Raw genomic sequence first — 57,671 nt, forward strand, 5'->3', positions numbered from 1 at the left:
CTATCCTTGCTCTTCGCTGTGCTTATCTCAACGGTCAACTTTCAATTTGATATATGTGCCAAAGTGAGATGCACCCAATTCATATCACTATTATTATGCAACGCCTTTCAGCCAAGCGCGCAACTTTCTATACGGTTGCTCATTTCACCCGGTTATCTCGTGACAACCTTCCACATGAGGGGAGTTCAAAGCCGGAGGGTGATAGGAGACCAAGCTCAGTTTTTATGTACACGCTCGCAAATGGTGATGCACCGATTTTGACCTATTTTACCTGTTTTTCACGGCGACCTGACGGACGCTCGCACGGGCGCATAACCCAGCCCTCGTAAATCTTTTGGCTTTTATTCAGCAAGCCCTAATTAGTTGGCATTCTCCTGAGAATTTAGCATAATAAGCCCGACTGAGCCAGACAACTTGCTATTGAGATAATTTATGCCAATTACCGTTTACCGAAACGCAGCTATTGCCAACTTTTCTGCATCTTTACTACTTTCTTTTCGCTCCATAACGCGCTGCAAAATGGTCTCTACTTTTGCTGCAAATACAGCATTTCCTCTCTGCCTCGGTCGTGGGAGATCAATAGAACAGTTCATTGCAATTTGACCATTTTCTATTAAAATAACTCTGTCCGCTAGCACCACTGCTTCTTCTACGTCGTGAGTGATCAGTAGCGCGGTAAATCCTTTTTCTTGCCACAAATTTTCTAACAATTGCTGCATCTCAATACGGGTCAAAGCATCTAACGCGCCGAGGGGTTCATCAAGCAGCAGCAAGTCGGGTTCGCAGGCGAGGGCTCTTGCTAAAGAAACTCTTTGCTTTTGACCGCCGGAGAGTACAGCCGGCCAATCGCTGGCGCGATCGCCAAGCCCTACAGCGTGAAGGACTTGCATCGCTTTATAGCGAGTGCTTTCTTTGGCATTTAGTAGCCCTAATTGCACGTTAGCCAGCACTTTTTGCCAAGGTAGTAGCCGTGCATCCTGAAACATCATTCTCACTTTGGAGTTAAGTTGTTTAGACGGCTTTCCGTCTAGAAAGACCGTACCTTGACTGGGAATTTCTAGTCCGGCAATTAAGCGCAGCAAGGTACTTTTGCCACATCCACTGCGACCCACAATTGCTACAAATTCTCCGGGATTTATTTCGAGGTTGATATCCCGCAAAATTTCAATATTTCCAAATGACTTCTGGAGTTTCACTAATTCTAAGCGCATTCCTGAGAGTCCTGATTCCATTATAAAAAACCTCCATATATCTCACAATTTATTGCACAGGCTCATAACAATTAACAGTTAAAAGTTAAGTGTTAACTTTATTTCGCTTTCAAAAGTTGCTGTTAAGCAAGTGTTAATTAGCCTGCTGCTCACAGATTCGGGTGAAGAGCAGATTAGCATCTCTAACTTTAATCTACTGTAAATCAGTCAAGTTATCGTATTTTACGATTTAACAAGAGTATTGCATAGGTCTCTACAAAAAGCAAGAGAATTTTTCCCCAATATTCGGGAACTTTGATAAATAATTGTTAAGAACAAGCAAACCCTGTTCCTGTAAAGGTTCTGCTTGTTCTAGCGACCCTCAGGGGTAAGTCTCCTTCCCTTACTTCTGGGTGAACCCGCATCCGGTGGCGAACCGGTTTCTGTTATTGAGTCCGGTGAGAGTCTGCTGTATTGGGGGGAAATAACCGGACAGTTGATTGGGGCCGAGATTCGCGATCGCACAAAATTTGTATAAGAGTTATCAAACTTTACATCTCAACTTACTTGCTTTTTAAAATTGACCGTGCTAGCTTACTATCTATTAAATACGGTAAATCTACTGATTTACCGTATTTAGGAGCGATTCCGTAAATCGTTCATTTTTAAATGAGTCAAAAATAGGAGGATTATTAAATGCCTAATGTTGTTGCGATCGCAGGTAGCCCGTCTCATCCATCCCGTTCCTTTGCCGTCCTGGAATACGCCCGCCGCGCTGTCGAGAAAGAGGGACTAAGTACAGCATCTATCAACGTCCGCGATCTCCCGCCAGAGGTATTAATTTACGGACAATTCGCGAACCCCGACTTAAAAGCAGTCAATGATTTAGTAGTAGAAGCCAAGGGCATAATCATCGCCACACCAGTTTACAAAGCAGCCTACACAGGCGTACTCAAAGCTTACTTAGATTTGCTACCGCAGAAGAGTTTAGCTGGTAAAGTTATTCTCCCCATAGCCACCGGAGGTACGCTGGGTCACTTATTAGCAATTAACTACGCCCTCAAACCAGTGTTATCCGAGCTGGGCGCTAGTCATATCTTGGCTGGTGTCTATGTTTTAGACACGCAGATCCAAAGTTATGACGAAACAAGCGTACAACTTGAAGAAGAAACAGAACAAAGATTGCGATCGCAGTTGCAAGAGTTTGTTGGTGCGTTACACAGTGGCAAACCCGAATTAGTTGGAAGTCTCTGATCGGCAAGTTAGCAACAAACAATATTATTGTTTATGATCAAAAGACTAATTTCATTCCTTGCTCAATTATGGCGATCGCACCTTTCCCTAGCAGCGCTATTTCTATTGGGAATCAGCTTGAATTGGGCGATCGCCGCCTGTAACAATACTCCCGCCCCTACCAGCTCTGCAAGCCCCGCCGCTTCCACCGCAGCAACTCAAGCTCAGGTAGTCCGCATCGGCCATCAGAAATTAGACCCCTTCACCCTAGTCAAAGCTAGAGGAGGTTTAGAGAAACGCTTGCAGCCTCTAGGTGTATCCGTTGAGTGGAAAGAATTTCAGTCAGGCCCCCCGATGCTGGAAGCACTAAACGTCGGTAGCATCGACATTGCCCGCACCGGAGACGGTCCTCCAGTCTTTGCCCAGGCTGCTAACGCACCTCTGCTTTACATTGGTGGTAGCGCCCCAAAAGACCGCAGTTCTGGTATTTTAGTTCCTGCTAATTCTGCAATTCAAACCCTTGCAGATTTGCGGGGTAAGAAAATAGCTTTTACCAAAGGTTCTAGCGCCAATTACCTATTAGCAAAAGCACTGAAGTCGGCAGGAATAAAATGGACTGATATTGAGCCGATCAACCTGACACCAGCGGATGCCAGAGCTGCCTTCCAACAAGGTAAAGTAGATGCTTGGGTGATTTGGGACCCCTTTTATGCAGCAGCTCAAGCGGAAATAGATATTCGTGTTGTTAAAGATAGTAAAGGACTAGCAGCTAATCGCGATTTTTACTTAGCTAATCAGTCATTTGCTCAGCCGAATCTCAAAATCATTGAGGCAATTAGAGAAGAAACTCAAGCAGTAGCGACTTGGGCTGATGCGAATCCCCAAGAAGTAGTCAAGATTCTCGCTCCCATTCTGAAAATTGATGTTTCTATCTTAGATGTAGTAACTCGACGGCGGAGTTATGGATTTGAACCGATCCAAGCTGAGATGGTTGCCGAGCAACAGGAAATTGCGGATACTTTTTTTGAACTCGGCTTAATTCCCAAGCAGCTCAAAGTTGAAGAAGTAGTTTGGAAACCAGGTAATTAAAAATCCCCGCTTGTGGATAAATGTTGGATAAAGCAAAACACCTGATATCTTCTACCTTCCAAATAGCGGGGGTGAAGACGATGCTGGGGAACCGCGCTGGGATTACAGGAAAGGTCGGCCCCATTGGTTGCGTCACGCCCACGCTTCGCATTCACTAGACAGGGGCGCGCCGATTCATTTGGTGCAGCAGACGTTAGGGCATGAATCGGTAGCGACTACTTCCAGGTATCTAGACGCACACGCCCAAACGACAGCAACAGCTTGTATCTGCCAGGGTAAAAGGTAACTTTCCTTGCATCTTTTTCAACATTATGGGATATTGAATTGAAAAAACTAATTCAAATAGAAACTTATGGCAACTGAGCAAGAGCTTCAATCTCTTTTTAATGCCTTGGATGGCGATCAAGATGGCAAAATATCGAGTAATGAGCTTTTTTTAAGTCCTGGGTTAAATGCAGTCATTTTAGCAGAAACAGGTACTAGCCCCGCGGAACTGCTAGCGACGTATCGAGATGAAGAGGGTAATATTACCTTTGAAGACTTGAAACAAGCTGTTAAGAAAGCAGGGAATTTAGAATAAGCGCGATCGCTCAGCCAGCAGCGATTGAAATAAAATCATTTATCCAAGTGGATGAGTGTCTTCCCCTGGTAATAGTTGCAGTAGTTATAGGGCAAAAAGCGATCGCTGACTACCAAGGATAAGAACTTGCTTCTTATCCTTTCATCTGGCAGGGATTTAAGCCCCAGTTGACATTAGAGTTATAATGTCGGCAGTGGAGAACCTTTTTTCTTTGAGCTACCTCCGAAAATCCCCTTGACAACTGGCTTTGAGCCTTAACTTGTCACCAATGGGTGACAGTTTACAAAACTTGCTGGCGCAATTGGGGAAAAACCTTTGCAACTTTGTTCAGGACATAATCGCCGTAAGTGCCGCGAAACTCGTGAACGCTGGCTTTGTCCCAACGTTCGTTCAAGTTGTCATCGACCATCGCTCCCTTGATTTCAATCGGGTGGAGTTCAGCATTGAAATTGGGATCGAAGAAGAATGGAAAAGAGAGGCGATCGCGTCCTGACACATTCTTGACTCGATGAGGAGTAGAGCGATAAAGTCCACCTGTGAGGCGATCGAGCATATCGCCAATGTTACAAACAAATGAATTGGCGATCGGGGGAGCATCAATCCAGCCTGATTTTGTCTTCACTTGCAACCCACCTAAATCATCCTGCTCGAGAATCGCGAGCAAACCATAAAATGATTTTTTGGATACCTTTGTCTGTCAACTGTTAGGTAGAAAAAGACGATAGGATTCGCTGTCCATTAGAATTCTGAAACCCAGCCACATCAGCACGAAGGGAAAGAACTTACTCGCATAACGGCTGAGTACCAAAGCAATACCAGGTAGATGCGTCAGAGTATAGGACATACACAGCCAGCAGCCAACAATTAAATAGCAAATAGGTATGATTACGGACAGATTTTGGATTGAGCTAGTCGCAAACAAAGGGATATAGATCCCAAGATTGTTGCCACCATTAGCAATCGTAACCGAGGAGACGCGATAGGTCTGCGGATCGCGGATTACATCCCACAGAGATCGCTTTCTGGAATCAAATCCTCGAAATTTAGAGTTTATTTTCTGATTTGCTGACTTATCTTCGGCTGAATCGTCCTTATTAAGATCGATCAAATTTTTCAAGCCAATCAGTATTGGCAGAATCCCCAGTAGACCAGTCCAAGTTGACGGAATCACTAGCCCCATTAAGAAACCAACTAAACTTATCATCATCAATACCGTGAACCCTAGAATCTCACCAACCACAACGTGCTGAGGACGAAAAGTGCGATTAACTTCACTGAAGAACGCAGTCAAATAAATATTGTCGTCAAACGTTGTTGCCACAGCAGTAGCTAGCCCGATCTTAATTGTTGCAATTAACCAATCCATTACCATTCCTCACTCAACACCTATCTGATGACCAAAACTACAGATCGCTCAACCGAATAGCAAATCACCATAATCTCGATATGATAATATGAGTATCGCATATTGGATGTAACGAGGAAGCAAATCTGAGAGTTTATACCTGTCAAGCAGTGCTTTGACTTTATCCTCCATCTTCAATTCATCCAGCGTGTATCACCTGTGTTTATCAAAGAGTCATTATGATTAGCCGTTTGATTGACCGTCTGCCTAAAGGCACAGGTCGCTACATCTTACGATCGCTCAGATCGACCATTCGCAGATCCCTTACCTATCGGTTTGCAGGTCTATTTTCTATCGGCCTTGTCTCGGTTTTGGTCTTGACTCTGGCTTTTGAGCCTCCTGTTGTTGTCGCCGCCTCTGTCTCTGGCAATGTACTCTCGCCTCTCATAAATCAGGTAAATCAGGTAACACCGCCTAAAGACTCAACAATGCGGGTGCTGGAAACCCTGGGACTGTTTGTGGGAGGCATAATTTTCTGTGTAGTTTTGGATCGCTGGTTTTCTAACCGTTCTGCTCAATCTGGCAACACGCCCTTAGCTGAGCAAGCGCGGCGGCTCAAACAACTCAAAATAGGGTATCCAGAGGGGATGACAAATCTCGAAGTTCTCCGCGCTCGAGGCTTGCTAGAAACTCGTTTGCAACCATTCGGGCTGAGTATCACTTGGTCAAGCTTTTTATCAGCCTCTTCTCTAATAGAGGCCCTAAGCAACGGAACGATTGACTTCTGCGGTGGCGGTGGCACGGCTAGCATCTTCTCTCAAGCAGCGGATCATGTGTTTGTGCGGGTGGCTAAAGAAAAATATACCGCTCCCAAAGGTCAAGCGATTCTGGTACCGTCCGATTCCCCGATTCAGACGCTTTTTGACCTCAAAGGTAAGAAGATAGCTTTTGACAAAGGCTCAAGCGCACATTATGTGCTTGTGCGAGCGCTGGCGAAAGTAGGACTTGAGTTGAGTGACATTGAGCCAGTTTATCTAACACAGCCAGAAGCCCTGCCCCTATTTCGCCAGGGTGAGATCGATGCTTGGGTGGTTTGGGTTCCCTACACAACAACTCAGGCCCGAAGCGCTTATCCAGGACGATCGATCGCAGACCTAGATAGCATATTTGGTGACAAAGCTTCCGTGGAAGTTCCTACCTACTACTACGCGATTCCAGAGCTGGTACGTGACTATCCTGACTTGCTCAAGGTGATTTTAGAAGAAGTAAACGAAGCTGGAGCTTGGGCTAAGAGGCAAGAATTAGAAGCGGCTAAGCGATTGGCAGAGCATCATGAAATCGATCCATCGATCGTAGAAACTTTACAGCAACGCAGTGCCGAACGCGCCATCATCCCGATCGACGACCAATCGCTCACAGCCCTACAGCACCAGGCAAATACGTTTAGAGATCTAAATCTGATTCCTGAGCGGGTGAATGTGAAAGATGGAACCTATAGCTTGCAAACCAGGCAAAACTGGACTTATTAATTTGACAATCCAACCACTAAAATTGGTCAAAAAACTTCCTGGCGCAATTGGGGAAAAACCTTTGCAACTTTGTTGAGGACATAATCGCCGTAAGTGCCGCGAAACTCGTGAACGCTGGCTTTATCCCAACGTTCGTTCAAGTTGTCCTCGACGATCGTTCCCTTGATTTCAATCGGGTGGAGTTCAGCATTGAAATTGGGATCGAAGAAGAATGGAAACGAGAGGCGATCGCGTCCTGACACATTCTTGACTCGATGAGGAGTTGAGCGATAAAGTCCACAGGTGAGGCGATCGAGCATATCGCCAATGTTACAAACAAATGAATTGGCGATCGGGGGAGCATCAATCCAGCCTGATTTTGTCTTCACTTGCAACCCACCTAAATCATTCTGCTTGAGAATCGTGAGCAAACCGTAATCGGTATGCTCTCCCACACCCCAGGATTGCCCTTGCGGATTGCTTTGTGGTGGATAGTTGAAGATGCGAAATAAAATCAGGGGATCAGTCGTATAGCGATCGCGAAAGTAAGAGGCGTCTTCGTTCAAACTCAGGGCAATTCCAGTCATTACTGCGTGACCCAGTTGGGTCATAACTGTTAGATATTCCAGTATTGTTTCGCGAAACTGCGGAATATCTGGAAACAGGTTTGCTCCGTGCATGGGAACACCCGATCGAACAGCCGGATGGGTTTGATTCAATTCCGATCCGAAATAAATTCCTTCTTTCAAATCTGGTTTACCATTCGTCAGTTCACCTCCAACCGGAAAGTAGCCGCGCCATGCCCGACCTCCCAGCGCCATCCGAATTTGCATTTTGGTTTCTAAATCTAGAGCAAAAAACTGACGGCTCAGTTGCTCCAAACGGTTTTGCAAGCCTTGGTCGACACCATGCTCAACAATGTAAAAAAAACCTGTGTCGCGGCAAGCTTGTCGGATTTGGTTTGCAACTGTATCTACGGGATTATCCGATAGCAGCGAACTAATATCGATCACGGGAATATGAGAAACATCTACTGTTAATTCAGTTGCCATAGAGATGGATTATAAGTCGTTAAGATTCAACGCCTTTTATAATTTAAATTGTTCATCCACCGGAATTTGATAACCATTTGCCAGTCGATTGGTGGCATTTGCGGTTGCCACGATCGCCATCAGTTCCCCAAATATGGCATCATCCATTCCCTTGGCTCGCCCTGCGGCTGTATGAGATGAAATGCAGTATTGGCAACCATTTGTAACGCTGACAGCAATGTAGATTAACTCGCGGGTCAGGGGATCGAGTTCTCCCGGAACCGTCATCACCTCCTTCACATTCTGCCAGGTACGTTGCAGGGTAGGCGGATGGTTGGCGATCGCTTTCCAAAAGTTGTTGATGTACTCGGTTTTGCGTGTCGCGCGAATGTCGTCATAGACTGCGCGCACTTCATCAGTTGCCTCTTCGTATTCAATCAAATGGCTCATAGTTGCAATAATAGTGAGAGCGTGAAAAGCACTAATTTATAGTTGAGAAAACCGCAAAGCATTCTGCATTTTTGCGATCGTCCCTTACGATGACGCGAGCGCTGGAACTGTTGCTCGACCGACTTCAGTTGCGTTGGGGACTTCAATCAATTGCCCTGTTTTGACATCGTAGATCAAGCCATAAATCGGAATGGTTGGTGGCACAAGGGGATGGTTGCGAATTCGTTTGACATCCACAAACACGCTTTCTGCCAAATCTTTGAAGGTTAACCAATCGACAAATTCACCTTCTGTCGAACCCGAACCCTGCCCTACATCTCGCCAACCGTTTTCGTCTATTACAGCGGTTTCTAGGCTGTTTGTCAATAGTTCTCGGATGATGCTGTCGGTAAAGAGTTGCATCCCACAATCCGTATGGTGAATGACGAACCATTCACGAGTTCCCAATAGCTTGTAAGAGATTACGAGCGATCGAATTGCGTCATCGCTTGCCCGTCCTCCAGCATTACGAATGACATGGGCATCCCCTTCTGCCAGCCCAGCATATTTTGCTGGATCGAGGCGAGCGTCCATGCAGGTCAGAATGGCAAAGCGACGACCGGGAGGCAGGGGTAAATTGCCTTTGTCACCAAAGTTGGCAGCATATTCCCGGTTAGCAGACAGCACTTCTTGCAGAACTTGACTCATGCTTGAATTTTCCTCAATTGTTTGGTTGAAGGTTACTGACGCAAAAATGGAACGATACAAACGTGCTTCCACGGTGAAACGTCGATCTTTTCCCCAATGTTTTAACAATTGCCTCAAAAGGCTTACTCCTCCAATGGATTGAAGGAATCAATCATGGAATTTGAAACCAGAGCAATTCATGAAGGACAGCATTTCTAGAAGAACTAAGAAAGAAAAAGGGGAGACTCTCATGTTTCTTTCTTATTGCTGGTTTTTTCTAGCTAAGCTGGCTGATAATTGGGATGCCAAGCAAGCCATTTCTCTTCTAACTTCCTGGCGATCGCATCTGCAAACTTACCCAACAAAGCATACATAATAATGCTTAACACCACAACATCAGTTTGCAAGAACTCGCGAGCATTCATTGCCATGTAACCAATACCAGAATCCGCAGCAATTGTTTCTGCGACAATCAGCGTCAGCCACATAATCCCCAATGAATATCGCAGACCTACCAAAATTGAAGGCAAGGCCCCAGGCAAAATAATTTTCCACAAAAGAGACGTGGCACTCAAGCCATAAACTTTTCCCATTTCAATCAATCCGGCATCTACGCTGCGGATGCCGTGAAATGTATTGATATACATTGGAAAAAACACACCCAAAGCTACCAAAAACAATCGAGCTGGATCGCCAATTCCAAACCACAAAATCACTAGGGGAATTAAGGCGAGGTGGGGAACATTACGAACCATTTGTACAGAAGTATCTAGCAGCTTTTCGGCGATTGGAACAAGACCATTGACGAAACCAAGAGTCAAACCAATTCCTCCGCCGATGAGGAAACCAACGACGGCACGCCAAGCACTAATTCCGATATGGTGAAACAGTTCCCCGGTAATGGCCAATCTAACTCCTGCACTTAAAACACCTGTTGGTGCGGGTAAAACTCTTGTGGAAAGCCAACCCACCTGCACCAATAATTGCCAGCTAACAATCAGCAGCATTGGTACAATCCACGGGATTACCTGCTGAAAATAGGGGTTTTTGAGCCATTTTTTATTCATGACGCACTCGTAGGAATAACTTGTTGTTGTTGGAGAAACTTTTCGTTGGCAACAATTTCGCCAAAAGGACTAAACATTTGCGGTTGATTTACAGTCGGTTGGTTCTTCAACGGCAAGCGGGGGAATAGCAATTCAGCGACTCGATACGCTTCTTCTAAGTGGGGATAACCGGAGAAAATGAAAGTTTCAATTCCCAATTCGGAATATTCCAACATTCGTGCAACAACGGTATCGGGATCTCCCACTAAAGCAGTACCAGCACCGCCTCTTACTAACCCAATTCCCGCCCACAAATTGGGGCTAATTTCCAGAGTTTCGCGGCTGCCTGTATGCAGTTCAGTCATACGTCGCTGTCCTTCAGAGTCCATTCTGGCATAAGCTTTTTGAGCGGCTGCGATCGCATCTTCATCGACATATTTAATCAATCGATTTGCGTCCTCCCAAGCTTCACCCTCCGTCTCCCGTACAATGACATGAAGACGAATCCCAAACCGCACAGTTCTACCCTGTTCTGCTGCTAGCTTTTTCACAGCTTCAATTTTTTTTGCTACTTGTTGCGGCGGTTCTCCCCAAGTAAGATAAACATCAATATGCTTAGCCGCAATTTGTTGTGCTATTGGCGATGAACCGCCAAACCACAAGGGAGGATGGGGAGTTTGTACAGGTGGAAATAGAACTTTGCCGCCCTTAATTTGGAGATATTCTCCGCTAAAATCGACTTCGTTATCTCGCACGTTAGTGGAGTTACTACCTTCAAGCATCGCTCTCCAAACTGTCAAAAATTCATCCGTCAATTCATAACGTGCGTCGTGACTCAGATGCACTCCATCTCCAGCTAATTCCACCGGATCGCCGCCCGTAACAACATTAATCAGCAAGCGCCCATTAGATAATCTGTCAAGGGTTGCTGCCATCCGCGCTCCTACCCCTGGAGACATTAATCCCGGACGAATTGCTACTAAAAAACGCATTTTTTCTGTTACAGACATTAGGGATGAAGCCACTACCCATGCGTCTTCGCAAGAGCGCCCAGTCGGAAGCAGAGCACCCGTAAATCCTAAATGATCAACGGCTTGGGCGATTTGTTTTAAGTAGGAAAAACTGCCAGATCTCCCTCCAATTCCTGAAGCTAAATAGCGTCCATCTCCGTGAGTTGGGATAAACCAAAATAATTCCATTTGCCGTATTCTCCCTGATTACTTATTGTTTAGTTACCTGAGCCACTTCGCTAATTTTGACCTGTTTGGGAAGTAGCTTTAAATCCAAGAAAGTATCAGCAACTTTTTGCTGGTAAGTAATGACTTCATCAGTAATCGGCTGCACACCGTAAGGCCGTCTCCGTGAGATTTCCTCTAAAGTTGGAACATCAATACCAAGCTCAGGAGACAGCAGTTTTGCCACTTCAGTTGGTTGAGCTGCCGCCCATTCATCTACTTTTTGAAGTTCCTCTAAAATTGCCTTAATTCGGTCTGGATATTGCTCGTTAAAAGGTTTGGCAGCTAGATAGAATTCCCGATTAGCTACAAGCCCTTCTCCATCCTTAAGAACGCGAGATCCTGTAGCTCGTTTCGCTACGGTAAAAAACGGATCCCAAATTGCCCAAGCATCAGCACTACCTTGTTCAAAAGCTGCCCGCCCATCTGCTGGCGGCAGATAAATAGGCTGAATGTCGCTATATTTTAATCCGGCTGCTTTTAATGCTTCTACCACTAGGTATTGCACATTTGAACCCTTATTAAATACAACTTTTTTGCCTTTTAACTCAGCCACATCTTGAATGGGAGAATCTTTCGCTACTAAGATAGCTTCGCCTTTAGGATTAGGAGGTTCGTTAGCAACATATACCAATGGTGCGCCAGCGGCCTGTGCGAAAATAGGCGGCGCTTCTCCTGTATGGCCAAAGTCAATACTGCCTGCATTCAAAGCTTCTAGTAATTGAGGGCCAGCAGGAAATTGAAGCCACTGTACAGATGTGTTTTGGGAGGCCAGACGCTTCTCTAAACTCCCCCGTGATTTAAGGATACTTAGGGTTCCATATTTTTGATAGCCGATCCTAATTACATTGCTTTGTTGTGGTTGAGAACTAGCTACTGATGCGGTAGTAGAAGTTGGGGAAGTAGTTGTATTTGTTGGCTGAGTAGGAGTACAGGCAGAAACTATAAAACTTAAACTCAAACCAACTGCAAAAAGCAAAGCAAAGGTCTTGATTGAACTATGTTTGAGTTTGCTCCAAAAATGTCTCAACTTAGATGGAAATAGGATCTCTCTCAATCTGGTTAACACTGTCCCTTCCTAAATTTCAAGTGTTGAAAACTAAGAAATGCAATAGCCATGCAAAAGCTGAGCTAATCATTATTGATTAGCGTACTACGATAAACCGATCGATATACCGTAGTTAAATCCGACAAGCTCCTATTATTCCACAGATGGTTTCAAAAATGCAAGCACATTCTGTAGATTTTTGTTTGTATTACTTCTCTAGTTGCTTAGTTGATTAATATTCGTGGGCAATATATCGGTTGCACCCGCAGGAGAAAAAGTAGCATCCAGCCCTGCGGCTATCTGTATAAAAACCTGACGACCAAACTGTTGAGAACATCCATATCAATTAGGAAGGCATCATGGCCATGAGGAGATTCCAGCCATTGTAGTTCTGCATTGGGAATCAGGGCTGCCAGTTCTTCCTGCTCAACGGGTGGATATAGGATGTCCGAATTAATAGCGACAATCAGGGCGGGCTGCTGAATACTGCTCAAAACCGTGTGATAATCCCGATCGGGACGGGTTAGATCGTGGCTGTCCATAGCATGGGTCAACGTGATGTAGGTATTGGCATCAAACCGTTCCACCAATTTTTTGCCCTGGTAACGCATATAATCCACGATCGCAAATGACTCAGTAACGCGATCGGACTTAACCTGTCGTCCGAAGCGAGCTGAAAAATTAGCCCAGGAACGATACGTACTCATAGCAATCATGCGGGCCACAGCCAGCCCCCGATCCGGTTGTTGTTTCGCACTATAGTAACCATTCTGCCAGTTAGGGTCAGTATAAATAGCCTGCCGTTGGGTTTCGCTAAACCCAATGCACCAGGCCGAGTGGCGACCGGGGGTGGCAATCACCGCGATCGCCCGGACTCGATCGGGATAAAGCAATGCCCACTCCAGCACTTGCATACCACCCAGAGAACCACCAATCGCTAATTGTAGCGATCGCACGCCCAAGGCTTCCAGTAAAACCCCTTGCAACCGCACCATATCCCGAATCGTAATCTCAGGAAAGGTTGGGCCATAAGCTGCCCCTGTTTTAGGATTGATGGAGGTCGGCCCAGTTGTTCCATAACAACTACCCAGTATATTGCTGCAAATAATAAAACTGCGATCGGGATCTAACGCCCGTCCTGATCCTAAAAGGGGTTCCCACCAGATATCCAGATCTGCCCAACCAGTTAGAGCATGACAAACCAGCACAACATTATCTCCAGCCCCATTGAGCTGTCCCCAAGTCCGATAGGCCACCTGAACTCCAATCAAATCTTTACCAGACTCCAGCTCAAAGGGTTCTGGGAGCTGATAAAACTGGCTTTGGGGGGAAATGAACTGCTGATAATTCATCTACTAAACCCCGGCAAAGGCCTGCTCAAAATCGCCTTTAATATCGTCGATGTGTTCTATTCCTACCGATACCCGAACTAAATCAGGGCTCACACCAGCCGATATCTGTTCCGTGTCTGTGAGTTGCTGGTGGGTTGTAGATGCGGGATGAATGACCAGTGTTTTAGCATCTCCCATATTCGCCAAATGGCTTGCCAGTTTCACCTGGTTGATAAAAGAGCGACCGGCATCGAGCCCCCCCTTGATACCGAAGTTCAGTACACCGCCAAAGCCATGTTGTAAATACTTTTTAGCCCGCTCATGGTAGGGATGTTCTGGTAATCCCAGGTAGTTTACCCATTCCACCTTGGGATGTTGTTTGAGCCATTGGGCCAGTTCCAGGGCGTTATCTACATGACGTTGTACCCGTAGGGAAAGGGTTTCTAATCCTTGTAAAAACAAAAAGGCATTGAAGGGACTCAAAGTAGGGCCTAAATCCCGCAGTCCTTCGACTCTGGCACGAATAATGAAGGCAATATTGCCCCATGAGCCTTGAGGGCCAAAAACTTCTTGGAAATTGAGGCCATGATAGCCCGGAGCTGGTTCTGTAAACACAGGAAACTTGCCATTTCCCCAGTCGAACTTGCCGGAATCGACGATGACACCGCCGATTGAGGTGCCATGTCCGCCAATCCATTTAGTTGCAGACTGCACCACGATATCAGCACCGTGTTCGATGGGACGGATGAGATAGCCTGCTGCACCAAACGTATTATCTACAATCAGGGGAATGCCATTTTCGTGAGCAATATGAGCTAGGGCGGCAAAATCGGGCACGTTAAATTGGGGATTACCGATCGTTTCAACATAGAGTGCCTTGGTGCGATCGTCGATCGCCTGCCGGAAATCCTCTGCCTCATCGCCATCCACAAATTTGACCTGAATGCCCAGCCGAGGAAACGTCACTTTGAACTGGTTGTAGGTGCCGCCGTATAGATAGCTGGTGGAAACAATGTTATCTCCCGCTTGGGCAATATTGGCGATCGCCAAAAGCTGGGCTGCCTGACCGCTAGAGGTTGCCAGGGCCGCAACACCCCCCTCCAGAGCGGCAATTCGCTTTTCAAACACATCTGTTGTCGGATTCATGATCCGGGTGTAGATATTACCAAACTCTTGCAAGGCAAAGAGACGGGCCCCATGATCCGCATCATTAAAGACATAGGAGGTTGTTTGATAAATAGGCACGGCACGGGCATTGGTTCCAGGAGCAGGTTCTTGCCCAGCATGAACTTGGAGGGTTTCAAAACGATAGGGTTCTGTCATTTGCTACAAAATACTTAAACTTTATCGATTTACCGTATTTTCTGTGTTGCAAACAAGATTCTACAGATGCACATCAAGTTAAGTCAAGTTCAGAAATCATTTTTTTAAGTTAATAGTGTTGTCGGTGGCAATCCCCCTGTGGTTGCTTGAGCTCCCACAAAATGCGATCGGCTAAAGATTGACATTCTTTGGAATCTATGAGATTCTTAAAAAATACGGTAACTCGACTGACTCACCGTAGTATACGAAATCTACCTATGCTGTCAGTTGTGGCAGCTACAGGAAAGTTGTGTAAGTAATTCCGCTGTAATTGGATAGATTGTTCTATTTTTTCGACCATGACTGAAGTAACTGTTTCAACACAAACCTCTCTGCGCCCGGTTAGCAAGACTGGCTTAGAAAACTTGGCAATAACGGCGAAAGCCAACCCAAATACAATCAAGTCATTAAAAGTCAAAACAGTCTGTGAAGGGCAGTTTCGTAACTTGAACTATGTACGAGACTTACCAGAGCACGTCATTGATGAACCACCCGGTTTGCTGGGACAAGATACAGCCCCTAACCCCTCAGAAGCATTACTGGCAGCACTCGGGTCTTGCCTATCTGTGGGAATTCATGCCAATGCGATCGTGCGTGGAATTAGTCTGACCAAGCTAGAACTAGAACTAGAAGGCGACATTAACATCACCGGTGTTTGGGGAATCGGCGATTTATCAGAAAAGCGTCTTGGCTTTACAGATATTCGCGTCAAAGTCGATTTAGAAGGCGATGCCAGTCGCGAAGCCTTAGAAGCTTTAGTTGCTCACTCTAATAATTGGTCTCCTGTAGCCAACACACTCCGCAACCCTGTCAATTTAGCAGTATCCCTTGCTTAAACAGGCTTGCTTCGCAGTGGATATATCCTGCAAAAAACTGGGTTTCTGGTCTTATTCAACGCGAACTATGAAAAATTCTGGTTCAGAAACCCGGTTTCTAGAAAAGGTTTTTTGCCCTGCGCGCGCAAGTCCTAACTATTTCACCGCTCTTGTAAAGAAGGTTGACCTATGCAGGTTGCTTCAACATTAGTTTCCAACAAAAGTTTAGAAGAACCGATCGCCCTTAGCCCTTTGATTGCCGAATTAAAAGCCGCGATCGCTCAAGACCTTGTACCTAAAGTGCAAAGTATCGATCTAGAGGGTGTTTATCCCCGCGATTTTATGCAGCGTGTCGGTGCATTAGGAGGCTTTGGTCAAGCTGTTGCGCCAGAGTTTGGCGGAGCGGGTAACGGTTTAAAAGCAGCCATTCAAGTAATTGAAGCTATCTCTGAAGAATGCTTGTGTACGGGGTTTATGACTTGGTGTCAGATTGCCTGTGCTTGGTATATGCAGTGCAGCGATAATACCTATCTCAAGACAAATTTATTGCCCCAGATAGCAACAGGGCAAGTGCTTGGTGGCACAGGGTTATCAAACCCAATGAAACATTTTGCTGAGATTGAAAAAATTGCCCTCACCGCCGAGCGAAAACCAGGTGGTTATGTACTGAATGGTCTATTGCCTTGGGTTTCTAATATTGGTACAGGACACCCCTTTGGCATTGTTGCTCAACTTTCCGAGGGGAATGATTACTTAATGGCGATCGTCTCAGATCGGTTCGCTGGATTATCGCTTCGACAAAATTCCCACTTTATTGCTTTAGAAGGCAGTGGCACTTTTAGCTGTGTTTTCAAAGAAGTATTTATTCCTGACGAACAGGTTTTAGCAGTACCGTGTGCAGACTATGTACAGCGAATTCGTCCGGGTTTTATTCTGACACAAGTTGGTATGGGCTTAGGGTTGATCGCTGATTGTATCAACATGAGTGAGGCAACTCATTCTCGTTTAGGTCATGTCAATTGCTTTCTCGACGATGGAGCAGAGGATCTGGCCGCTGAACTAGCGATCGCCCGTCTGAAAACCTACACCCTAGCCGATCGGTTGAGTCAGCCAGATGCAAGCATCACTCCTGATTTGCTCAAAGAGGTAATTCAGTTGCGGATTACTGGGTCTGAACTCTCATTGCGAGCTGCTAATGCTGCCATGCTCCATGTCGGTGCACGCGCCTATTTACAGGGTTCTAAACCAGCCAGACGACTGCGCGAAGCATACTTTGTGGCGATCGTTACACCAGCAATCAAACAACTTAAAAAGATGTTGCATCATCTAGAGCAACCGCTAATGGCTAATGGCTAATGGCTAATGGCTAAGTGCTAATTGGGGGAAAATTATTCCCATTTTTCCCATTTCCTTTTTCCCATTTCCTCCAATGGATATGAGCAAGCCTTTTATTGCATCACTAACGAATGAAACTTGGCAAGATCGGGCAACTCCTCTGCTTTCAGTCCAAAATTTGCAGAAGCAGTACAAAACTCGCCAGGGGTATTTGACTGCATTCGATGGTATTGACTTACAGGTTTACTCTGGTGAAGTCGTTTGTTTGCTGGGTGCGAGTGGGTGTGGTAAGTCATCCCTGCTAGCAACGATCGCAGGTTTGCAGACAGCAGATCGCGGTGAAATATATCTGCACGGCATTCCAGTTCGTAAAAGTCATCCTCAAGTAGGCGTTGTGTTTCAAGATCCTTGTCTGTTGCCTTGGCTTACTGTCGCCCAAAATATTGCTTTTGGACTGAGGCTAAAACAGATGCGATCGCTAACAAAGCCAGAACTGCGATCGCGCATTGCAGTCGCGATCGCCCAGGTGGGACTACAGGGATTTGAGCGCAGTTATCCACATCAGTTGTCGGGGGGGATGGCACAGCGCGCAGCACTAGCAAGAACACTGGCGCGTCGCCCTCAACTGCTGCTACTGGACGAACCCTTCAGTGCCCTAGATGCAATTACTCGGTTGGATATGCAAGCTTTGCTGTTGCAAATCATTACCCAACAACAAACAACAGTCTTGATGGTGACACACGATATTGACGAAGCGCTACTACTAGGCGATCGCGTCGTATTAATGGCGCGACATCCAGGGCGAATTTACCGAACTTGGGACATCACCCAACCTAAACCCCGATTTCAGCAAGCCCATACCCTAACTGAAACTCGATTCAGCATCTTAGAGGCTTTATCCATCGTGATGGATACATCTGCCAATCTTCCTCATGCTTTGATAGGAGACTAAATTATGACATTGCCTAATGTCTGTGCCTGCTGCGGTATGAGTCGGCGCGATTTTCTGAAAATGACGGGTCTATTTTCTACTTCTCTAGGTTTAACTTTAGCAGCCAATGGTTGCCAATCAACTCCACCCCAAGCAGGGAATAGTCTTAGCCCCACTCCTAGCAAATCCAGCGCTGACCAACCAGTAAAGATTGGCTATCTACCGATTACTGATGCAGCCCCCTTGCTAATTGCCCACGCGAAAAAGCTGTATGAAGCAGAGGGCTTAACGGCTGAACCACCGCGCCTCTTTCGCTCTTGGGCACAAGTGGTAGAAGCGTTTCTCGCCCGTCAGGTGAATGTAGTTCATGTGCTATCACCCATCACGGTATCACTACGTTATGGGCGCAAATTTCCCGCTAAGGTTGTGGCTTGGAACCACGTTAACGGATCTGCGCTCACGGTTTTGCCTGAAGTAGAAACGGTGAGAGATTTGGGTGGGAAAACGATCGCTATTCCCTTCTGGTACTCCATCCATAATGTTGTGTTGCAACAAGTGCTGAAGAAGGACGGATTGATAGTTACCCGAAAACCAAAAGATGCAGAAATAGCTGCCAATGAAGTGAATTTGGTCGTGCTTCCCCCGCCGGATATGGTGTCAGCACTGGCAAATAAGGCGATCGGGGGTTACATTGTGGCAGAACCTTTTAATGCGGCGGCTGAAGACCTGAAAACGGGTAAAATTCTCCGCTTTACGGGAGATGTCTGGAAGAATCATGCTTGCTGCGTTGTCTGTCTGCATGAAGACGATATTACCCAACGTCAAGAATGGACGCAGAGTGTGGTTAATGCGATTGTTAAAGCTCAGGCATGGATTCGAGACAATCGCGAAGAAACAGCCCAGATTTTGTCAAAAGATGGTAGTGGCAAATATACACCCCATCCTTTACCTGTACTGAAACGTACCCTGACTTACTACGAAAAAGAGGTCTACGGCAAACAGGGCGCTATTGTGCATCCTGACTGGGACATTAATCGTATTGATTTCCAGCCCTATCCTTTTCCTTCTTATACAGAAGAATTGGTGCGGTTGTTGAAAGATACTCAGGTTGAGGGAGATATGGCTTTTTTGCAAGCGCTCGATCCGAAGGAGGTTGCCAAAGATTTGGTAGATGATTCCTTCGTTAAACAAGCAATACAACAAGTTGGTGGATTAAAGACTTTTGGTTTACAGGATAACTTCTCTCGCTCTGAGACGATCGCCATCTAAATTAAATCTATGACATCCACTCTTACTCCTCTCAAATCATCTTTCAAGTTTAAGTTTCCTCTACCTCTCGCAGGGCTTCTCGGTGGTTCCCTAATCTGGTGGCTGTTGACAACTCCACTTTGGCATAGCGATCCGACTGTAGCTGATTTTTCCCCAGAGCGAACTGTCGTCGCCCTAATACAGCTATTTGGCACAGGTGCGATCGTTCCCCATATCACAACGAGTTTGCGCCGGATGTTGGTGGGGTTATCGGTGGCGATCGCGATCGGGGTGCCCTTGGGGGTAATATTGGGTTTGTCTCGCCCTTTAGAGCAAACTACTTCTGCTCTGTTGCAGTTTATTCGGATGATTTCACCCTTGTCTTGGATGCCTCTGGCCGTGATGGTTTTAGGCATTGGCGATCTGCCTGTTTATTTCCTACTAACGATCGCCGCGATCTGGCCGCTGGTATTAAACACAACCGCAGGCGTATTAGCCGTCAATCCACGATGGTTATTACTTTCCCAAAGTCTTTGTGCCACCCGTTGGGAAACAATTGCTGGGGTGATTATTCCGGCGATTGTTCCCCACCTATTAACGGGTGTGCGCTTGGCAATTGGTATTATTTGGATGGTGCTGGTTCCAGCCGAAATGCTCGGTGTCAGTGCGGGCTTGGGGTATTACATTCTGGATACACGCGATCGTCTGTCTTATTCAGAACTAATGGCTGTAATTTTAATTATTGGTGTCATTGGTTATGGTTTAGATAGTGCGCTAAGATTTGCTTATCAGCAATGGACTCATCAATCTTAATTCAAGTTTAGGATACTCTCGCTGTTGAGATTTCGTGTATTAATGGTCAACCTCAAACGTACTCGTGAAGATGTACTGTCCGCTGTTTTAGATTTGATTCATCGCCAAGGATTTCACTCAACTGGGTTGAAAGAGTTGCGAACCCATAGTGGTATTTCTTCTGGTAGTTTCTATAACTATTTTGCCTCGAAAGATGAGCTGGGCCATGCTCTAATTGACTGGAAGTGGAGCAAGCTAAAATCTATACTATTTGCTGAAATTCAGACTGATGCGATCGCCCAACTTTTTCAAATGATTGACCAGTTAGAAACCGTTCATCAAGCTGAAGATCCTTGTGCTGGCTGTTTTCTTGGCAATTTGATTGTAGAGCTAGTGGAACATGACCCTACATTTCGTCAACATCTGATCCAGGTTTTTGATGACTGGCAGCAGGAAATAGCTAGTTTGCTGTTTGCTGGCCGCGCTCAACTTAAGCCAGAGATCGATCCTGAACGACTGGCACAACAGCTTTTGAGTGCGATCGAGGGGGCATTATTGCTAGGACGCTTATACGATAACCCTGAGCGCTTACAATATTGCCTTGATGGATGTCGTTATTTGTTGCAAGCATCCTTGCAAAATGAACTTGTGCCTGAATAATTGGGTCTTCCGTACTTACTGTGCTAAATTGTCTCAAAAAAATACCGAAAATCCTTGCAGGGCAAAAGTTGGGAGATTACCAAGTTTATCTGTATCTCACTCACCGGAAAATAGCTGTAGATCGGTCGCGATCGCAGGAGAAAAAGTAGCATCTAGCCCTGCGGCTATCTGCATAAAAATCTGAGATACCGCCGAGTTTGGATCTGCAATTGTTAGCGGTTTTCCTGTATCACCCCCCGCACAGATGCGCGGATCTATAGGAATTTGGGCAAGGAGAGGTGATTGGAGTTCTTCTGCTAGCTGTTTACCGCCGCCACTACCAAAAATTTGCAGCGGTTCTGAATCGCGATCGCAAATTAAATAACTCATATTTTCAATAATCCCAAGAACCGGAACCCCAACTTGGCGAAACATATAAATATTGCGACGAACATCGGAAATAGATACTTGTTGGGGCGTAGTAACAAGAATGACTCCACAAATCGGACTTTCTTGCACAATAGTAATTTGAGCATCTCCGGTTCCTGGGGGTAAATCAATTAGTAAATAATCTAATTCGCCCCATTCTACATCTTGAATAAACTGAGTAATAATTTTGTGGAGAACGGGACCGCGCCATGCTAAAGGGCGTTCGGGTTCGGCTAGTAAACCCACAGACATCAGTTTGATTCCTTGTGCTTCCAAGGGTAAAAATTTCTGACCTTTAGCAGTATTAACTGTCTCGATATCTGCTTGTCCTAAGCCTAACATTTGAGGGATATTCGGGCCGTAAACATCAGCATCTAGTAAACCTACTTTGGCTCCCTGTAATTTTAAAGCTGCTGCTAAATTGACAGCAGTTGTGGATTTACCCACTCCACCTTTACCGCTAGAAACGGCTAATGTAGTTCGCACGTTAGCTATCGTGCAAATTTGAATATAAGTTTTTTTACACCAGGTTATAGGTGATAAAACAAATTCAATTTTTGCTTGTAAGTCTTGCTGATGCGAACCAATATAAAGGCGCAAATAAATGTAACCATCAACAATTCGCAAATTTCGCACCATGCCCAAACTGATGATATCATTTTTGAGGATGGGATCGATGACTTGTTTGAGATAGTTTACAACTTCTTGCTGTCGCTGTTCTACCAGGATATCGGGGTTTTCTGAGGGTAGATGTGAGTCAGTTTTTGGTAAGGAGGAAGAATTAAGCATTGGGGGAATTTTGCAGTAATTTGTGAATTTTTTGAATAGCTCTTTCAGAAAAGATAGAGACTTCTTTATCGGGATCGTCGAGAGATTGCTGTAGCGCATTCATCGCTGCCGGATTGCTGAGATTGCCGAGCGCGATCGCGGCTTCTTTTCGCACATCTGAATATTCATCAGCTAAGGATCTAATTAAAGCAGGTAGCACTCGTTCGTCTGGCATTTTTTGCAAAGCTTGTAACGCGAATTTGCGAACTTGCCAGTGTTCGTCACTTACCGCCGTTTCCAGCGCGGAAATTGCCGCAGAATCGGCATGAATTGCCAAAGATTTAGCTGCATTTCGTCGCACTTGCCAGTCAGTATCGCTTTTGAGTGCTTGACACAAAATTGAGATAATTTCTGGATCTGTTAAATGTCCTAAAGTTAAAGCCGTAGCACGGCGAACATTGACATCTATATCAGATACTAAAGCCAAAGCTTGCGGACATTTTTCCACCTGATTGAGATAACTGAGAGTGGTGACTGCTGCTGCTCTCAATTCAGGGATTTTTGATGCAAAGAATGGTAAAATATCGGGTAAAGATTGAGCATCGTGAATCTTCCGCAACAGAGTTAATATGTTGAGTTGGATATTAACATTGTCGCGGTGGAGTGCATCTAGGAGTTGTTTTAAGTCAGTGGGTGAAACTAATTCATTCAACGCCGATAATGCTTCTTGGCGAATATCGACCTCGGCGGAGCCTAGACATTCAATTAAAGGCGAAATAGCTACAGGGTTGCCAATTTCCCAAAGAGCAGATATTGCAATTTTCTGAACGGCAATACTGTCATCAGACAGGGCAATAAGTAGGGCATTTGTAGCTTCTTCATCGCCCAAATATTGTAGATTTTTAACGGCAACAAGGCGATCGCTGAGATCGGGCGATCGCAACATTTCCAGCCATTGATTTAATTCGCTATCAGTCTCAGCATTCATGGTTTTATAATCCCTACAAACTAGAACAAATTTAGCGCAACAAGAAAGGTATTTTAACCGTAATTGCATTCGTCGGACATTCTTTTTCACAGGGTAAGCAAAACCAACATTCATCGTATTTCATGTAAGCTTTGCCTGTTTCTGGATTTTTGGCTAATACATCCAAAGGACAAACATCAATGCAGACATGGCATTTTTCCAAACACTTAGACTCATCTACAGTGACAGGAACATCAATTCGTTGTGTAATTAAAGCCATAGTTAGTTGCGATCGTTAATTGTGAATAAACAAAGGTACGTAGTTGTGCTTTAGCACTCTTCTCTTTAAGCCGCTGGGTTAAAACCCAGTCTAATAGAGAAATCGGTTAAAATTCAGATATTGCACCATTGTTAATAAAGGAATCAATCGTGGGGTGGGGGCGGGTTTTTTAGCTTTTGCTATGCGGTTTAAGGTTTTTGGCGAACCCCCCCCTACAGGCTTTTAACAATGGTGCAATATGTAAAGTAAAACCCAACTTACAAAATACATTCGCTCGCGATAAAAACTCAACGAGCTACAACATCATAATCCTCTTTATGCAAATCAACCTCCACAATATAAGGTTCAACTGGACGCTTAAACAATCTCATTTCTCCCGACTCTTCTTTTTTCAAGTTAACATGGCAAAACCACTCTTCATCATTCTTGTCAGGGTAATCTAATCGATAATGATAAAGCCCCCAACGAGTCTCGCGGCGATACAAAGAAGCTCTCGCCGCCATCTCCGCACAGTCTCGAATAAAGTGAACTTCCATACAGCGCATTAACTCATGGGCATCGCGAGCACCCATTTCCTCCAAAGTTTCGTGATAGCGGACAAAATTATTCAACCCAATTTCCAGTTTATTGCCTACTTTGGGCGGCTGTAAATAATCATTCACCAAGCGCCTTAACTTATATTCTACTTGCGTGTGAGGAATTCCATTCGGCAGATTTAAAGGTGCATAAATTCGCGCTTTTTCTGCTTCCAGAAATTCAGCATCTGGCTCGACATAATCTACATCTTGGATGTAATCAATGGCATTAGTTCCTGCTAACCTACCAAACACAAACGCGCCGATCATATAATTATGAGGAACGCTGGCCATATCTCCCGCTGCATAAAGTCCCGGCACAGTTGTTTCTGCCTTTTCATTCACCCAAACACCAGAGGCGCTGTGGCCGCTGCATAGCCCTATTTCTGAAATGTGCATCTCCACGCCGTGAGAGCGATAATTTTCCCCTCTACCTTCATGAAATCTGCCTCGACTAGGCCGCTCGTTTGACCAAAGAATTGACTCGATTTCAGCGATAGTATCCTCATCGAGATGAGTCATTTTTAATTGAATCGGGCCTTTGCCAGAGTTTAATTCCTTCCAAATTTCCAGCATCATTTGACCGCTCCAATAATCGCAATTAATGAAGCGATGACCTTCCGCATTAGCAGTATGAGCGCCGAAGGGACCGGCAACATAAGCGCAAGCAGGGCCGTTATAATCTTTAATTAACGGGTTGACTTGGAAGCACTCAATATTACTCAGTTCTGCGCCTGCATGGTAAGCCATTGAATAGCCATCTCCGGCATTAGTCGGATTTTCATAGGTTCCATAAAGGTAGCCAGAATCTGGTAGTCCCAAACGGCCGCAAGCACCTGTAGAAAGAATGACAGCTTTGGCTTGAATTACTACAAAATCGCCATTTCGCACGTCAAAGCCAACAGCACCAGTAGCGCGTCCTGTTTGTACTAAGACGCGGGTTGCCATAACTCGATTTGTAACTTTAACTTTATGGCGTTTCACCTGTCGAGTTAAAATTTGTTTGAGGTCTTTACCTTCGGGCATTGGTAACACATATTTGCCTACGCGGTGAACTTGTTTTAAGTCATAGTTTCCCTGAGCATCTTTCTGAAATTTTACTCCCCAAGTTTCTAACTCTTGGATGACTTCATAGCCTAATTTTCCGGTTTGATAAACAGCTTTTTGGTTGAGGATACCGTCATTAGCAAGGGTAATTTCGCGGACGTATTGTTCTGGTGTGGAATGGCCGGGAATGACAGCAGTATTCACGCCATCCATTCCCATTGCGATCGCACCACTTCTACGAATATTTGCCTTCTCTAAAATTAGCACTTCGCTGTCAGGATTTGCCTGTTTAGCTTTGATCCCAGCCATAGTGCCAGCCGTACCGCCACCAATTACCAGAACATCCGTTTTTATGTATTGAGTATTCACCTTGATTTCCTCTTGCTAATTACTCTACTTACTGTCTTTGAACACAATTTCTTTAACCTGAACTGGCTTAGGAAGCAGTTCTAATTTATGGAAAGTATCCGCAATTTGCTGTTGTCCGGCTATCTCTTCATCCGTCAAGGGAGAAACGCCATACTTACGTCGCTTTTCTGACACTTCTAAGACGGAGGCTTCTATTCCTAATTGCGTCTCCAAAAATTTAGCAACTTCTACTGGATTGCCCGCCGCCCATCGATCTACCTTTTTGACCTCATCTAAAATGAGTTTCAAAATCTCAGGATGTTCGTCAACAAAAGCCTTACGAGCGAGATAGTAACCTCGATTAGCCGCGATGCCTGTGCCATCTTTAATCAGTCGTGCGCCTGCGGTTTTTTCGGCTGATGCTAAATACGGGTCCCAAACCGCCCAAGCATCGACATTTCCGCCTTCAAAAGCGGCACGGGCCTCTGCTGGTTTGAGAAAAACTGGAGTGATGTCGCTGTATTGAAGTCCAGCCGCTTCTAAAGCTTTAACTATTAAGTAATTGGTGTTAGATCCTTTGGCAAAAGCAACTTTTTTGCCTTTGAGATCGGCAACAGATTGTATGGGTGAATCCTTGGGAACCACAATACCTTCAGACTGAGGATTTGATGTTTCGTAAGCAACATAAACTAATGGTGTTCCGGCAGCTTGGGCAAAAACTGGCGGCGCTTCTCCTGTGTAGCCGAAGTCAATACTGCCTGCATTCATTCCTTCTAATAATGGTGGCCCAGCCGGAAATTCTACAAATTTTACAGAAGATTTGGAGGCTGCTAAGGCTTTTTCTAAGTCGCCTTTGGTTTTAAGAGCGTTGAGAACGGTAGCCGATTTTTGGAAGCCGATGTTAACAGTAACGCTTTTGGTAGGTGCGGGAGTGTTAGTTGCAGTGGTTAGTTGAGCGGCAGAGTTTTGTACGGTATTGTTGCTAGAGCAAGCTGCTACTCCCAAACTCAAGCCGAGTCCGGTTGCAAACAGCAGGGAAAGACTGCGACCTCTTGGAGAAAGGAAATTTTGGCGGTAGTAAGTCAAAAGGCCTAAAGGCTTGGCTTCTGAGAACTTAATCCACATAAATATCAATAAGGAAGGGATTGAGAGTAACTTTAGGTCAGTATACCACTAAATCTCGATAAATTTACCGGAGTTAATAGTTTTTCACTTTCGGAGCTTAAGATTTTGGAGTGCGATCGCTCATGGTTACAGCACTTCAGTCCATCAGGAACCTCCAGATTTTGTAGGGTGGGTCAGATGCAGCGATTGAACGAGATCGTTAGGGTTTGAGCGTCTGACGCACCTTACTAATTGTGCAGTTGCGTAAATACTGTACAAATTCGGGATGCTCTCCGTCCATCAACCAAGTTGCTGCAGAAAAATTGAAGATAAAACTTCCTTTTTGAATGATGATTTCTAAGTATAAAAGCTGGGATTGGGGAGCTGATCGTTGAGTACCCAGTTACCCAAATCGTGAATTTTGTAGTCAACAGAATCATGTAGCGTAAACGTTCTCAGATTACGCCAGTAGCGATCGAAACCATATTTACTGGTGGTAGCACGCGCCCCCATCACTTCAAAAATGCGAGTAGTCACATCTAAACCTATTTTTGTGGCAGCAATTTTTGCAGTTGCGATCGCGATCGCGCATTTTCCACGTTCTTCTGTTGTTAAATCTATGCCTTTTTCCCAAGCTGCTTGCACAATGGCGGCGGCTCGATCCGTCAAACTGCTAACCGCTTGCAGATCGACCCACATTTCTCCGTAGTGTTTCAGAATGTAAGGATCTTGCGTCACACTAGGAGCAGTGGAGGTCAACCAAGGTCGTCCTTGGGTGCAAGTATAGTCTTTGGCAGCAGCAAATGCTCCTTCCGCAATACCCAAATAAATATGGGCAAGATTTATTTGCGTCAAACAAGCTCGTAAAGTACGGAAAGGAATATCTGCACGGGTGCGATCGCCAAACACTTCCGAGTCATAAACGCGCACTTGGTCGAAACTAATACTACCGCTATCGGTTTGACGTTGCCCCATATTATCCCAATCGTCATGGATTTGTATTCCCTCTCTTTGAGTGGGAATTACAATAATTGTGAGTTCGGAAGTATCTTGACGAACCGCAGTGATGGGTAAGATATCAGAATCTTTAGAGCCCGAGCAAAAGCTTTTTGTACCGTTGAGTAAAAAGCCTGTACCATCAGGAGTTAAAGTGGCACGGCGATCGAGGGGATTGAGAGCATTGCACCAGAACCAATTGTTTGTCACCGTATCTTTGTAGAACTGTGCCTTGCGCTCCTCCGTGCCAAAAAGATGCGGGATAACAACCCCTAAATGGTGATAGGAGTAAACATGGGCTAGAGAACTATCAGTCTTTGCCAACTCGCGGGAAATTTGGAGTGCAGCGATCCATGTTTCGCCAATACCGCCATATTCTTTAGGGATAATCAAACCGAGCAAACCGCTAGAGCGAATGCGATCGCGTTCATACTTTGGCGTACCGCCAACACGATCTCGTTCGATGGCAGTAGCAGCAAATTCTTGAGCAAGCGATTTTGCGATCGCTACATAATCTTGCTGGCTGTCTTGTTGTGTTGTGCTTTTCGAGTCTGCAAGGGATGTTTTCATATTTGACGATCCAAAATTGAGGGAAATAATGACGTACAAATGATTTAGGATTCCTATAGGTTGGTCAGTCCTTAAAACCCAAGTAAACAGAAATCGGTACATCTTCAACAAACTGACCTGAAGGTTCGGCACTGAGAATTGCTGCTTTAATTTCCGCCTCAAATTCGGAAGTATCGCCATTAAAGTAATCACGACGGCAGTAAGCGGTGGAGTAGAGATAACCAATAAAATTATCAATCGTCCAGTGTTTTTGAAAGTCAATCTTATGGCGCTGAATCCGAACGAATGGCGAGCGATCCAAAACTTCTAAATCAGACTTGTAGAGCAAAGGAACGCTGCTCGATCCCACACGCCGCTCTTCTCCTAGCCACCGTTTGATCGTAGCTAGCACATTTTGTGCCCAAACAGAGTCATTTGACCAAATATCTTTTTCAGTTTGAATAATCGCTATCCCCCTATTAGCGTTACTGGTGCGATCGAGCACATCGTAGCTACGCTGTAGCACCAATTCTTGATCCATCCAATGAAAAGCACGACCAATGGTGACAAGGGAAAATGTACCAATTGCCGGGGAAATATTTTCTGCTAAATCCCTTACCCAAGTGATATTTGAAGCATGAGCCAGTTTAGCTTCTTGCTTGGCAACTTCGAGCATTTCTGTATCGGGATCGATACCCAAAACAGATTGAAATCGATCGTGTAAGGCGATCGCTACCAAGCCAATCCCACAGCCGAGATCGAGAAGCTTGCCTTGCCCGTCTAATTGAAATTCGTGTGAGATTAAATCGTAAAGAGCATTTGGGTAGCGCGGTCGATATTGTAGGTAATAAGAAATCGCTCCTTGAAAGAGGGTTGGATCGTAGCTTGGGAGTATTTTAGTAGTCATGATTGAAGTCAAGTTTTGCTGAATTAGGATTTAGGTTTTGAGATAGCTGCTTTGATAATGATGGGTTTTAGCAACAATTTTATTCACTATAATATAGAAATTGTTGCCTCTTTAAATTTATAGAATTTACAAATGAAACCTCCTCCTTCTTGATGAGATATTAATTGCGATCGCAGCCTGGGGTTTAAACCTCTAAGGGAACAGTTTGCGTATTGGATAAATCCAAGGTACTCAATAATTTTTCTTTCCAATATTGCAAATCGCGATCGGTACGCCTGCGGGGACGGGGAAGATCGATATCTAACTCGAGATGGATGCGTCCAGGGTTGCCACGCATGACTATCGCGCGATCGCTTAAAATCAGTGCTTCTTCAACATCATGGGTGACAAGAATCATCGTCTGGCGATCGGATTGCCAAATTTCTAACAGACGATCCTGTAATTGCATTCTAGTAAAGGAATCGAGAGCACTAAAGGGTTCATCTAGCAATAAAATAGAAGGATTAGTGACGAGGGCACGCGCGATCGCCACCCGTTGGGCCATTCCTCCTGATAGTTGACGCGGCAGCAAACGAGCAAAATCTTGTAATCCAACCTTAACTAGAGCATCACTTGCCCGTGCCTTGCGTTCATCTTTCGGTAAATGATGCAAACCAAACTGCACATTTTCCCAGACGGTTAACCAAGGCATCAGCCGAGGTTCTTGAAATATTACACCAATTTCTGGATGAGGTTTGCTAATGCGAATATTGTCAATTTGCACATCTCCATAAGTTGGCATATCTAATCCGGCAACGATCCGTAAAAGTGTACTTTTGCCGCAACCACTCGTACCAATTAAACTAACAATCTCGCTACGATTAACAGTTAAATTAATACACTCCAATCCTACAAAACCATTTTTAAATCGCTTATGTAGTCCTTCGATGATTAGCATATATGTTTCCTCCTTGGCGCTTTGAATGAATGCTTGAAACTAATGTTTTGAACTAATGGTTGGAAGCGTGAACATCCTGCCAATGGAGTAGCCTATGCGATGCAAAGCCAATAATTGAGTCAGTCACTTTTCCGAAAATCGCAAACAAGAGAATGCTGGCGAGGGTGATGGCGGGTCGTCCAGTCGCTTGCCCATCGATCAATAAGAAGCCTAAGCCCTGACTGGCTCCCATCAATTCAGCCGCCACGACAAACATCCAGCCCAAACCCAAGCCACTCCGCAAACCGACAATGTAGGCAGGCAATGTCGCGGGCAAGAACACACGGCTGATAAGCTGCCAATCATTAAGTCTATAGATTTTGCCAACCTCCACCAATTTGCGATCGACATTGTGAATGCCGCTCATGAGATTTAAGTAAACGGGGAAAAAGACTCCAACGGCAATCAGAGCAATTTTAGAAGGCTCATGAATTCCCATCCAGAGGATGAATAGCGGCACCCATGCGAGGGAAGGAATGTTGCGGAGTGACTGCAAAAGCGGGTCGAGTAAATCGTGAATTAGGCAAGAATAGCCTGTTAATCCTCCTAGAATAGTGGCAAAAAATGTACCAATCAAGAAGCCAACAAAGACTCGATAGAGTGTAATGCCGATGTGCTGCCATAGTTCCCCTGCTGCACCGATCTGCCAAACTGTTGTGAGAATAGTTGAGGGAGCAGGTAACAAGTTAGGAGGAACAAAGCCAAACCTAGACAGGCTTTCCCACAATATTAAGAGAAAGACTGGCAAGAGCAAGCCTTTCGCTCTGCCCAGACGACTGAGAAGTTCCCAAATATTACCTGTTTGTGCGCTTGAGATTGCGATCGCAAGTCTTTGTCCCATAACTTATTGCTAATTGCTAATGGTTAATTGCTAATTGCTAACTGCTAATTGCTGCGAGCGTACCTCACTTGTTTGAGAATCGCTACAGCCCTTCTCAGGTAGATGAGGTATCACTGTTAGTTGGTAATGGAGTTGTTAGGTGCTTACCTCACTTACTACATAAGCACAATTAGAGGGCTAAAGCCCAACTACGTACCTCACTCGTTTGAGAATTGCTATATATCCACAGCAGATGTTTTTTACTTAGGATTTAGCAATCTTTGCCACATACTGCGGATCGATTAAATCGTTAACTGCTGTAATCACGTCAACGGAATTCTCGATTACGCCGCTTTTTTTCAAGACATCCCCAGCAGCACTAATAACGGCTTTTTGTTCGTCACCAATCGATGAGTTTGATATATCGGTTCGCTCTTCTAATTGTTTAGTTGCTACGGCTTCTGTCAGCTTCGATGCTTTAATTACAACTTGCTTGAGTTCGCTGGGATTTGCGATCGCCCATTTCCGTGCCTTCTCATAGGCGGTTAGCACTTGACTAACTTGTTCAGGATATTGTTTGGCAAATGCCTCGCGGACATTCAAAAAGCCTTGACTAATTAGTTTGGTATCGCGAAAGAAAAGTTTCGAGCCTTTTTCTACTTCTGTCTGTGCCATAAATGGATCGAGACCAGCCCAGGCATCGACATCGCCTTTCTCAAGGGCAGCTTTACCGTCAGCGTGGGGTAAAGGCACAATTTCCACATCTTTGGCAGTCAAACCGACTTGATCTAAGGCACGCAACAAGAAAATAAACGGATCTGTTCCGCGCGTTGCTGCAACTTTCTTGCCTTTTAGATCGGCGACTTTTTGAATGGAAGAATTTGCAGTAGTTACTAATGCTGTCCATTCGGGCTTCGAGTAAACGTAAATAGATTTGATGGGATTGCCATTGGCTTTGGCAATCAGTGCGGAAGCACCAGAAGTCGAGCCAAAATCAATGCTGCTGCCATTGAGAAACTCTAATGCCTTGTTACTACCTTGACTGAGAACCCATTCGACTTTGATATTGGCTTTGGCTAAGTCTTCTTCTAGCCAGCCTTTCTCTTTGAGTACGAGACTGACAGGATTGTAGTAGGCATAATCTAAACGTACTACTGTAGGCACTGCCGTAGGAGATGAGCCGGGAGATGCTGCTGTAGTGTTAGTTCCAGGAGAGGAAGAATTACAGGCATTGACTAATAGCGATAGAAACAGCCCTGAAATAAAAAATAGCAGTAACCTACGTCTGGCAATGGCAAACCACTTGCTCATGATTCGTCTCCTGAACTCCTTGCTAAATGTCTCGTTTAATTAGGACTTATGTAGTTTATACTATAAACCGACCGGGTTGCCGTAGTATAGCTGAATTTTATCTTACAGCAAGGCACACTCAAGATCAAGGGTTAAAAGACGAACTGGACTGTTGGTGGTGCTATGGGCAACTCCCTTGCCAAGATCGCGCTCGCGCTCAATCGGCTTGATTAGCAAGGGGCGGTTAGCTGTTTTTAACAGGTGAGTCGCTACTAGAGAACCACTAAAGCCAGCACTGACGGTCGCGCGCGATCGTTGTTGGAGTATCAGAAATCATCAGTATTGTCGGAACAATATCAGCATCAAATAGAAGAGTTCGGCTTATCAGTATTTTCGGTAGTTGAAGTTGTCACAGTCATTAACTGAGCGACACCCCAAATCGACGGTGTTTTGCCGATCGCTTGCAGAATATGGTCGCGGGCTGCCATCGCTGCCCTCAAGATGCCTAACAGCACCGCAGCCGGAAGCATCGGCACCAGAACCCGCACCTGTTCAATCAAAGGAGAGCAGCCTGATGAGCAAACTGCAAGCACCCGACAAAGAAGCGACTGTCAGGTTTACCGTGGATATGTCCGAATCCCTGCACCGTAAACTGTCGGTGCTGGCGGCAAAAACCGGGCGCAAGAAAGTGGACCAGAATGCGGATGCTGTTGGAGGATGGGTGGAAGGAAGTAGATGCGTAGGGCGATCGCTAACTTGCGAGCGCTGCTCGCTTTAAAAAAGTAATTTCTTAAAAAGAGATCGGCGTTTTGGGTCTAATATCACGTCTGTTAAAATTGCTCGGTTGCGTCCAAGTCCTGACGGGGTGGCACGCAAGTTGAAAGCTTTGCGCTTAGAAGGGTTTAAGTTGATCGCGATCGAAAAGATAGAGGCTGGCGAGCGCTACTTTTTCGGGTTTAGACTTTCTTAGAATGAAAATTGGGGGCGAGCGCTACTCTCATAATGTCACTCAGCCTGTCATAATATTTGTTGTTATCTTGAGCGAGGTTCAGGAGCCTAAATGCTTAACCCATCAAGGTTTCAGAGGCGTTGTCACCCCCTCAGCAAATAACAGAATATATATGTATTCAATGCTACCCCAACCACTGCCGTTTTCCATTCATTACTTTCGCCAACTAGCTGCCTTGGGCGAGAAATTTCAGATAACCAATCGTCAAGGTAAATCTCTCTCAATTTCTGAAGGGATAAATCGAGCGGCTGATTTAGTACATCGGCAAAATCAGCAGCAGCGAAAAGTTATGTTCATTGGTAATGGGGGGAGTGCAAGTGTAGCCAGCCATCAGGCAGTTGACTACTGGCGTAATGGTAATATTCGAGCGATCGCCTTCAACGACAGCGCCTCACTGACAGCCGTTAGTAATGACTTCGGCTACGAACAGGTTTTTAGCAAACCAATTTCTCTATTTGCTCAATCTGGAGATATTTTGTTTGCGATTAGCAGTTCGGGAGAGTCAGCTAACATCCTTGCTGGCGTTCGCCAAGCAATAGAAATGGATTGTCAAGTAATTACCCTCTCTGCCTTCCAAGCTAATAACCCCTTGCGTCAACTTGGACATCTGAATTTTTACGTTCCGACTATGTCCTACGGTTTTGCAGAAATCATGCATCTGTGCATTTGTCACTGTATTATAGATGGTTTGGTTAAGGGGACTTTGCCTAGTTCTGATAAAGATAGCTCTCTGAGCATTGCTGAAGACGAAGCATCTTAATCGTTACCAAAGGTAAAACATTGATTATGTACTTGAGGAAACTTAGTCTCAATGGAAATAGCAATCAATACAGAAAAGTATCTTGATTTTGAAACCTGTGCAGAGGTACTTGCTCGCTACCGACAACAGGGGTCTAAAATCGTCCTCTGTAATGGAGTGTTTGATTTACTTCACCCAGGACACATCGCTCATTTGCAAGCCGCTAAAGCGATGGGAGATTTGTTAGTGATTTCCCTCACGGCTGCTCCCTACGTTAATCGAGGGCCGGGAAGACCGATATTTTCTGATGACCTGCGTTTCAGTTCTCTAGCGGCACTAGCGTGCGTTGATTACGTTATCTTAACCCCGAAAGTAACGGCGTTAGAGGTGATTGAGAAAGTGCGTCCCCATATTTACTGCAAGGGAGATGAATATGCTGACGCAAGCAAAGATGTAACCAAAAATATTGACCTAGAAGTCGCCCAGGTTAGAGCTTTTGGGGGCGATGTTCGCTATACCCAGGAAATCACTTTTAGCTCAACGCGGTTGATTAACAATTACCTTAATGTTGTCCCTGCTGAATTAAAGGATTACGCTAGGGATTTGACTCAGCAGTATCCGTTTGAGCAGGTTAGAGATGCTGTGGAGGCGATGCAGCCGCTTAAGGTTTTAGTGCTTGGTGATGTCATTATTGATGAGTTTGTTCACTGTACTGTTCAAGGATTAACATCGAAAGGTAGAGCGCCGTCCACTCGATTTGTGAAAAAAGAACAGCACCTGGGAGGAATTTTTGCTATTGCTCGCCATCTTGCCAGTTTCGCTAATTCTGTTACAGTAGCAAGTGCGATCGGGAGTGAACCTGATGTGCATCGCTTGATTGCAAATCATATCAATGATTCGTCGCTTCATCTAAATTTGCATCAGGCAGAAGGCTATTCCACTATAACCAAATGCCGTTATATTGAACAGCAAGGCAAAACAAAGGGTTATACGCAACTCTTTGCGATTAATTCTATAGATGAGGACGGACTAGCACCCCAGGAGCGCGAAAAACTCTTAGATTCTTTGGAGAAGTCCATCAAAAGCTACGATATAGTCGTTTTGGCTGACTATGGTCATGGATTAATTGATTCATCGGTGATGGAGCTGGTTCAAGCTCAAGCACCGTTCCTAGCTGTTAACTGCCAAACGAACAGCGCCAATTACGGTTACAACCTAATCAGTAAATATCGACGAGCCGATACATTTTGTATAGACGAGCAGGAACTTCGCCTCGCCTTTTCTAATCGGTACGGCGATCGCCACGAACTACTGAAGCTTTTGCAATCCCATTTAGGGGCGCAACAAGGCTGGTTGACAATGGCCGATTCCGGATCGTTGGGAATTCAGGCAGATGGAGAACTGGAAATGACTCCTGCTATGACACAACAGGTCAAAGATACTACAGGTGCAGGAGATGCCTTTTTTGCCCTAGCTAGTTTGAGCGCCAAGTTAGGTTTACCTCTAAGGCTGGGGTCGTTCTTGGGGAATTTGGCAGGAGCGATCGCTGCCAATATACTGGGGAATGAAAAGCCTGTGGAGAAAGCTCGCTTATTGAAGTTCGCCAAAACAATTTGTACGTTCTAGAAGACTGTCAGGAACCAATCAATCTATGAATTCGATGCAACAAGTTCTGGTTACGGGTGGTGCAGGTTATGTGGGAGCTGTCTTAGTTCCTAAACTCCTGCAAGCTGGATATCAAGTCAAGGTGCTAGATCTCTATATCTACGGGATAAATGTGCTAGCTGCTGTCAAAAATCATCCTAATCTGGAGGAGATTCAAGGAGATATCCGCGATCGCGCACTGCTTGAAAAAGTTATGCCGGGATGCGATGCGGTGATTCATTTAGCTTGCATCTCCAACGATCCGAGTTTTGAATTAGATCCGGATTTGGGTCGTTCAATTAATTATGATGCGTTTGTTGACTTGGTGGATGTAGCGAAAGATTCAGGAGTCAAGCGATTTATTTATGCCTCTTCTTCCAGTGTTTACGGGATTAAAGAAACTGACAATGTTACAGAAGACTTGCCGCTTCTGCCTTTGACAGACTATTCCCGTTACAAGGCTTTATGTGAGGAAGTATTGCTGAGTAAGCGAGAACCAGGATTTGTCACTTTAGTTCTGCGTCCGGCGACAGTGTGCGGCTACTCTCCCCGCCAGCGCTTAGATTTAGTGGTCAATATTCTCACCACTCAAGCTATCAACAATGGCAAGATTACAGTTTTTGGCGGTCAGCAGAAACGCCCCAATATTCATATTGAGGATATGACCGATCTTTATCTTAAGTCTCTCCAATGGTCAGATGAAGCTATCGATGGGAAAATCTTCAATGCTGGCTACGAAAATCATACCTTGATGGAAATTGCTGAGATGATTAATAAGGTAGTGGGATCTGTAGAAATCGTCACTACACCCACTAACGATCTTCGTTCTTACCATATTTCCTCAGAAAAAATCAAGAAAGAATTAGGATTTGTGCCTTCACATACGGTGGAAGAGGCAATTCAGGATTTAGTAGCAGCCTTTAGATCCAATCAAGTTCCAAATGCTCTAACAGATAGCCGTTACTATAACGTTAAAACGATGAAGGATCTCAACTTAAATTGAGATTAGACCTCTTGCGTGAATAGAAATTTTGGCGTTGCTCAAAAGCGAGATGATGTGGAACGAAGTTCCAAGCATCTAGTCCTATTTCATCCCAGGAATTAGCAACGCCTTCATCTGTTCATTACTCAGCACTTTGCTATAGCATACGGAATTTACCAAGACGTTAGGAAATTCCAATCTTCTGTCGCATCTGAGTCTAATAATAATGGTGGTGGCTGATTGGGTTGTTCGAGTAAGGTTTTATAGTCTCCTGAATCGACCCATTTTAGGAGTTCCGAAGCGCGCATCACGACCCAAGATTCTCTGGACTCGTTGAAACTGAGTAACTTAGTAAGTGTATCTTGAGACTCTACACTGTTGTCGCTAAATTCGCGCACTTGAACGAGGAAATCAGCGATCGCTTCCGGTGTTACATAGCAACTGGGTAAACCGCCAAGTTTCATCAACGCGGCGATCGCTACATCCACATCCTGACAAGCCAGTAACGCCGCCCGATCCGCTGTAAACCTTGCCATCATTAACCAATTCCAGAACGCCAGTTCTACCCCATTAGCCGCCAAACCGCCAAATCCTAATGTCGCTGCATTCACCCAATTCTTTAAAAGCGGCATCACCATCGCTATTTGATGATAGAGCAAATGCTGACTCTTAATGTGGGCGACTTCATGCCCCAATACATAAATCAGTTCCTGGCTAGAAAGCCATTCGTAGGCTTCTAAATTCACCGTTACAATTGGACTTTCAATACCAATCGTAACGGTAATAATATGCCCCATGCCGCGAAACAAATATAAATCTGGACAGGGAGATAAATCGAGAATTTGACAAGTTTCTTCCAACGCCTGAGACAACCCCGGAAAATTGTTGGGAGTCACGCGAAAATCACTGCCCAAACATTGCAAACGGAGTAGGCGATCGATACCGTACTCATTCACTTTCTTCAGCAATAAAGAAACTCCAGGCATCTTTTCTAGAGACGCTAAAGCTTTGCGATCGAAAGGATGTTCGTAAGTCTCTGACTTCAATCCTAATAAGATTTTTTTCATCCTAAATAGACCTCCTCTAAGAAATGTGCCTGTTCCTCATCATGCTTAGCCATTCATCTCTCGATTCAGCAATGCCGAAATTTTAGAGTTTTTAACCACAGAGGTAGCTTGCTTCTGCGTAGTAGTACACAGATAAACACATATGATTACTCGTTTGCCCCATCAAATTTGGGAATGAAGATTGATTCATGCAAGATGTCTATTGTACCCCGCCATCATTTTTGGTTTGGCGGGGTACAACAGCTTCCTGTAGTTCCGCGTGTTTTAGTAGCGTTTATCCAGCTTCAGCAAATATGGCAATCAATCGATTTGCTGGTTCAGTCATTGAGACATACAATTCTGGCGGTAAAGACCAGACATTACTTGGCTTATTGGGGTCAAGGTAGAAGTTACAAAAACCTTCAATAAACTTCCCAATTATATCAATTTTATATCCCCAAGATTTCAGCAATGGCAAGGCATCATTTTGAACTGTTTTTAATAAATCATTACGAGTGCTTGTCAGTCTCAGAGAATGAAAAATGGGAACCGCCATTTCTAAAGCTTCAACAATTCCATTGCTGACTCCCTCGTAAGACCATTCAATATCAAAATCAATCATGCGAACGTTTCCCTGGGAGTCTATAATTTCATTATCGCCCCAGCGATCGCCATAAATAATTCCCTGTCTGTGAGCTACATTAAGTTCCTTCAGAATCTTGAGGAGAATTTCTACTTCTCCAGCCTTGACAAATTCATGGAACGTTTTCCCTTCTATATATTCAATCAGCATCCAATCTGTATCGGCATGAATTAACTTAGGAACAGGTAAGCCTACAGCGAGTGCGCTTTTGAGAAAGTCAATTTCTTGAGCAATATTCCTGAGTTTAAATATTCCTCCAGCTTCTAAAAAGCTAGTAGCTTCATACATATACCTCATGTATGCCTCAATTTCTTCTGAAGAACTCTCGCGTCTAGCACGAAAAACGTAGCGATCTTCCTCTGTTGTAATGAATAAGATGTGATTGAACGCCCCTTCCACATTGGATTTTTCTATTTTCGCCGTTTTTCCCCCTGGTAGTCGATCTAAAGCCTGCGCAAGTCCTTTGGCAATATTTTCCGGCAGTACAGTCGTGAAGTTTTCATTCATTGGATTATTCATGATCTTTAATTAATGCTTAGTTATATAATTTTATCTAAACTATCAAAAAATTCCGCTATTATTTCATGATAGTGAGAGGCAAAATCAAGATGTTCGATTTCTTCTCGACTAAAGTAAGCTAATTTCTGACCTTCGTGAAGCTTGGTATTACAGATATCTAAATCTATTCGAGTCCAAAAAATGTGTTCGTCGCATTCTTCCCACACATAAGACTTGAAGAATTTTACTTCACCTAGCTCTAGTTCCATTTCCTCAAGTAGTTCTCTGCGAATCGCTACTTCCGGAGGCTCATTTTCTTCTATATACCCTCCAAGTAATGCCCAAGTATTCGGAAAAGGGATAGAGGCTTTATTATCCCGAAGTACGAGTAAAACTTGGTGCTGACTGTTGAGAAGAATAATGTCAGCTCCTGGTGGTTCTCTCATTGCAAGCCTGTTATAGCGGACTCTAAGATTGTAGGACAAGGATAGGGCGAGCCGAAAAATATAATTATTTTTTTATATTTGTCTAGATCCAAAGAAAAGGTAGAAAGCATCCCGTCATAAACCCATATAGTTTGTAGAGGGTTACTTGCACAATACTTTCATGCCTTCTACCCCAAGCTTTATGTTTTTCTCTAGCGTAGGCGGTCCCAAAAGATATTTGTAAGAGAGGGCTAGCGCCTTCTGGAGCTAGTGCGGGGTTGAGATGTGTTATTAATTTCCGACCGGCACCGGAGAGACAGGCTCGGTTTTGGCATCACTGCTAAGCGATTTTGTTAAGTACACTGCCAGCAGAGCCGTTTTGGCAAACAGGAACAACGACACCGACAGCCACAAAATATGATTGTTGTGGAAGTACCAAGCGGCTATAGCTGATGGGGCAAATCCAACGACAGAGGCAATCAAGCTGACGTTGCGAATGATATCCCCTTGGGCTAAACCTAAGAAATATCCTTCCAGCATCGTGGAAGCTGAAGCAAATGCCAGTAACAAGATTAATCCCCAAGCATATGTATCAATGTGTGAAGTAATTTCAGTATGGTTGGTCAACAACCCAAATATGTTTTGGGGAAAGAATACACACGCTGCGGCAAAGCTGAATCCTACTACCAAGCTGCTTGCCACTGAAACTCTCACTAAAGGGATAAACTTCTCCTTTTCCCCCTGACCTTTAAAGTTTCCGGTCAATGTTTCGACGGCATAACCGAGTCCATTAGTAAAGTAGACGCTCATTTGCCCTATCTGCATCAACAAGGTATTCTGAGTAAAAAGAACGGTCCCCATTGTGGCACTGAGATTGCCAAAGATGGTGAAGGTGGCCACTTCAGTTAAAGTTCTAGTAAGTATATCTCTATTGAGAGCAAAAGTAGTTTTGAAAGCTGATAAATCCCTAAGCTGTGGAGCGACGGCTTGAATTTCTTGCCACTGAATTCCTGGGATTGCTAAAACTAGGCCCACCAACAACATTAGATACTGGCTAAATGCTTCGGATATTCCAGCCCCTGTACTGTCCCAGCCCCACTGGATAATTAAAAGGTAGTTCAAGATAACATTGGCAGCGTTACCAACAATCGACAGCACTAAAACCTTATTGTTCTTCTCCCGTCCCACAAGCCAACCAATGAGAACAAAGTTGAGCAAAGCGGCTGGCATCCCCGCAATCCGAGCATCGAAATAGGCAATACCTGAAGCCTTGACCTCGGGTTCAGCATTCAACAAGGCAAACCCCACCTCTCGCACAGGGTAATGCAAAATCAAGAGGGCTAATCCCAAGCCAAGAGCGATTAAGCCATTCCGCAATCCCACTAGCAGCATGGCTTCTCGGTCATCTCGCCCAACTGCTTGAGCTGTCACCCCAGTAGTCCCCATGCGTAAGAATTCGAGACTAAAGTAGATGAGGTTAAACAATATGCTACCCAAGGCGACCCCAGCTAAAGAGTGGATGTCTGTCAGATGACCCAAAAAAGCCACGCTGCATAAACCCGATAGCGGCACCATGATGTTGGATAGAACATTGACGATCGCTAGGCGGTAGAAGCGAGGCAGAAAGTCATACTGGCTTGGGGGCGTAAGGTTCATAACTTAACTAAATGCTTAATATAGCTTTATAATAATAAACGTTTTGGCTTGGTGCTGGAGCAGTAGTATTTTTAAAGCAAGAGCAGTGGCTAAGTTTTTATTTGTCACGGATTTGGATTACACCTTGGTTGGCGATGATGTCGCCTTGGAAAACTTGAATCGGTGGTTGAGCGAGCAGCGTCGAACCTACGGTACGGTTATTTGTTATGCTACGGGGCGATCGCTCCCCCTCTATCAACAACTGATAGCGGAAAAAGAACTGTTAGAACCCGATATATTAGTGCTGTCCGTTGGTACGGAGATTTATTATCAGGGTAGCTATACCCCAGACACAGACTGGACTGCCAAGCTGTTGGAGGGTTGGAACCGACAGCAGGTGGTTGAGGTAGGAAGGCAATTTCCTACCTTCGTCCTCCAGCCTCCTGTTGAGCAGACTCCCCTCAAAGTCAGCTACTATACGAAGCCAGATGACCTTTACACCCTGCTGCCTCAGTTAGAGGCAATCCTCAAAAGCCAAGGCTTGGCAATCCAAATGGTAGACTGCGCTGGCGGCACATATTTAGACATACTGCCTCAGCGGGCTAATAAAGGGTTAGCAGTCCTCTTTCTGCAACAGCGTTTAGGCTTTACTGGCGATCGCACGATTATTTGCGGCGATTCGGGTAACGATCTGTCTATGTTCCAAAGCGTTCCCTCCTGTGGCATTATCGTTGGTAACGCCCAGCCAGAAGTATTAGAGTGGCATGAAAATTCTCCACCTGGGAAGCGCTACCTGGCAAAAAGTCACTTAGCGGCTGGGATTTTAGAAGGGCTGGAGTATTTCGGATTTTTGAGAAGCAACTAGGAAGGATTTTTCCACTAATGACTAATACAAAAAATCAACCAATTGTTCTTGTTTCCACGGCAGATGATAACTATGCTATGGCATTGGCTGTTACCGTTAAGTCAGCACTTGTGAATCTCAAAAATAAACGTAAGGTACTCCTATATGTCCTTGATGGAAATATTACGCCAGCCAAAAAACACAAGATCCTTAAATCCCTTGATTCAGAGCTGATAGAGATTTTCTGGGTGCAGCCAGATGAAGCGCTATTTGTCAATATGAAAATTGATGAAAAATATAACACCCTTGCTGTTTACTACAGACTTTTTATTCCTGAACTTATTCCGCAACATTTCGATAAAGCAATTTATCTAGACAGCGATATTGTCGTTTTGGGAGATTTAGAACAGTTATGGAATAGTGATATTGGAGATAACTATGTATTGGCGGTTCAGGATATTTGGCAGCGATATATAAGAAAAGCTAAAGGGTTGAGGAACTATCAGGAAATAGGACTTTCTCCAGATTATAAATACTTTAATGCTGGAGTTTTAGTCATTAATCTTGAAAAGTGGCGAGCTGACAATATAGGCACAAAGGCTATAGAATTCCTCGAACAAAATAGGGATTATGTACGCTGGCACGATCAGGATGGACTAAATGGAGTGCTTGCAGGCAAATGGGGAGAACTAGATCCAAGATGGAATCAAATGCAAGCGATATACGAGTATTCATCATGGACAGAGAGTCCCTACACAGAAGATGTCTTTAATCAGGTGCTTCATAATCCTCATATAGTCCACTTTGCGACTTTTCCTAAACCTTGGCAACAAAACTGTAAACACCCTAAGCAAGATTTATTCTTCGATTATCTTGCTCTGACAGCTTGGGGTTGCACCGATACTTCTCTCCCGAACCCATCAATTATAAATAGTGACTAAACATAACATACTGGAATAATATCAATATGTTTTTCTCCCTCAGTTGGTGGACGGAGAGGACAGGGTTCATTAGGCCACACAGTCCTATCTTCATAAATGTATATTTGATTGATGTCAGAAAAATCTGTAGAAGAGTAAAGTTTTACTATAGAGAAAAATTTTAAATAGCGATCGTAATAATCTTCTCCCGGACATCTCACATGATCCCATTCATTGGGATTAGGTTCTGGGTATTCTATCGTCTTTTTCCCCAGAATAGGAACGGGTAAGATAGCAATGCCATTGGGTTTTAAGACTCTTCTAATTTCTGAAAGTGCTTTGTCATCATCTTTAATATGCTCGAGGACATGGCAAGCGCAGACAAAATCAAATTCTGCATCTTCAAAGGGTAAATTGGTCATATCACATTTAACGTCTACACCTTCCATCTGGATATCTGCACTGATATAATCTTGAAATAACCTTTGGAAATTTTTATTAAAAAATTTTTCGGGTGCAAAATGTAATATTTTTTTTGTAGAAATATCGTAGTCTTTAAATAACTCATTTAAGACTAACTGTTGCAAGCGATGTCTTGTCCAAGACCGACATCTAATACATCTTTCGTGCTTTGCTACCGATCCCGTTGGCATAGATAAATCACGAAATGGCCCATAGTAACCACAGATAGGACATTTAAAATTTTGTTTGCCCAAATTATCTATTCTAAACTTTAATACGTTAAATTCTAGCTCTGTTTTTTGTCTAAGATTTTCCAGGAAAGATACTCCCATCATTTCTCCTCTAAACTCAATCAATTTTGTTACCATTGATTTTAACGCTGGAATTGAGAATATATAACATAATTTTAGGAAATTTTAGCAATTAATTTATAAATGTACAAATTACAGTGGAGAGGCATTTACTGACTTGACAATATCAGTCAATTATGCTTTTGACGATAACCGCTACCCAATCCATTTTCCAAAGCGTACCCTGTTGGGGTATTATTGGGATATGTCCAGCCAGAGCTATTATAGTGGCATCATGTCTCCCTATAAGATTTGCGCTATCTGCCCCGATCTCACTTCGCCGCAGAGATTTTAAAAGCGCTGGATTATTTCGGATTTTTGAGCTGCAATCAGGAAGTTATCAATGCAGATTCATACACCAAACTGGGTTAAACACGCCGTTTTCTACCAAATATTTCCCGATCGCTTTGCTAGGACTGTCCCACCACACCAAAAGTGGTTGCTTGATGTACCTTTAGAAGACTGGGATGCTCCTCCTACGTTTCACGGTTATAAGGGGGGAAATCTTTGGGGGGCGATCGAACAACTGGATTATTTACAAGATTTAGGCATTAATGCAATTTACCTAAATCCAATTTTTAGCTCGGCGAGCAATCATCGTTATCATACGCTTGATTATTATCAAGTCGACCCATTATTAGGGGGGGATGAAGCGTTTGCAAGTCTACTCAAGGAAGCTCATCAGCGTAATATTAAAATTGTCTTAGATGGAACTTTTAATCATGCCAGTAGGGGCTTTTATTTTTTCAATGATATCCTGGAAAACGGCTCAAATTCCCCTTGGTTAGATTGGTTCAAGATTCAAGGCTGGCCTATCTCACCCTATGATGAGTCTCGTCCCGCTAATTATGCTTCATGGAACGACCATCGGGCTTTACCAGAGTTCAATACAGATCATCCTGGAGTACGCGAATATATTATGCGTGTAGGTGAACACTGGATTAAGCTTGGTGCAGATGGTTGGCGTTTGGATTCTGCGGATTACATCAAAACTCCAGGCTTTTGGCAAGAGTTTCGCGATCGCGTCAAGGCGATCGATCCCGAAGCATATATTGTTGGAGAAATTCCAATGGACGCGAGTGAGTGGTTAGATGGCACACAATTTGATGGGGTGTCAAGTCTGCCTTTTCTGATCGCTACGACTGCTTTTGTTGTAGGCGATCGCCAAGTCAAAGGTCATTTTAAAGAATATGCTCCACCTCCTCCAATAGATGCTGCTGGATATGGGGATAAAATTAATGAGTTGCTGCAACTTTATCCTTGGGAAATTCAGTTAACTCAGCTTAACGGGATCAACAATCACGATACAGCGAGGCTGATCGACGTTGCAGGAGGCGATCGCCCAAGTTTATATTTAGCAACACTGTTACTATTTACTTTTCCTGGCGCACCTTGCATATACTATGGTGATGAAGTCGGTTTGACTGGTGGTTACGATCCAGATTGTCGTAAAGCTTTTCCTTCAAAAGAAGAGTGGAAGCGAGATATTCTGGAATATCATCGTCAACTAATTACACTGCGCCATACTCACGCAGCACTGCGGATTGGTGAGTACCAAACGTTGTATGCTGAAGGACAAATTTACGTTTTTGCGCGGATATTGGCAGAAGAAGTGTTGGTAATTGCAGTTAATGCTGGAAATGAAACAGCAGAAGTCAGTATTCAGCCATCGTGGCACAGCCTTGCGGCGGCTTCCGCATCGGAGCCTAACCAAGTATTATTCACCTATGGCTCTAATGAGGTAAATTGGAGTGGTGAAGCAGCACAAAGAAGTCTCAACTTCACACTTGCACCGCGCTGTGGATTAATTTTGGGTTAATTTTATTTATGGACTCTAATCACTCACTGCTGTTGGCGACTGACTTAGATGGAACGTTTCTTGGTGGCTCTAACCAACAACGATCTGAATTTTATCAATATATTCAAAACCAGCGCGATCGCATTCTTTTGGTGTATGTGACAGGCAGAGAACTTGACCGTATTAGTGAACTATACAACGATCCCAACATTCCCCAACCCGACTACATCATTGCTGATGTCGGAACTACAATCGTACATGGTGAAACCTTCGAGCCTATTTCTGTTTTACAAGACTGGGTGGCGCAAACTTGGGGAAATGCTAACGAACAAGTTAAAGCGTTATTAGCCAATGAACCAGGAATAGAATTACAGCCTGTTAATCCCCACTATCGTGTATCCTACTACTATGAACCAGAATATTTGCAACCTAAAACCATCCAAAAAGTGATCGAGGCTGGATTTGATTCTATCCTGTCGTATGATATCAGACTAAATAACCATTATTTTGATGTCATGCCAAAAGGAATCTCTAAAGGCCCAACACTCCTTAAATTTTTGGCAGAAATGAATTTTAATCTCGATGACACAATTGCTTGTGGAGATACTCTCAACGATTTGTCACTATTTGAGACAGGGTTAAAGGGAATTGCTGTCGGAAATTCTGAACCCAAATTGGTCGAGAAAATTCAGACAATGAAGAATGTTTACCACAGCCCTTATCCTGGTGTAATGGGCATTTGGGATGGTCTTAAGGTGTACTGCAAGGGTTAAGTAACTTTTAAAAATAATTAAATTAAGTAATTTATGAGATTTTCCTGAATGTTAAAATTAGAATCATCCCCTGACCCAGAAAAAGTGTCTAGTATGCTACGGGGCTATATGCCAGTATTGAATGGCTATCGTGGCATAGCTATTTTGTTAGTTTTTCTGTACCATTGTATTTCATATGTTGCATCTGAACATATTGAATTTGCGGACTCTTTTTACAAAACCCTGATGAGCTTAGGTTGGTGTGGGGTCGATGCTTTTTTTGTTCTTTCTGGGTTTCTGATTACAGGAATCGTCCTTGACACCCGCGAACAAGAGACATTTTTCATAAATTTCTATGCCAGACGAATGCTCAGAATTTTTCCAGTTTATTATGTTTTTTTGACCATTTTTTTAGGAGTAATACATCCGCTTATTCGGAGTTATGAATATGAAAATAATTTAGATAGTTCCCAAATTTGGTATTGGTTTTACCTAGAAAACTGGAAATGGATCGTTCAAGGAGTCTTTGACCGTGGGCCACTCGATCATTTTTGGAGTTTAGCCGTTGAGGAACAATTCTATCTTATCTGTCCGGCGTTAATTTATATTCTTCCTCGCCGACTGTTAAGCTGGTTTTTGGGAATAGTTATTTTGTCTGCGGTCTTTTTTCGCAGTTGGTTGTTATTGACCCCTCTCTTAACTCCTACCCTTGCTCTGAGTATATACTTTAATCCTCTCTGTCGTGTAGATACGCTAGCCATGGGTTCTTTGATAGCTTTGTGGATGCGCTCAGAGCGCACACTTCCTCGGCTACTATGGATGTCGCCGATATTGGTGATTGTGAGTGGGATTAGTTTGAGCATCATAGTTATAACTCAAGGAGGACTTGAGCCATTTAATCCAGTAGTTCAGTCAATCGGCTTTTCTATAATAGCTATTTTCTTTAGTTCACTGTTAATTTTGTCAGTTACACAATCAGAAAATAGCCTTTTAGTCAGATGCCTAAGTTGGTTGCCGCTACAACAATTAGGCACTATTAGCTACGGTTTATACGTTTATCATTTCCCCATTTTGTGGATGCTGCGTGACAGGATTTATGAATACGTTGGTGAGTCTTTTATCCTAGGACATTTAGCTAGTTTTTTAGTTGGTGGAGTATTGACATTAGTTATTTCAATTGTGAGTTGGTATTGTTTAGAGCAGCCTATTCTGAGGCTCAAGTCTTATTTTCCGTCAAAGCGGGAAGTTAACTTAATTTCTAGCGTTGCTGATTAAGAATATGGCAGAGTCACCTAGTCCCAAAGAGTAAGAGTTTAAAATTATTGATTAAAAAATTTTCGATTCAAATTCAGTCAGGTTTGAAAAATGATTACGACAATCTCAAATTCCAAATCCAAAATAGTATAAGGAACGAAAATCAATGACTGTTACAACCCTCCGCTTTCCTATTGACTTAGATGCTTACAAGCCGTTGAAATTAGACCCGACTAATTCAACACTGACTAACGACCAGCGAGAAACACTTCATTCTAATATTCAACTTTGCCGAGACACGATTGTTTTTTTTACTGCCATAGCAGCAGCAAAAGGCGTAGGCGGTCATACAGGAGGGGCTTATGATACAGTTCCCGAAGTTATGATTCTAGATGCCTTCTTTCGGGGAGTACCAGATAAGTTTGTACCGATTTTCTTCGATGAAGCCGGACACCGAGTTGCCACACAATATCTCATGGCGACTCTACTCGGCGATCTTGATGCTGAAAATCTGCTGCACTATCGAGAACCCTATTCCAAACTTCTTGCTCATCCAGAACGGGGACGCACTCCTGGGGTGAAATTTAGTGCTGGGAGATTGGGACATATGTGGCCTTATGTGAATGGAGTAGCGATCGCCAATCCGAATCGGGTAGTCTTTTGTCTGGGATCAGATGGGTCACAGCAAGAAGGAAATAATGCCGAAGCAGCACGTTTAGCTGTAGCCAAAAATCTCAATGTCAAGTTAATTGTTGACGATAACAATTCTACCTGTAGTGGATACCCTTCAGATTATTTACCAGGTTTTAATGTCAGTCAAACCTTAGCTGGACATGGGCTAACTGTACTAACAGGAGAAGGCGAAGACCTGGATGATTTGTATCGTCGTTTGTGTGAAGCAGCTACCACAGACGGTCCCGTAGCGGTTGTGAATAAACGCCAGATGTGTCCTGGTATTAGCGGGGTAGAGGGTACGCCCCTCGGTCATGATGCTCTGGGGTTGGATTTGGCGATCGCTTATCTGGAAACTCGCGGACACACTCAAGCCGTTAATTATCTCAAAGGAATTGTTCCACTCAAACCAACCTACACCTTTACAGGTTCTAGCAGTAAAACTCGCCATGTCTTCGATGCCACCGTCGTTTCAATTCTAGGTTCCATGACTCCCGCAGAACGCCAAGAAAATGTGATGTGCATCGACAGTGATTTGGGAGAGTCCTGTGGGATTAACAAAATTAGTCAAGCCTATCCAGAGATTTTCTATCGCGGTGGCATCATGGAGCGAGGAAATTTCGCAGCGGCGGCGGGATTTGGCATGGAGGAAGGAAAACAGGGGATTTTCAGCACCTATAGCGCCTTTTTAGAAATGTGCATTTCAGAAATCACAATGGCGCGGCTGAATAAATCCAACGTTCTGTGCCAATTTTCCCATAGTGGTATAGATGAAATAGCAGATAATAGCTGCCATTTTGGTTTGAATAATATGTTTGCAGATAACGGGCTAGATGATGGCTACGAAACCCGTCTTTATTATCCAGTAGATGGCGGTCAAATGAAAGCCTGTGTGGAGACTGTGTTTCATCAACCTGGTTTACGGTTTATCTTTTCCAGTCGTTCCCCAGTCCCCGATATCTTGGATGCTGATGGCAAACCTCTGTATGGAGACGGCTATACCTTTGTTCCCGGAAAGGATGACGTTGTACGTGAGGGTACAGCAGGATACATAGTCAGCTTTGGTGAAGTAATTTACCGCGCTCTTGAGGTGGTGGAAAATCTCAAGCAAGCAGGAATTGATGTAGGGCTAATCAACAAGCCAACGCTGAATCTGGTTGATGAAGACATCATGGCAAAAATTGGCTCCACACCCTTTGTCTTGGTCGTTGAATCGTTAAATCGTCGCACAGGGCTAGGAATTCGATTTGGGTCCTGGTTACTAGAGCGCGGTTTTTCTCCCAAATATGCCTATATGGGTACTCATCAAGAAGGTTCGAGTGGAGTATGGGAGCAATTACCTCATCAAGGTATTGATGCTATTGGGATTATGAACAAAGTCAAGGACTTAGCGAGGTGATCAAAGTAGCTTTTCTCGATCGGGATGGTGTTATCAATGTTGATTATGGGTATGTTGCGATTCGCGAGCAGTTTGAGTTTATCGAGGGCGTGTTTACAGTCTGTCGTCTACTGCATAATTTGGGTTACGAGCTGATTGTAATTACTAATCAGTCGGGTATTGCCCGCGGTTATTATTCCGAACAGGACTTTTTAGACCTGAGTGAATGGATGTGCGAGCAGTTTACCAGACAAGGCGTGCCATTGCTGGATATCTTTTATTGCCCACATCACCCCCAAGCTGCTATACCTAATTATTGCAGGAACTGTAGGTGTCGTAAACCGTCCCCAGGAATGATTGAACAGGCTTGCCGGAAATATCCAATAGATCTTAAAAGGTCAATGATGATTGGTGATAAAATATCGGATATGCAAGCTGCCAAATCGGCAGGGGTCGGTAGATTTTATTGGCTGAGCAAAGAAGTTGTTGCTCAAGAAGAGATAGAGGTTTCGGCTCGGCTGGACAACTTAGCCCAACTAAAGTATTTTGTTTAAAAATATTGGAGGTAAATCTGTTTATTAATTATTGAGAAAATCCCCGGAAGTTTCTTCTTAAAGACATGAAAAAAAATACTTTTTAATTGGCAATATAAACGAGGGGCATATAAATAGATGAACAGAGTTGGGAGCAGTCTTAAACATTTGCTGATTATCAAAATAATATATCCTATATTATTAAATTTTATCGATGCTCATCTTCTCACAACAACTGAAGCAATGGAGCAAGGTAAAAGGGAAAATAATCTTCCTAAATTTGAAGATGAATATCAACAAATAGCTGCTCTCAAGTTGATCTATTTATTTTTGTTTAATTATATTAATAAACATTTAATTAGAAGGTCAGAGTTGATAGAATCCTCCGAGAATAACCATAATTTATATCGATTAAAGTATGATGAGACTGTTGAAATTCAACAACCTATCAGTTATCAACCAATACCCAGTGTATTAAAAGAAAAAGAAGGAATTTTTAAATTTACCGTTCCTTTTGCTACTGAAGTTAAAAATGTTGAACTGTTTGGGATTGATGCTATTGGGTTCTCTGAAGATAGAAAGATTATATTAGAAACAGCTTTAGACAGAGTAGACTGTTTAGAACACAGTGTCATTTCAACACTTAAGCAAGGTTTTAATTTCCAATATATTAGACCTATCTCTGATCCAGAACATATTGATTTAGCTTGTTCATTAGTTAATTATTGGAGTCGCTTGTACGCTCATTGGATTTCTGAGGGATTAACTCGGCTAGAAGCCCTAGAATATTATTCTAAAAAGACAGGCAAAAAACCATTATTAATAATTGATAAAAACCCTCCATATTGGAAAATTAAATCTTTAGAATTGATGGGTTATCGGGTAGAAAATTGTATTCAATGGAATGGATATAGAGCTAAGATTAACGAATTAGTTATTTGCTCTAAGCGGCGGGAAGAAGGCCGAGTTTCAATCAAAGCTTGTTCTTGGGTAAAAGAACGTATTCTTGGTAATATAGATAGTTATGCGATTTCAAAAATTCCTTTGAGTCCAAACGTTTTTCTTTCTCGCCGTCAAACAAATGCTCGACGCATTATTAATGAAGAAGAAGTAATAGAAACTTTAGCAAAAATGGATTTTGTTACTTATGTTCTTGAAGATATAGATTGGCAAGATCAGGTAAAAATTTTTTCCCAAGCCAAAATTATTGTTGCTCCTCATGGAGCCGGATTAACAAATATGATTTTCTCTCATAAGGCAACTATCATTGAAATATTTGGTCAAAAAATTAGTCATTTTTTCTATACTATAGCTCAAGGCTTAGGATTTAATTACGGATGTCTCTTTTGTGAAACAAATAACGAGAATATTATTGTTGACTGCGAAGAATTAACTAAACTCATTTATAAAATGTCAAACAAAAAGTTATAGTTATATAGCTGTCCTATTTGATGACAGAAAAAACCAACCGATACAGGCGATTCAGAACAGTACAATACAAAAATACATTTAGAAGATATAAATTGAATTGGTGAGACAAAAGTGTGTTATACTAATAAACGTTTTAACAGATTAGAATATCAAGCTTTGAATGAACAGTCAAGTGAATTCTCCTAAACGTTGCTTAGTGACTGGTGCTGCTGGGTTTATTGGCAGTCACTTGTGCGATCGCCTCCTAAAATCCGGTCATAGTGTTGTTGGTTTGGATAATCTGGTTACAGGGCGAACTGCTAATCTAAAAGTAGCTCAAACCTATAAAAATTTTACTTTTTTTGAGCAGGATATAGCCAATATTTCCGCTCCCACCCTAGCAGACATAGATTGGGTATTTCATTTAGCAGGATTAGCTGATTTAGTTCCCTCAATCCAAAATCCAGGAGACTACTATCATTCCAACTTACATAGTACCTTCGCTCTTTTAGAAGCTTGCCGTACTGCTCAAATCGAGAGGTTTATTTACACAGCTTCCTCTACCTGCTACGGCATTCCTGACCAATATCCAACACCAGAAACATATCCCTGCCATCCCAAACACCCCTACGGATTGACTAAATATATGGGGGAACAACTCGTCATGCATTGGGCGCAAGTTTATAAACTTCCAGCCCTTTCATTACGACTATTTAACGTTTATGGGCCGCGATCGCGCACGACTGGCGCGTATGGTGCGGTATTTGGCGTATTTTTGGCTCAGAAACTAGCCGGAACACCTTTCACTGTCGTGGGCGATGGGAGTCAAACTAGAGACTTTACCTTTGTCAGCGATGTAGTAGAAGCGTTTGTCAAAGCTGCTCAATCTGATATTATAAGCGAAATTATCAACATTGGTTCCGGTCAATCTGAAAGCGTTTTGAGACTCGTTCAATTATTAGAAGGCCCGATCGTCCATATCCCCAAACGTCCAGGAGAACCCGATTGTACTTGGGCAGATATTACCAAGGCTACGACTCTTTTAGGATGGCAACCTCAAGTAACCTTGAGTCAAGGGGTAGCTGAGATGTTAGCAAATATTGAACTCTGGCGAGATGCTCCAGTCTGGACAGCGGGAGCGATTGAGCAAGAGACAAAATCCTGGTTTGAGCATCTAGGTTAAGGAATTAACATGACAAACGCATCCATAAGACTTTACCAACAAGCGATTCAGGTACAAACTACTGGTAAATCGCTCTGTCAAATTACACCCCAAGTGCAAGCGATCGTCACAGAATCGGGAATTCAAGCAGGGCTTTGTACTCTTTTCCTGCGTCATACTTCAGCCAGTTTACTGATTCAGGAGAATGATGCGCGACCGGATGTAGAAGCATTTTTTGCCAAATTAGTTCCAGAAACAGGTCAATATCTCTTAGCAGGAGAGGGTTTAGACGATATGCCTGCCCATATTCGAGCCGCCCTCACCAACACTTCCGAACAAATTCCCGTTGGTGAAGGTCTTTTACTTATGGGTAAGTTGCAAGACATCTATATTTGGGAACATCGCCAGTCTGGTCATTCTCGTGAAGTGATTATCAACATTTTGGGATATTAAATAAAGTGCAAAAACAATTAACGATTAATCAAATTCCCTTTGTCAATCTCAAAAGTCAACACGCTTCTCTCAAGTCTGAGTTGCTGGCAGAAATTGGCGAAGTCATCGATGAGGGGAACTTTATTTTAGGCGAGCAAGTTGCTGAGTTTGAGCGTCAGTTTGCTCAATTGTGCGGTGTTCGTTATGCCATTGGCGTAAATTCTGGGACAGATGCTTTAATTTTCGCACTCAAAGCAATTGGTATTCGTTCCGGTGATGAAGTTATTACTGTTCCTAATTCTTTTGTGGCTTCAGCTAGCTGTATTCGCGTGCTTGGAGCTAGACCTGTATTCGTTGATGTGGGCGATGATTACAATATTGATCCCAGCCAAATTTCATCTGTCATTACCCCTAAGACCAAGGCAATTCTCCCAGTCCATCTTACAGGGCGACCTTGCGATATGGAGCCAATTTTAACACTTGCTCAAGAAAAAGGAATAGCCGTAGTGGAAGATGCTGCTCAAGCTGTACTGGCTGAGTATAAAGGTCAGCCAGTGGGTTCTTTTGGAACAGTGGGCTGTTTTAGCTTACATCCACTCAAAAACTTAAATGCTTGTGGAGATGGGGGAGTGTTAGTTACAGATAATCCAGAACTGCACGACAAGCTGAAAATAATGCGTAATATTGGCTTGCGTAGTCGCGATGACTGTGTTTTATGGTCTCACAATTCCCGTTTAGATACTTTACAAGCAGCAATTCTTTTAGTCAAATTGCGCTACCTCCAAGAATGGACACAGCGACGCCGGGAAAATGCTCGCTATTACCAAACTCAACTTGCTGGCATTCCTCAGATCCAAATCCCGTCAGAACGTGAGCGGGAAAAATGCGTGTACCACACCTTCGTCATCCAAGCTAAACGGCGCGATGAATTGCGCCAATTTTTGAGCGAGCGCGGTATTGGCACGGCAATTCACTATCCCGTACCAATTCATTTGTCTACAGCAGGCAAAGAATTAGGATACGCAGAAGGCAGTTTTCCGGTTGCAGAGATGCAGTCTAATCAAATTTTGAGTTTACCTATTTATCCAGAATTAACAGTTGCTCAACTTGATGAAGTCTGTCAGAACATTAAATTGTTCTATCAATATGTGTAATGTGTAGGTTTGAAAAACTTATCGCAAATAATGATATAATCCAATCTGGCATTCCTAACGTTTAAAACAGTCGTATCAGGAGGTTTAAATATGCCGAATAACATCAACTCATCAAACATTGCCTGTGCAGCTTGGGGCTGGAGAGAACTAGAAATACCGGAATATTTTCACTGGATAGCCAACCAAGGCATTCGCTCAGTAGAAGTCAATGCTCATCCACAAGCACCCAAACATCTTCTAGATAGTGGTAACGACGAATCAGTCGCCAAGATTGCTACTTGGGCAGAGGAAGCCGGAGTAGATATCATCTGTATAGCCGCACGAAATGATTTCACTATTCCCGACGAAATAGCTCTCGAAAAAGAGATTCAAAGAGTACAGCGTTTTATTGACATAGCTAAACAACTGGGGGCAAAATTCGTCCGCTTATTATCTGGTAGTCATAGAAACGATAACGTTCCGCCAGAGGTTTTTACTCGGCTTCACTATGCTTTTAACCAAATTGGTAATTACGCCGAAGAACAGGGTATTAAAATAACCATTGAAAATCACGGTGGTCCAACAGCAACAGGGCAGCGAGTTGCCAAGATTATGGAAGGCATCAAGAGTCCTGTTGTTGGAGTCAACTACGATCCTGCTAACTTTTTGAACCAGGGGACAGATCCTCTGATGGCACTACGCTACATCCTTCCTTGGGTAAACTACAGTCATTGGAAAGATGTCACATGGGCTAATGGCAGACCCCATTTCTGTGCTTTTGGAAAGGGAGAAATCGTTTGGGAACCTATTATCACAGAACTATTGAATGCAGGTTATCGAGGATACTGGGCAGTTGAGTACGAAGAACCAGCAGATGTTCAGCATGGCACTAAAGAGAGTTTGGATTATTTGTGCAAATTGTTACAAGAGTTTTGATTCCTGTTCTCAGTCACCTGATTTCTAATTTTTATAAGAGGATACTCGATTAAATGTCATTTTCTTTAGATGGACACGTTGCCTTAGTCACAGGAAGCAGTGCTGGGTTGGGGAAAGCGATCGCCTTGAGGCTAGGTTTAGCGGGTGCTAAAGTCGCCCTCAACTACAACAACAATGTATCGCGTGCAGAAAGTGCGCTGGCAGAGTTACGAGACCTTGGCTGTGAGGCTGTCCTCGTCAAGGGTGATGTAACCAATGAAGAAGATGTGACAGCGATTTACGAAGCGATCGCTACACAGTTAGGATCTGTAGATATTTTAGTCCTGAATGCAACCGGAAATCAGCCCCAAATACCCTTTGAAGAGTACACTTGGCAAGATTTCCAGACAATGATCGACTTTTTTATCAAGAGTCCTTTCTTGCTCACCCGTGCTTGCTTACCCGGAATGAAGGAGAAACAATGGGGACGAATTATCAATATCAGTAGCGATGTTTTTTTTCGGACAGTCAACAACTTCAGCGCTTATGTTACCGCTAAAGGCGGGCAAATCGGGTTCACCCGCAGCATGGCCACCGAACTTGCTCCATTTGGCATCACAGTAAATGCGATCGCTCCAGGGTGGATTCCTGTAGAACGTCACGAGACTACCACTCAGGAGAAAAAGGATGCTTACCAAGCAAGAGTTCCCATGCAGCGTTTTGGCACCCCACAGGATATTGCGGAAGCAGTGCTTTACTTCGCTAGTCAAGAGTCCCAATTTGTTACTGGACAGTATTTGTGTATCAATGGTGGTATATCTCTGATGTAAATCCAGATTTTTTGACACTAAAGAATTCATAGCCAACTCCTAATAGAAGCACAAATAAGATTGTCGAGGCTTGATATGAAATATTCCGAACATAAGACAAAGCTCTTACCTCCAGTGACAAAACCAAAATACGTTGTTTTTACAGATTTTGATGAAACTTATCTTGCTCACGAAAACAAAGAGTGTCATCAAAACGAGCAAAAAGAACTTGAGGAGTATTTACTAAACAACTCTCATGAAAAACAAATTATTTTTGGTTGGGTTACTGGCAGCAGTATAACTTCAGTCTTCTCTAAAATGAGTAGATATGAGTTAAGATTATTACCTCATTTTATTGCCAGTAGTTTAGGTACAGAACTGATATACTTCAATGAAAAACACTACGGTGAAAAAGATGAAACATGGGAAAGCCATCTCAGAAAAAGTGGGTTTTCAGATAAGTTAGTTAATAATTTAGTTAATATTTTGAAATTAGATGGAATAAATCTGACACCACAACCTCAAATAGCAGATTCTCATTTTTTAAAAAATTACTATTACTATCAACAAAACAAACAACTTGATAGACAGGCGATTTTAAAAATCAAATATTTAGCTAAAAATGCTGGGATTAAAGTAAATATTAGTCAATGTAATCCATTAGTTGGAGATCCCCAAAATTGCTATGATGTCGATTTTATCCCTTCAGGAACAGGGAAAAAACATATAGTTAATTTTATTTTAAACCAAACAAATGTAAACCATCAAAACTCTATAGCTTTTGGTGAAAGTGGCAATGATATCGAAATGCTTCAAGCAGTTGGACATGGTTATTTAGTTGGCAACGCTACAAGCGAAGCTAAAAAATTGCATTCTCAAATAGAAGATAATGAGTACACCAAAGGAATATTGTCTGTATTAAAAAGACTTATAAAGTAATTTATGAATTTAGGACTATTGCCAAAGTTAAATTTCAATCTTTGCTATGCCTAAAGATACAAGCTTTTTACCAGTAGTTTATGTAAATCTCAATTGGGGAAACAATTATCTTTTAATCAGGGATTATGCCGCAATACTTCGGGCAACTGCATACCAGCGAGCAGCCTTGGTCAATCCTGGGAGCAGTACAATCAATACAACAGAATCAGCGCCGTATCCTTTTCAAATGCGGCGACCCCTGCCTTGCTATTAGCGTGCTTGCACCAAACTTAATTCGGGTACGGATGACGCCAACTGGTCAATTCCTGCCTCATCGGTCATGGGCAGTCACACAAGCAGATGAAGAATGGCCTACTGTGCCGTTTGAGGTGCGAGAAACCGTAGATGCAGTAGAAATTCAGACAGAACAGCTTCGCGTTCTTGTTAACCAGAATCCTTGTCGTATCCAATGCTTCGACAAATCCGGACAACCCTTTGCTCAGGATACAGACCAGGCGATGGGGTGGCGGACTGGCGCTACTGCTGGGTGGAAACAAATTGAAGCTGACGAACATTTCTATGGCTTCGGCGAACCCACTGGTTTACTCGACCAACTGTCTAAAGTGAGAACTAATTGGACAAGTGATGCCATTGATTTCGGCATTCTTACAGACAGTATGTATCACGCGATTCCCTTTTTTATGGCGTTGCGTCCGGGAGTGGGGTATGGAGTTTTCTTCAACACCACATTTTGGAGTCGATTCGATCTAGGTGCAGAGCAACCTGGAGTCTGGCGGATGGAAACGCAAGCTAGCGAACTGGATTATTACATTATTTACGGCCCCGAACCCGCAAAAATTCTCGATACTTACACCCAGCTAACCGGACGGATGCCTATGCCGCCTCGATGGTCGCTTGGGTATCACCAGTGTCGCTGGAGTTACGAGTCACAAGATATAATCCGCAAATTAGCTAGTGAATTTCGTCAGCGCCAGATTCCCTGCGATGTCATCCACTTCGATATCGACTACATGAATGGGTACCGGATTTTTACCTGGAGTCCCAAGCGGTTCGCTAACCCGAAAGAATTGGTAGACGATCTCAAGCAGAATGGCTTTAAGGTGGTGCCAATTTCTGAACCTGGGGTGAAGTACGACCCAGAAGCCGATTATCAAGTCTTTGACGAGGGACTTAAGAACGACTATTTTATCCGCAAAACTAACGGTCAACTGTTTCACGGCTACGTTTGGCCTGATAAAGCCGTTTTTCCCGACTTCATGCGCTCTGAAGTCAGGGACTGGTGGGGAAATTTACAAAAAAGCCTAACCGACATCGGTGTTGCTGGTATCTGGAACGATATGAACGAACCCGCACTTGA

The 57,671-nt window shown here is 43.7% G+C and carries 57 protein-coding genes (1 of these 57 running past the window's edge); 30 read left to right on the forward strand and 27 right to left on the reverse strand.

The annotated features are described in order from the left end of the window. Positions 1 to 446: 446 nt before the first annotated feature. On the reverse strand, positions 447 to 1,232 hold the full coding sequence (locus QUA20_RS10605) for an ATP-binding cassette domain-containing protein (protein ID WP_333188577.1): 786 nt from the start codon (positions 1,230 to 1,232) through the stop codon (positions 447 to 449). 654 nt (positions 1,233 to 1,886) lie between these two features. Here QUA20_RS10605 and ssuE point away from each other — a divergent pair. The 4 genes from ssuE (at position 1,887) to QUA20_RS10625 (ending at position 4,092) form a co-directional block, all read left to right on the forward strand. Beyond that, entirely contained in the window at positions 1,887 to 2,444 is a 558-nt protein-coding gene (gene ssuE, locus QUA20_RS10610; RefSeq protein ID WP_333188578.1) for an NADPH-dependent FMN reductase, read from the forward strand. Positions 2,445 to 2,477: 33 nt separating this feature from the next. Beyond that, positions 2,478 to 3,512 (forward strand): sulfonate ABC transporter substrate-binding protein, encoded by a 1,035-nt coding sequence (locus tag QUA20_RS10615; RefSeq protein ID WP_333188580.1) that lies wholly within the window; start codon positions 2,478 to 2,480, stop codon positions 3,510 to 3,512. Between the two features lie 127 nt (positions 3,513 to 3,639). Continuing rightward, the gene (locus QUA20_RS10620; RefSeq protein WP_246276889.1) at positions 3,640 to 3,798 is read left to right on the forward strand and encodes a tyrosine-type recombinase/integrase; all 159 of its coding nucleotides are present in this window, start codon (positions 3,640 to 3,642) and stop codon (positions 3,796 to 3,798) included. 66 nt (positions 3,799 to 3,864) lie between these two features. After that, the gene (locus QUA20_RS10625; RefSeq protein ID WP_172190219.1) at positions 3,865 to 4,092 is read left to right on the forward strand and encodes an EF-hand domain-containing protein; all 228 of its coding nucleotides are present in this window, start codon (positions 3,865 to 3,867) and stop codon (positions 4,090 to 4,092) included. 280 nt (positions 4,093 to 4,372) lie between these two features. Here QUA20_RS10625 and QUA20_RS10630 read toward each other — a convergent pair whose 3' ends face one another. Both QUA20_RS10630 and QUA20_RS10635 read right to left on the reverse strand, forming a co-directional pair. Further along, positions 4,373 to 4,756 carry a 2OG-Fe(II) oxygenase family protein gene (locus QUA20_RS10630; protein ID WP_333188584.1) on the reverse strand — a complete coding sequence of 128 codons (384 nt, stop codon included), beginning with the start codon at positions 4,754 to 4,756 and terminating at the stop codon, positions 4,373 to 4,375. Between the two features lie 33 nt (positions 4,757 to 4,789). Beyond that, positions 4,790 to 5,458, reverse strand: coding sequence for a cadmium resistance transporter (locus tag QUA20_RS10635; RefSeq protein WP_333188585.1), 669 nt, complete (start codon positions 5,456 to 5,458; stop codon positions 4,790 to 4,792). A gap of 218 nt (positions 5,459 to 5,676) precedes the next feature. Here QUA20_RS10635 and QUA20_RS10640 point away from each other — a divergent pair, with 218 nt between their 5' ends. Continuing rightward, positions 5,677 to 6,966, forward strand: a complete 1,290-nt coding sequence (locus QUA20_RS10640; protein ID WP_333188587.1) for a sulfonate ABC transporter substrate-binding protein — start codon at positions 5,677 to 5,679, stop codon at positions 6,964 to 6,966. A gap of 26 nt (positions 6,967 to 6,992) precedes the next feature. Here the strand turns inward: QUA20_RS10640 and QUA20_RS10645 are convergent, their stop codons facing one another. The 8 genes from QUA20_RS10645 to QUA20_RS10680 all read right to left on the reverse strand — a co-directional run bounded on the left by QUA20_RS10645 (position 6,993) and on the right by QUA20_RS10680 (position 15,075). After that, complete coding sequence (locus QUA20_RS10645; RefSeq protein WP_333188589.1) at positions 6,993 to 7,997, reverse strand: 2-oxoglutarate and iron-dependent oxygenase domain-containing protein; 1,005 nt, start codon at positions 7,995 to 7,997, stop codon at positions 6,993 to 6,995. 36 nt (positions 7,998 to 8,033) lie between these two features. Beyond that, complete coding sequence (locus QUA20_RS10650) at positions 8,034 to 8,426, reverse strand: carboxymuconolactone decarboxylase family protein (protein WP_333188590.1); 393 nt, start codon at positions 8,424 to 8,426, stop codon at positions 8,034 to 8,036. 84 nt (positions 8,427 to 8,510) lie between these two features. After that, entirely contained in the window at positions 8,511 to 9,113 is a 603-nt protein-coding gene (locus tag QUA20_RS10655) for a carbonic anhydrase (RefSeq protein ID WP_333188592.1), read from the reverse strand. Between the two features lie 260 nt (positions 9,114 to 9,373). Further along, positions 9,374 to 10,159, reverse strand: a complete 786-nt coding sequence (gene ssuC / locus QUA20_RS10660; RefSeq protein WP_333188594.1) for an aliphatic sulfonate ABC transporter permease SsuC — start codon at positions 10,157 to 10,159, stop codon at positions 9,374 to 9,376. Further along, positions 10,156 to 11,337: an FMNH2-dependent alkanesulfonate monooxygenase gene (ssuD, locus tag QUA20_RS10665; protein ID WP_333188596.1), complete on the reverse strand. Its 1,182-nt coding sequence runs from the start codon at positions 11,335 to 11,337 to the stop codon at positions 10,156 to 10,158. The genes ssuC and ssuD overlap by 4 nt, the downstream gene beginning before the upstream one ends. A 22-nt stretch (positions 11,338 to 11,359) precedes the next feature. Further along, complete coding sequence (locus QUA20_RS10670; RefSeq protein WP_333188598.1) at positions 11,360 to 12,352, reverse strand: sulfonate ABC transporter substrate-binding protein; 993 nt, start codon at positions 12,350 to 12,352, stop codon at positions 11,360 to 11,362. 365 nt (positions 12,353 to 12,717) lie between these two features. Beyond that, positions 12,718 to 13,773, reverse strand: coding sequence for a homoserine O-acetyltransferase MetX (gene metX, locus QUA20_RS10675; protein ID WP_333188600.1), 1,056 nt, complete (start codon positions 13,771 to 13,773; stop codon positions 12,718 to 12,720). 3 nt (positions 13,774 to 13,776) lie between these two features. Then, entirely contained in the window at positions 13,777 to 15,075 is a 1,299-nt protein-coding gene (locus tag QUA20_RS10680; RefSeq protein WP_333188601.1) for an O-acetylhomoserine aminocarboxypropyltransferase/cysteine synthase, read from the reverse strand. A gap of 338 nt (positions 15,076 to 15,413) precedes the next feature. Here QUA20_RS10680 and QUA20_RS10685 point away from each other — a divergent pair, with 338 nt between their 5' ends. From QUA20_RS10685 to QUA20_RS10710, 6 genes are all read left to right on the forward strand, one after another. Next, positions 15,414 to 15,950 (forward strand): OsmC family protein, encoded by a 537-nt coding sequence (locus QUA20_RS10685; RefSeq protein ID WP_333188603.1) that lies wholly within the window; start codon positions 15,414 to 15,416, stop codon positions 15,948 to 15,950. Positions 15,951 to 16,118: 168 nt separating this feature from the next. Further along, positions 16,119 to 17,285, forward strand: a complete 1,167-nt coding sequence (locus QUA20_RS10690; RefSeq protein ID WP_333188605.1) for an acyl-CoA dehydrogenase family protein — start codon at positions 16,119 to 16,121, stop codon at positions 17,283 to 17,285. 79 nt (positions 17,286 to 17,364) lie between these two features. Next, on the forward strand, positions 17,365 to 18,216 hold the full coding sequence (locus QUA20_RS10695) for an ABC transporter ATP-binding protein (RefSeq protein WP_333188606.1): 852 nt from the start codon (positions 17,365 to 17,367) through the stop codon (positions 18,214 to 18,216). A 3-nt stretch (positions 18,217 to 18,219) separates the two neighbouring features. Continuing rightward, positions 18,220 to 19,464, forward strand: a complete 1,245-nt coding sequence (locus QUA20_RS10700) for an ABC transporter substrate-binding protein (RefSeq protein WP_333188608.1) — start codon at positions 18,220 to 18,222, stop codon at positions 19,462 to 19,464. A 9-nt stretch (positions 19,465 to 19,473) separates the two neighbouring features. After that, positions 19,474 to 20,256, forward strand: a complete 783-nt coding sequence (locus QUA20_RS10705; RefSeq protein ID WP_333188610.1) for an ABC transporter permease — start codon at positions 19,474 to 19,476, stop codon at positions 20,254 to 20,256. A 42-nt stretch (positions 20,257 to 20,298) separates the two neighbouring features. Next, positions 20,299 to 20,895, forward strand: a complete 597-nt coding sequence (locus tag QUA20_RS10710; protein ID WP_333188612.1) for a TetR/AcrR family transcriptional regulator — start codon at positions 20,299 to 20,301, stop codon at positions 20,893 to 20,895. 96 nt (positions 20,896 to 20,991) lie between these two features. On the opposite strand, the gene QUA20_RS10715 is transcribed toward QUA20_RS10710, so the two are convergent. From QUA20_RS10715 to QUA20_RS10770, 11 genes are all read right to left on the reverse strand, one after another. Beyond that, positions 20,992 to 22,092, reverse strand: a complete 1,101-nt coding sequence (locus QUA20_RS10715) for an Mrp/NBP35 family ATP-binding protein (protein ID WP_333188613.1) — start codon at positions 22,090 to 22,092, stop codon at positions 20,992 to 20,994. Next, positions 22,085 to 23,059: a HEAT repeat domain-containing protein gene (locus QUA20_RS10720; RefSeq protein WP_333188616.1), complete on the reverse strand. Its 975-nt coding sequence runs from the start codon at positions 23,057 to 23,059 to the stop codon at positions 22,085 to 22,087. Before QUA20_RS10720 ends, QUA20_RS10715 begins: the two co-directional genes overlap by 8 nt. Before the next feature lie 31 nt (positions 23,060 to 23,090). Next, a complete protein-coding gene (locus QUA20_RS10725; protein WP_172190211.1) occupies positions 23,091 to 23,318 on the reverse strand; it encodes a 4Fe-4S dicluster domain-containing protein in 228 nt (75 codons plus the stop codon). 287 nt (positions 23,319 to 23,605) lie between these two features. Beyond that, on the reverse strand, positions 23,606 to 25,309 hold the full coding sequence (locus QUA20_RS10730; protein ID WP_333188617.1) for a fumarate reductase/succinate dehydrogenase flavoprotein subunit: 1,704 nt from the start codon (positions 25,307 to 25,309) through the stop codon (positions 23,606 to 23,608). 24 nt (positions 25,310 to 25,333) lie between these two features. Beyond that, positions 25,334 to 26,413 (reverse strand): sulfonate ABC transporter substrate-binding protein, encoded by a 1,080-nt coding sequence (locus tag QUA20_RS10735; RefSeq protein ID WP_333188619.1) that lies wholly within the window; start codon positions 26,411 to 26,413, stop codon positions 25,334 to 25,336. A 336-nt stretch (positions 26,414 to 26,749) separates the two neighbouring features. Continuing rightward, positions 26,750 to 27,958, reverse strand: coding sequence for an acyl-CoA dehydrogenase family protein (locus tag QUA20_RS10740; RefSeq protein WP_333188621.1), 1,209 nt, complete (start codon positions 27,956 to 27,958; stop codon positions 26,750 to 26,752). A gap of 64 nt (positions 27,959 to 28,022) precedes the next feature. Continuing rightward, the gene (locus tag QUA20_RS10745; protein WP_333188623.1) at positions 28,023 to 28,844 is read right to left on the reverse strand and encodes a class I SAM-dependent methyltransferase; all 822 of its coding nucleotides are present in this window, start codon (positions 28,842 to 28,844) and stop codon (positions 28,023 to 28,025) included. 184 nt (positions 28,845 to 29,028) lie between these two features. After that, positions 29,029 to 29,781 (reverse strand): ABC transporter ATP-binding protein, encoded by a 753-nt coding sequence (locus QUA20_RS10750; protein WP_333188625.1) that lies wholly within the window; start codon positions 29,779 to 29,781, stop codon positions 29,029 to 29,031. A gap of 52 nt (positions 29,782 to 29,833) precedes the next feature. Further along, positions 29,834 to 30,661, reverse strand: coding sequence for an ABC transporter permease (locus QUA20_RS10755; RefSeq protein WP_333188627.1), 828 nt, complete (start codon positions 30,659 to 30,661; stop codon positions 29,834 to 29,836). Between the two features lie 243 nt (positions 30,662 to 30,904). Then, positions 30,905 to 31,951, reverse strand: a complete 1,047-nt coding sequence (locus tag QUA20_RS10760; RefSeq protein WP_333188629.1) for an aliphatic sulfonate ABC transporter substrate-binding protein — start codon at positions 31,949 to 31,951, stop codon at positions 30,905 to 30,907. Positions 31,952 to 32,292: 341 nt separating this feature from the next. Further along, positions 32,293 to 32,490 carry a hypothetical protein gene (locus QUA20_RS10770; RefSeq protein ID WP_333188631.1) on the reverse strand — a complete coding sequence of 66 codons (198 nt, stop codon included), beginning with the start codon at positions 32,488 to 32,490 and terminating at the stop codon, positions 32,293 to 32,295. Positions 32,491 to 32,504: 14 nt separating this feature from the next. Here QUA20_RS10770 and QUA20_RS10775 point away from each other — a divergent pair, with 14 nt between their 5' ends. The 4 genes from QUA20_RS10775 to QUA20_RS10790 all read left to right on the forward strand — a co-directional run bounded on the left by QUA20_RS10775 (position 32,505) and on the right by QUA20_RS10790 (position 36,325). Continuing rightward, on the forward strand, positions 32,505 to 32,708 hold the full coding sequence (locus QUA20_RS10775; protein ID WP_333188633.1) for a hypothetical protein: 204 nt from the start codon (positions 32,505 to 32,507) through the stop codon (positions 32,706 to 32,708). 343 nt (positions 32,709 to 33,051) lie between these two features. Continuing rightward, on the forward strand, positions 33,052 to 33,699 hold the full coding sequence (locus QUA20_RS10780) for an SIS domain-containing protein (protein WP_333188635.1): 648 nt from the start codon (positions 33,052 to 33,054) through the stop codon (positions 33,697 to 33,699). Positions 33,700 to 33,750: 51 nt separating this feature from the next. Then, a complete protein-coding gene (locus tag QUA20_RS10785; protein ID WP_333188637.1) occupies positions 33,751 to 35,304 on the forward strand; it encodes a PfkB family carbohydrate kinase in 1,554 nt (517 codons plus the stop codon). A gap of 25 nt (positions 35,305 to 35,329) precedes the next feature. Continuing rightward, positions 35,330 to 36,325, forward strand: coding sequence for an NAD-dependent epimerase/dehydratase family protein (locus QUA20_RS10790; RefSeq protein ID WP_333188640.1), 996 nt, complete (start codon positions 35,330 to 35,332; stop codon positions 36,323 to 36,325). Between the two features lie 152 nt (positions 36,326 to 36,477). On the opposite strand, the gene QUA20_RS10795 is transcribed toward QUA20_RS10790, so the two are convergent. The 4 genes from QUA20_RS10795 to gntT all read right to left on the reverse strand — a co-directional run bounded on the left by QUA20_RS10795 (position 36,478) and on the right by gntT (position 40,572). Then, complete coding sequence (locus QUA20_RS10795; RefSeq protein WP_333188642.1) at positions 36,478 to 37,371, reverse strand: M48 family metallopeptidase; 894 nt, start codon at positions 37,369 to 37,371, stop codon at positions 36,478 to 36,480. A 274-nt stretch (positions 37,372 to 37,645) separates the two neighbouring features. Further along, complete coding sequence (locus tag QUA20_RS10800; RefSeq protein ID WP_333188644.1) at positions 37,646 to 38,512, reverse strand: hypothetical protein; 867 nt, start codon at positions 38,510 to 38,512, stop codon at positions 37,646 to 37,648. A gap of 20 nt (positions 38,513 to 38,532) precedes the next feature. Then, positions 38,533 to 38,937, reverse strand: a complete 405-nt coding sequence (locus QUA20_RS10805; RefSeq protein ID WP_333188646.1) for an NUDIX domain-containing protein — start codon at positions 38,935 to 38,937, stop codon at positions 38,533 to 38,535. Between the two features lie 270 nt (positions 38,938 to 39,207). Next, positions 39,208 to 40,572, reverse strand: a complete 1,365-nt coding sequence (gntT, locus tag QUA20_RS10810; RefSeq protein ID WP_333188648.1) for a guanitoxin biosynthesis MATE family efflux transporter GntT — start codon at positions 40,570 to 40,572, stop codon at positions 39,208 to 39,210. Between the two features lie 85 nt (positions 40,573 to 40,657). Here gntT and QUA20_RS10815 point away from each other — a divergent pair, with 85 nt between their 5' ends. Both QUA20_RS10815 and QUA20_RS10820 read left to right on the forward strand, forming a co-directional pair. Then, complete coding sequence (locus tag QUA20_RS10815) at positions 40,658 to 41,416, forward strand: sucrose-phosphate phosphatase (protein WP_333188650.1); 759 nt, start codon at positions 40,658 to 40,660, stop codon at positions 41,414 to 41,416. Between the two features lie 17 nt (positions 41,417 to 41,433). Further along, positions 41,434 to 42,336: a glycosyltransferase family 8 protein gene (locus tag QUA20_RS10820; RefSeq protein WP_333188651.1), complete on the forward strand. Its 903-nt coding sequence runs from the start codon at positions 41,434 to 41,436 to the stop codon at positions 42,334 to 42,336. Here QUA20_RS10820 and QUA20_RS10825 read toward each other — a convergent pair. Beyond that, on the reverse strand, positions 42,333 to 43,145 hold the full coding sequence (locus tag QUA20_RS10825) for a class I SAM-dependent methyltransferase (protein WP_333188653.1): 813 nt from the start codon (positions 43,143 to 43,145) through the stop codon (positions 42,333 to 42,335). The genes QUA20_RS10820 and QUA20_RS10825 overlap by 4 nt on opposite strands. Before the next feature lie 325 nt (positions 43,146 to 43,470). On the opposite strand from QUA20_RS10825, the gene QUA20_RS10830 reads away from it, so the two are divergent. The 13 genes from QUA20_RS10830 to QUA20_RS10890 form a co-directional block, all read left to right on the forward strand. Then, a complete protein-coding gene (locus QUA20_RS10830) occupies positions 43,471 to 44,946 on the forward strand; it encodes a glycoside hydrolase family 13 protein (protein WP_333188655.1) in 1,476 nt (491 codons plus the stop codon). 8 nt (positions 44,947 to 44,954) lie between these two features. Beyond that, on the forward strand, positions 44,955 to 45,698 hold the full coding sequence (locus QUA20_RS10835) for an HAD-IIB family hydrolase (protein ID WP_333188657.1): 744 nt from the start codon (positions 44,955 to 44,957) through the stop codon (positions 45,696 to 45,698). Between the two features lie 48 nt (positions 45,699 to 45,746). Continuing rightward, a complete protein-coding gene (locus tag QUA20_RS10840) occupies positions 45,747 to 46,952 on the forward strand; it encodes an acyltransferase (RefSeq protein ID WP_333188658.1) in 1,206 nt (401 codons plus the stop codon). 145 nt (positions 46,953 to 47,097) lie between these two features. Next, positions 47,098 to 49,002, forward strand: coding sequence for a transketolase C-terminal domain-containing protein (locus tag QUA20_RS10845; RefSeq protein WP_333188660.1), 1,905 nt, complete (start codon positions 47,098 to 47,100; stop codon positions 49,000 to 49,002). Continuing rightward, entirely contained in the window at positions 48,999 to 49,535 is a 537-nt protein-coding gene (gene gmhB, locus QUA20_RS10850; protein ID WP_333188662.1) for a D-glycero-beta-D-manno-heptose 1,7-bisphosphate 7-phosphatase, read from the forward strand. Before QUA20_RS10845 ends, gmhB begins: the two co-directional genes overlap by 4 nt. A gap of 117 nt (positions 49,536 to 49,652) precedes the next feature. Next, entirely contained in the window at positions 49,653 to 50,945 is a 1,293-nt protein-coding gene (locus tag QUA20_RS10855) for a glycosyltransferase family 61 protein (RefSeq protein WP_333188664.1), read from the forward strand. Positions 50,946 to 51,105: 160 nt separating this feature from the next. Then, positions 51,106 to 52,107: an SDR family oxidoreductase gene (locus tag QUA20_RS10860; RefSeq protein WP_333188666.1), complete on the forward strand. Its 1,002-nt coding sequence runs from the start codon at positions 51,106 to 51,108 to the stop codon at positions 52,105 to 52,107. Positions 52,108 to 52,116: 9 nt separating this feature from the next. Beyond that, positions 52,117 to 52,539 (forward strand): secondary thiamine-phosphate synthase enzyme YjbQ, encoded by a 423-nt coding sequence (locus tag QUA20_RS10865; RefSeq protein WP_445304664.1) that lies wholly within the window; start codon positions 52,117 to 52,119, stop codon positions 52,537 to 52,539. Between the two features lie 5 nt (positions 52,540 to 52,544). After that, the gene (locus QUA20_RS10870; RefSeq protein ID WP_333188668.1) at positions 52,545 to 53,672 is read left to right on the forward strand and encodes a DegT/DnrJ/EryC1/StrS family aminotransferase; all 1,128 of its coding nucleotides are present in this window, start codon (positions 52,545 to 52,547) and stop codon (positions 53,670 to 53,672) included. Between the two features lie 90 nt (positions 53,673 to 53,762). Beyond that, positions 53,763 to 54,587, forward strand: a complete 825-nt coding sequence (locus QUA20_RS10875; protein ID WP_333188670.1) for a sugar phosphate isomerase/epimerase family protein — start codon at positions 53,763 to 53,765, stop codon at positions 54,585 to 54,587. Between the two features lie 53 nt (positions 54,588 to 54,640). Further along, positions 54,641 to 55,396 carry a 3-oxoacyl-ACP reductase family protein gene (locus QUA20_RS10880; RefSeq protein ID WP_333188672.1) on the forward strand — a complete coding sequence of 252 codons (756 nt, stop codon included), beginning with the start codon at positions 54,641 to 54,643 and terminating at the stop codon, positions 55,394 to 55,396. Between the two features lie 75 nt (positions 55,397 to 55,471). Beyond that, entirely contained in the window at positions 55,472 to 56,314 is an 843-nt protein-coding gene (locus QUA20_RS10885; RefSeq protein WP_333188674.1) for an HAD-IIB family hydrolase, read from the forward strand. Between the two features lie 125 nt (positions 56,315 to 56,439). Continuing rightward, a protein-coding gene (locus tag QUA20_RS10890) for a glycoside hydrolase family 31 protein (RefSeq protein WP_333188676.1) crosses the window boundary here: on the forward strand, positions 56,440 to 57,671 show its 5' portion. The gene runs 1,111 nt beyond the window's last position; only the first 1,232 of its 2,343 coding nucleotides appear in the window; the start codon lies at positions 56,440 to 56,442; the stop codon falls past the right edge of the window.

It is taken from the genome of Microcoleus sp. Pol7_A1, from assembly GCF_036701085.1.
GTDB classification, from domain to species: domain Bacteria; phylum Cyanobacteriota; class Cyanobacteriia; order Cyanobacteriales; family Microcoleaceae; genus Microcoleus; species Microcoleus asticus.

Coding starts and splice junctions, on each gene's coding strand:
- QUA20_RS10875 (WP_333188670.1), top strand. CDS start 53,763: ATGCCGAATAACATCAACTCATCAAACATTGCCTGTGCAGCTTGGGGC.
- ssuC (WP_333188594.1), bottom strand. CDS start 10,159: ATGAATAAAAAATGGCTCAAAAACCCCTATTTTCAGCAGGTAATCCCG.
- QUA20_RS10840 (WP_333188658.1), top strand. CDS start 45,747: ATGTTAAAATTAGAATCATCCCCTGACCCAGAAAAAGTGTCTAGTATG.
- QUA20_RS10775 (WP_333188633.1), top strand. CDS start 32,505: ATGAGCAAACTGCAAGCACCCGACAAAGAAGCGACTGTCAGGTTTACC.
- QUA20_RS10795 (WP_333188642.1), bottom strand. CDS start 37,371: ATGAAAAAAATCTTATTAGGATTGAAGTCAGAGACTTACGAACATCCT.
- QUA20_RS10825 (WP_333188653.1), bottom strand. CDS start 43,145: ATGGTAACAAAATTGATTGAGTTTAGAGGAGAAATGATGGGAGTATCT.
- QUA20_RS10860 (WP_333188666.1), top strand. CDS start 51,106: ATGAACAGTCAAGTGAATTCTCCTAAACGTTGCTTAGTGACTGGTGCT.
- QUA20_RS10785 (WP_333188637.1), top strand. CDS start 33,751: ATGGAAATAGCAATCAATACAGAAAAGTATCTTGATTTTGAAACCTGT.
- QUA20_RS10830 (WP_333188655.1), top strand. CDS start 43,471: ATGCAGATTCATACACCAAACTGGGTTAAACACGCCGTTTTCTACCAA.
- QUA20_RS10695 (WP_333188606.1), top strand. CDS start 17,365: ATGAGCAAGCCTTTTATTGCATCACTAACGAATGAAACTTGGCAAGAT.
- gntT (WP_333188648.1), bottom strand. CDS start 40,572: ATGAACCTTACGCCCCCAAGCCAGTATGACTTTCTGCCTCGCTTCTAC.
- QUA20_RS10780 (WP_333188635.1), top strand. CDS start 33,052: ATGTATTCAATGCTACCCCAACCACTGCCGTTTTCCATTCATTACTTT.
- QUA20_RS10690 (WP_333188605.1), top strand. CDS start 16,119: ATGCAGGTTGCTTCAACATTAGTTTCCAACAAAAGTTTAGAAGAACCG.
- QUA20_RS10705 (WP_333188610.1), top strand. CDS start 19,474: ATGACATCCACTCTTACTCCTCTCAAATCATCTTTCAAGTTTAAGTTT.
- QUA20_RS10845 (WP_333188660.1), top strand. CDS start 47,098: ATGACTGTTACAACCCTCCGCTTTCCTATTGACTTAGATGCTTACAAG.
- ssuE (WP_333188578.1), top strand. CDS start 1,887: ATGCCTAATGTTGTTGCGATCGCAGGTAGCCCGTCTCATCCATCCCGT.
- QUA20_RS10680 (WP_333188601.1), bottom strand. CDS start 15,075: ATGACAGAACCCTATCGTTTTGAAACCCTCCAAGTTCATGCTGGGCAA.
- QUA20_RS10835 (WP_333188657.1), top strand. CDS start 44,955: ATGGACTCTAATCACTCACTGCTGTTGGCGACTGACTTAGATGGAACG.
- QUA20_RS10615 (WP_333188580.1), top strand. CDS start 2,478: ATGATCAAAAGACTAATTTCATTCCTTGCTCAATTATGGCGATCGCAC.
- QUA20_RS10710 (WP_333188612.1), top strand. CDS start 20,299: ATGGTCAACCTCAAACGTACTCGTGAAGATGTACTGTCCGCTGTTTTA.
- QUA20_RS10745 (WP_333188623.1), bottom strand. CDS start 28,844: ATGACTACTAAAATACTCCCAAGCTACGATCCAACCCTCTTTCAAGGA.
- QUA20_RS10720 (WP_333188616.1), bottom strand. CDS start 23,059: ATGAATGCTGAGACTGATAGCGAATTAAATCAATGGCTGGAAATGTTG.
- QUA20_RS10885 (WP_333188674.1), top strand. CDS start 55,472: ATGAAATATTCCGAACATAAGACAAAGCTCTTACCTCCAGTGACAAAA.
- QUA20_RS10635 (WP_333188585.1), bottom strand. CDS start 5,458: ATGGATTGGTTAATTGCAACAATTAAGATCGGGCTAGCTACTGCTGTG.
- QUA20_RS10800 (WP_333188644.1), bottom strand. CDS start 38,512: ATGAATAATCCAATGAATGAAAACTTCACGACTGTACTGCCGGAAAAT.
- QUA20_RS10640 (WP_333188587.1), top strand. CDS start 5,677: ATGATTAGCCGTTTGATTGACCGTCTGCCTAAAGGCACAGGTCGCTAC.
- QUA20_RS10820 (WP_333188651.1), top strand. CDS start 41,434: ATGACTAATACAAAAAATCAACCAATTGTTCTTGTTTCCACGGCAGAT.
- QUA20_RS10740 (WP_333188621.1), bottom strand. CDS start 27,958: ATGAAAACATCCCTTGCAGACTCGAAAAGCACAACACAACAAGACAGC.
- QUA20_RS10725 (WP_172190211.1), bottom strand. CDS start 23,318: ATGGCTTTAATTACACAACGAATTGATGTTCCTGTCACTGTAGATGAG.
- QUA20_RS10865 (WP_445304664.1), top strand. CDS start 52,117: ATGACAAACGCATCCATAAGACTTTACCAACAAGCGATTCAGGTACAA.
- QUA20_RS10735 (WP_333188619.1), bottom strand. CDS start 26,413: ATGTGGATTAAGTTCTCAGAAGCCAAGCCTTTAGGCCTTTTGACTTAC.
- QUA20_RS10755 (WP_333188627.1), bottom strand. CDS start 30,661: ATGGGACAAAGACTTGCGATCGCAATCTCAAGCGCACAAACAGGTAAT.
- QUA20_RS10645 (WP_333188589.1), bottom strand. CDS start 7,997: ATGGCAACTGAATTAACAGTAGATGTTTCTCATATTCCCGTGATCGAT.
- QUA20_RS10655 (WP_333188592.1), bottom strand. CDS start 9,113: ATGAGTCAAGTTCTGCAAGAAGTGCTGTCTGCTAACCGGGAATATGCT.
- QUA20_RS10625 (WP_172190219.1), top strand. CDS start 3,865: ATGGCAACTGAGCAAGAGCTTCAATCTCTTTTTAATGCCTTGGATGGC.
- ssuD (WP_333188596.1), bottom strand. CDS start 11,337: ATGGAATTATTTTGGTTTATCCCAACTCACGGAGATGGACGCTATTTA.
- QUA20_RS10700 (WP_333188608.1), top strand. CDS start 18,220: ATGACATTGCCTAATGTCTGTGCCTGCTGCGGTATGAGTCGGCGCGAT.
- QUA20_RS10715 (WP_333188613.1), bottom strand. CDS start 22,092: ATGCTTAATTCTTCCTCCTTACCAAAAACTGACTCACATCTACCCTCA.
- QUA20_RS10880 (WP_333188672.1), top strand. CDS start 54,641: ATGTCATTTTCTTTAGATGGACACGTTGCCTTAGTCACAGGAAGCAGT.
- QUA20_RS10650 (WP_333188590.1), bottom strand. CDS start 8,426: ATGAGCCATTTGATTGAATACGAAGAGGCAACTGATGAAGTGCGCGCA.
- QUA20_RS10805 (WP_333188646.1), bottom strand. CDS start 38,937: ATGAGAGAACCACCAGGAGCTGACATTATTCTTCTCAACAGTCAGCAC.
- QUA20_RS10855 (WP_333188664.1), top strand. CDS start 49,653: ATGAACAGAGTTGGGAGCAGTCTTAAACATTTGCTGATTATCAAAATA.
- metX (WP_333188600.1), bottom strand. CDS start 13,773: ATGAATTATCAGCAGTTCATTTCCCCCCAAAGCCAGTTTTATCAGCTC.
- QUA20_RS10750 (WP_333188625.1), bottom strand. CDS start 29,781: ATGCTAATCATCGAAGGACTACATAAGCGATTTAAAAATGGTTTTGTA.
- QUA20_RS10760 (WP_333188629.1), bottom strand. CDS start 31,951: ATGAGCAAGTGGTTTGCCATTGCCAGACGTAGGTTACTGCTATTTTTT.
- QUA20_RS10685 (WP_333188603.1), top strand. CDS start 15,414: ATGACTGAAGTAACTGTTTCAACACAAACCTCTCTGCGCCCGGTTAGC.
- QUA20_RS10605 (WP_333188577.1), bottom strand. CDS start 1,232: ATGGAATCAGGACTCTCAGGAATGCGCTTAGAATTAGTGAAACTCCAG.
- QUA20_RS10790 (WP_333188640.1), top strand. CDS start 35,330: ATGAATTCGATGCAACAAGTTCTGGTTACGGGTGGTGCAGGTTATGTG.